Raw genomic sequence first — 57,671 nt, 5'->3', positions numbered from 1 at the left:
CACATCAGCTCACGGCGTGCAGCACACACTCGAACGGCCAAAGCTCCAGTGATCACCTTTCATGCTTGGACACCTGTATCAGGTTTGCTGACTCGAAAGGAACTGCGATATGAGCGCTCTGGGCACCCCACTCAAGAAGATCGTCGCCACCAGCGCGATCATCGGCGGAGCCGGAATGGCATACGTTGGCCAAGCGTCCGCCGCTACCGATCAGGAATGGGACAACCTCGCCGCGTGCGAGTCGGGCGGCAATTGGAATATCAACACCGGCAACGGGTTTCAGGGCGGCCTACAGTTCTCGCCGGGCACATGGGCCGCATATGGCGGTGCCGCATACGCGCCGACTGCCGACAAGGCCACCCGTGAACAGCAGATCGCCGTCGCCGAGCAGGTACTCGCCGCTCAGGGCTGGGGCCCGTGGGCAGGTTGTTCGGCAGCGCTCGGCCTGCACCGGTGAGACAGCAGAGCTGTCCAGCGGGGTCGTTCAGACGATCGCTGTAGGGACATGTTGGCCCCGCACAATGTCAGCGAGTGAACAACCACGCGATGACGATGAGAACCAGCAGAGCGACGAGGGCGAGCTGAACCCGGGAACGCGGCATCAGCGCGCCCCGCTCTGCGCGGTCTCGCGCATCGGGACGGGCGGCCCGACCAGTTCAGGGATCAGGGCGGATTCCGCGGTCACCACATCCTCAGCCGTGAGGGTCGGCACAGCGTCGCTATTGCGGCCGAGCAGCTGCAGGGAAACCCGCAGCACTCGATCCAGCACGTAGGCGATGGCGAAGCTGATCGGGACCATGCCCACCAGCACCACGACGAACTGCGGGATGAACGGCAACCCCGCCACCCACAACTCGAAGCCGTCCCACCATCCTGCGATCCTGTGCACGGCACCAGCCTAATACTGCCCGGGCGGTCGGCCGAGATCGCGCCGTCAGGGCCGGGTTCGGCGCGGCGGTGGACGAGATCGGCCGACAGACCGAAGATAAGGTATGGCGTCTACCGATGATCCGACCGTCGACGAACCTGACGACCTGCCCACGCTCAGTCACCTGAAGGTGGGTCAGCACGCCACCTATCCGCCGATCGACGATTACGCATTCCTGTCCGACTGTGAGACCAGCTGCCTGGTCGCCAGCAATGGCTCGGTCGAATGGATGTGTGTGCCCAGGCCCGATTCGCCGAGCATCTTCGGCGCGATGCTCGACCGCAGCGCCGGACACTTCCGGATCGGCCCGTACGGGGTCAATGTTCCTGCCGCGCGCCGGTACCTGCCGGGTGGCATGATCCTGGAAACCACCTGGCAGACCGAGACCGGCTGGCTGATCGTGCGCGACGCCCTGGTACTCGGCCCATGGCACAACAACGAGCAGCGCAGCAAGACCCATCGCCGCACGCCGATGGACTGGGACGCCGAGCACGTCCTGCTGCGCACGGTGAAGTGCGTGAACGGCACGGTCGAGCTGGAGATGAGCTGCGAACCCGCCTTCGACTACCACCGCGCCCCGGCCCGCTGGGAGTACACCGGCAAGGTCTACGAGGAGGCGACCGCGGTACGCACGCTCGACGCGACCGTGGGACCGACCCTGGTGCTGACCACCGACCTGCGGCTGGGTCTGGAGGGCCGGGAGGCGCGGGCCAGGACCAGGATGAAGGAGGGCGACGAGGTGTTCGTCGCCCTGACCTGGTCGGAGCTGCCCGCACCGCGCACCTTCGAGGACGCGGCCCAGAAGATGTGGCAGACCACCGAATGCTGGCGGCAGTGGATCACCCTCGGCGATTTCCCCGATCATCCGTGGCGCAACTACTTACAGCGCAGCGCACTGACGCTCAAGGGACTCACCTACGCGCCGACCGGTGCGCTGATGGCCGCCGCCACCACCTCACTGCCGGAAACCCCTGGCGGCCAACGCAACTGGGACTACCGCTATACCTGGGTGCGCGATTCCAGCTTCGCGCTGTGGGGCCTGTACACCCTCGGCCTCGACCGCGAGGCCAACGACTTCTTCGCGTTTCTGAGAGACGCCACCACCGACGATAACGGCGAATCCGTTCCGCTGCAGGTGCTCTACGGTATCGGCGGCGAACGTGAGCTCGCCGAGACCACGCTCGACAATCTGACCGGCTACGACGGCGCCAAACCGGTGCGCATCGGCAATGGCGCCTACAACCAGGACCAGCACGATATCTGGGGCACCATGCTGGACGCGGTGTACTTGCACGTGAAATCCCGCCAGCAGGTGCCGGAATCGCTGTGGCCACTGTTGGAGCGCCAGGTCGAGGCGGCCATCAAGGGCTGGCGCGAGCCCGATCGCGGTATCTGGGAAGTCCGCGGTGAACCACAGCATTTCACCTCCTCGAAGGTGATGTGCTGGGTGGCGCTGGACCGCGGCGCGAAACTGGCCGAACTGCACGGCGAATACGAACGCGCCAGCGAGTGGTACGCCATTGCCGATCAGATCAAGGCCGATATCCTCACCAATGGCGTGAACGCCAACGGTGTCTTCACCCAGACCTACGGCGGCGACACCCTGGACGCGTCACTGCTGTTGGTGGTGCTGAACCGTTTCCTGCCGCCCACCGACCACCGGGTGCGCGCCACCGTGCTCTCGATCGCCGACCGACTCACCGAAAACGGTCTGGTGCTGCGCTATCGGACCGAGACCACCGACGACGGCCTGTCCGGCGCCGAGGGCACCTTCACCATCTGCTCGTTCTGGCTGGTCTCCGCGCTGGTGGAAATCGGCGAAGTGCAGCGGGCCCGGCACCTGTGCGAGCGCCTGCTCGGCTATGCCAGCCCGCTGCGGCTGTATGCCGAGGAAATCGACTCGCGCAGTGGACGCCATCTCGGCAATTTCCCGCAAGCCTTTACCCATCTGGCACTGATCAATGCGGTGACGCATGTGATCAGGGCCGAGCAGTCACACACCAGCGGCACATTCCAACCGGCACACTTACCGGCCGTTCATCCGTCCTGACCGATATTTACGCGGCCGCGCTGATGCCATCGGCATCGGCGCGCAGTCCGCGCAGCTTGCCGAGTTGGACGTCGAGGTCGGCGATCCGCTCCTCGCGGTGGTCGCCGTACTTCCCGTAGGCCATCTCCGCCACGCGCAACCGCTCGTCGGCGGTGCGCAGCACATCGGTGGCGATATCGGTGAAGTGGTCGCGCAGGGTGCGCTGCAGTGCGCGCAACCGATTTCGCGATTCCTTGCCGACCTGGAAGACGACATCGTCCATCAGCCTGGCCACCGAAACCTTCGCCTCGGCCTGACGGCGCTGCCTGCGAGCCTTGCGATCGTCCCAGAGCGCATTCGCGCCGAGCAGCAGCGCGGCGGCGGCCGAATACCAGTTCACCAGTGGCATTTTCAGCAGACTGGTCAGCACACCCACCATCAGCAGACCACCGTAGGAGCCGCGCATAACGGTCAGGAATTGCGCCATCACACCGGCTTTCGCACTGGTCAGGGGATCCAGCGGCGCGACGGGCCCGAGAACTTCACCGGGATTGTGCAGGCGTAGGTCCGGCAGTGGCGGGGTGCGGTGATCGGCCGGGAATTTGGCCGCCACCTGTTCGGACAGTTCCACCGCCCGGTAGTGCGCCATCACGAAATTCTCTTCGACGGCCTCGCAGATGCGCGCGTCCAGATCGGCGCCGAAATCCTTCCAGCGCCGGGCCGGATCGGTCTGGGCGATCTCGGCCTCGGCGTCGCGGACCAGACTGCGCAACCGGTGCCGCAGATCGTGTTCGATATCGGCCATCAACTCGGTGCTGCCATCGCCGAGGGTGACCTGCCAGTTGGCCGAGCGCTGCCGCAGCTGATCGGCCTGGTCGCGGGCGGCCACCAATTGTTCGGTGATCTCCACCCGGCGGCGCGGATCGCGCAGCGCCTCGGCCTCAGTCCGCAGGGTTACCGCGAGATGGTCGGCGACCAGCCGGATGTCATTGGCCGCGGCCGCCAGGACCAGGGTGTCGGCCCTGCCCACCACATAATCGCGCAGATGGTCGACGAGCTGAGGTACGCCCGATTCGATATCGCGCTGATAGTTGCCCGCCTGCTGGTGCAGCAGCGCCGAAACCGGGGCCACCGCGAAGCCGAGTCCGGCCGCGTCCAGCAGCTCACGATTGCGCTGCTGGGTGTGCTGCCAGTGCGGGTGCAGGTCGATCTTGTTCAGCACGCAGATCACCGTGGGGCAGATCTGCTGGATGCGGTCGAGATGGGTGATCTGCTCCGCGGTGAACTCGGTTCCGGCGTCACCGACGTAGAGCACGGCATCGGCGGCGGCGATCATCGACCAGGTGGTGTGGTCCTCGCCATTGCTGCCCGGCGCGTCCATCAGTACCACGCCATCGGCCAGCAGCGGACTCGGCTCGGTGAATTCGGCGCGGATCACCCCGTCGGCGGCCAGCGCCGGACCCGGATCGAGCGGATCGACCGACTGACGTTCGATGCGGCCCGCGCCGAGCGATTTCACCAGCACCGCCGTCGGCTCGGGTCCGTACTCCGCGATCACCGGCACGCTCAGCGCACTCTCGGTGGCGCTGACCCTGGCCCCGACCAAACCGTTGACCAGGGTGCTCATACCGGTCTTGGACGCACCGACGACCACTAGGCGCAGCCGCGGGTCACCGACCCTGGCCCGCACCATATTCAGTCGGCCGCTCAGATCGTCCCGGCCCACGGAGCGGGTCATCTCCTGCAGTTGATCGAGAATTCCGATGACCGGCGCCATGACCTGCGGATGTTTCACCGTGGCGGCCTCCAGCCCGGCTGCGGCAGACAACCCTCCTCCTAACTGTCGTACGGATATCGCATTCGACGATGACATGCGCCAGCGCGACGGGTGCGCGCGACCCCCATCAGGTTTCCTAGATCAGGGCGATGTCCAGCCCCGATGCCAGGTGGTGGCCGTCGTCGACGGCCGCATCGGGCAGCAGCGGGGCGGACAGACCACCGGCGATCAAGGTCAGCGCCGAATGGTCGGGTTCGTATATCGGATGCGCGAAGTCGGCCGGGTCGCCGAGTTCCGCGGCGATCGGATGCGGCTTGACGTCGATCGGCGGCTGCATCGGGGTGACCGGTGCCGGCATCGTCGGGACAGGCACGTGGGTCTGCGGAGTCGGGATCGGCGCGGGGGAATTCATGGTCGGGATGTCGATATCCACGGTCGGCGCGAGGGTCGGCACGGAGTGGGTGGCCGTCGGCATCGAAACCGTCGGCTCGTTGGTCGGAATGTCCACCGTCGGTGGGGTGTGTGTGGTCGGGGCGGAGTTGCCCCCGGTTCCGCCGTTGACGGTGCTGGGGGTGGCCCCGCCGTGGCCGGTGCTCGGGGTGGTGCCGCCACCGTGGCCGGTGCCGGGGAGCGTCACATCGTCATCATCCGGCACAGTCGGGGTTGCGGGGTGGCTCGGCGCGTTGGTGCTGGGCGCGTTGGTGCTGGGCGCGTTGGTGCTGGGCGCATTTGTGCTCGGCGCGTGCGTGGTCGGCGCCTGGGTACCCGGGATCTTGGTCGTGCCGGTGATGTCGGTGCCGGGGAGGGTGGCACCAGGGGTCTTGGTGCTGGCCGGGTCGGGCACCTTGGTCGGATGCCCGGCGGTGCTGTCGCCGGGTATGACCGGAACCGGCACCGTCTTGGTGACGGTGGTCGGGATATTGGTCAGCGGCGGGTGCGGCGAATGCGAATCGTCGACCAGGACCGGCTTGGCCGGTGCGGGCTTGGGCTCGAACAGCGCGGGCGCCACCGCGGCGGGCGCGGTCAGCGGCGACGGACCCGTCGGCGCCACAAGCACATTGGCGACCGGGGTGCTCGCCGCATCCGGCTGGATCGTGGTCTGCAGCGGTGTGGCCGCAACCGGCGCGGCGACCGCAGCGGGGGCAACCACCGGTGCTGGCGGTGCGACCGGCGGTGCGATCGGGGTGACCGGTGCGACGAACGGCTGAGCGGGCTGCACCGCGACGGGCTGCGCGGCGGCCGAGTACTGGGGGACGGACCCGGCGGGCTGCGTGGTCGACGCGCTACTCGAGCTGTGCCCCGAGGCGCCGGACTGGTCCAGCCCGGAACGTCCGGTCGTGCCGGGGGTCTGGCCGAGCCAGTCGGAGAACCGGTCGATATTGTCGCCGACCCGACCGGCACCGGTCTCGACCTTCAGCGCGCCGTTGACCTCGACCTTGGAATGTGTGTTCAGGTACATCCCGTTCGAGCCGACGCCGAAGTCCACTGCGAGTTCGGTGTGCACGCTGAAGCTGGCGTCCGCATTGAGGAATACGCCGACCGCATCCGGATTTCCGACGCCATGGAACATATCCGCGCCATGGAACGCGTCGGCGCCATGGAACGCGTCGGCGCCATGGAACGCGTCGGCGCCGTGGAACAGGTCACCGCTGCCCGCGGGCGCGCCGGTGTGAAACATATTGCCGCCGAAGAACGGAGCGCCACCGCCCGCGTTCGCGGCGCTACTGCCGTCGGCGTCTTCGGCCTCGCTCACCGGGCCCGCGGCTGCGGTGTCGCTGGCCGTTCCGGCCACCGGAATGCGGGGCAGGACAAAGGGGTTGGAGCCGGGCGCGACGAAGCCGTTCGCGCCGGGCAGTCCGAAGCCGTGGCCCTCCTGCCCCAGGCCGTGTCCGGGCAGCCCGAAACCGCCCTGGCCGAAGTCGAGTCCGGGCGCGCCGCCGAAGCCGCCGCCCGCATGGCCGGTGCCCAAATCGAGGCCGGACTGCGGCGTCTCGCTGTGCAGATCGAGTCCGGACCGCTCGCTCTCGGTACTGAGGGCGAGTCCGGGCTGGTAGCCGTTGCCGTGGGCGGCGTCCTGCCATGGCTGCGGCGTGTGCTGCTGCGGCGGCGAACCGATGTGCAGACCGGGGTTCGGCGCGTTCGGGATGGTGAACGGAGCATTGACGCCGATATCGCGCGGTGCCGGCGTGTGCCCGTGAATCGGTGCGGGCGGTGCCGAATTCGGATCCGGATCCGGGAAGGTCACCACTGGACTCGGCGCGTCCGCATCGGGATCACGAGAGTAGGCCGAGGTCCAGCTGTCGAGCCGTTGCCCACCGGGATGCACTGGTGCGGTACCGCCGTTGGCGGCGATCAGGGCGCCACCGGTGACGTACGCGCCCGCCCGCGCTACCCGCGCGACGCCGGTGGCGACGCGATAGGCAGTATCTCCCCCACGGTCGTCAGCATCGGTGTCATCGCTGTCGAAGGGCAGGTCACTCGTCATGCAAGCTCCACTCTCAGGTTTCCAGCATCCTCACCACGCCGGGCAGACCGAGTGAAGATCAACTAACGATATTCCGGAAAACCCAACTGTCACATTCTGCAGGTCCGCAAAGAATACGACTGTGACAAGCAACACAACCTTGCCATTGGAAAAACCAGAACGGAAGCCCCGATTCTGCGGGCATCCCAAACCGGGTGCAGGTGTTGTCATTTGGACCTGATCGAACACTTCGAACCGAGCCGTGCGGCGGCCGAAGCCGTGCCGACGAGACTAACTCGTCGGTGGCGACCCGTACAGCCCGTAGTTCGATGGGCTGCAAGAGATCTCTAACAATTTCTCGAGAGACGGTGAAGTTCTGCTCCCTAGCGTCGATCTCGCCGGGACAACCCGGCACCGACGCGAAGGAGATCGCATCATGTCCGCACCCCTCGGACGCGGCCGAGCCCGCACTGTCGCCATCGTCACCGGGACGGCATTCGCTGCCACGGCGGCCGCGCTGGTCGCCGGCGCCGCCTCGGCCCAGCCGCCGCAGCCGGGCGGTGGTCCGACCGTGACGTGTGTGCTGATCGCTCCCGACGACCCGCACGTGGTGATCCAGGGCGGGCCGGGGCCGCAGGTCGCCGTTCCGGCCGCACCGCTGCCACCGGGCGCCGCGCTGCCCGACTGCCCGGATATCGATCCGTCCGGACCGGTCATTGTCGGCCCGGCTCAGCCCAGTGGTCCGCACGTGATCATCGAACACCGACCCGGCGCCGTGCCCGTCCACCCCGCGCAACCGGCTGCTACCGGCAGCAGCGGCAGCTGACCGCGCGACGGCTCTATCGTGGCCCCATGACGGCAGCATCCGGCAGCGATTCGATGAGGTGGTTGGCCGGATGACGGGCGGACAGCGCATCTTGGTCGTCGACGATGAGGTTCGAGTTCTCGCGTCGCTGCGGCGCGGGCTCGAACTGTCCGACTTCGAGGTGGTCACCGCGGGTGACGGCGCCCAGGCGCTGGCCATGGTCCACCGCACCGAACCGGACGCCATGGTGCTCGATGTGAATATGCCGAATCTCGATGGGGCGGGCGTGGTTACGGCATTGCGCGCGATGGGCAACGACATTCCGATCTGCGTACTCAGCGCCCGCACCGCGGTCAGCGATCGCATCGCCGCCCTGGAGCGCGGCGCCGACGACTACCTGACCAAACCCTTCGACCTCGGTGAGCTGGTCGCCCGGCTGCACGCACTGCTGCGCCGTCGGCCCGCGGCCGGGCAGCCGTCCGGCGACGGCCACCGCCAGGTCGGACAGGTCCGGATCGATCGGGCCGGACACCGGGTGTTCGCCAGCGGACAGCAAGTGGAGCTGACCAAACGGGAATTCGAGGTGCTCGCGCTGCTGGCCGACAACACCGGCATCGTGCTCAGCCGCACGCAGATCCTGTCCGCGGTCTGGGGTTATGACTTCACCACCGACACCAATGTGGTGGATGTGTTCGTCTCCTATCTGCGGCGCAAATTGGAGGCGCACGGTGCCCCGCGGGTGATCCACACGGTGCGCGGGGTGGGTTTCGTACTGCGGGAGGAAGCGTGAGTCGGCGAATGCTGAAGGTGTCGTTGTCGTTGCGCGCCCGGGTGGCGCTGGTATCGGGCGTCGTCGCCGCGCTGGTGGCGGTCGTGCTCGGTGTCGCGTACTTCGCACTGCTCGCCACCGCGAGTTCACGGCAGTTGGATCAGACGGTGCAGACGATGCACGTCCGGGTCGCGCGGCCCGCGGATATCGTGCCGTCTCCCGGTCTGCCGGTCGATGTGCTACCCCCGCTCCCCTTACCGGAAGACATTGCGCGGATACCACTTCCAACTGCGCCGCCGCACGTGGTCCAGTTCGCCGACGACGCCGTCGCCCCGGTTGCCGGAGCTCCCGGCCTTGCCGTGGTGCTGCGCCCGAACCGCGCCGCCGTCGACTCGGCAATCCAGCGCAGCCAACTGATCGGCCTGTCGGTCGCGGTCGGCGGCGTACTGCTGGCCGCCACGCTCGGCTGGTTTCTGGCCGGTTATGCCGCTCGACCGCTGCGGAAACTGGCCACCGCCACACACGGCATCGACACCCTGGAGAAACTGCCGCCATTATCCGGCCGCGGCGCGCGTGAAGCCGAGGAGCTCTCCGATGCCATCACCCGCATGCTGGCGCGGCTCGAGGCGGCACACGGCGCCACCAATCGCGCGCTGGCCAGCGCCCGGGACTTCGCCGCGGTCTGTGCCCATGAGCTGCGCACACCGCTGACCGCGATGCGCACCGACCTGGAAGTCCTTGCCACCAAGGAATTACCCGCTGAGCAGCAGCGCACGGTACTCGCCGACGTGCTGCTCGCCGAACGCCACATCGAGAACACCCTGACCGATCTGGAACGACTCGCGGTCGGCGAACTCACCGAATCCGACGCCTTCGAACCCTTCGAACTCTGCGAAACCCTCGACCGCGCGGTACAGGACGCCCGCCGCCGCCATCCCGACGCGCACATCGACCTCACCGAATGCACCCCGACAACCTTGACCGGTCTACCAGGCGGCCTCATGCTGATCGTCACCAACGCGGTCGCCAATGCCATACAGCACGGTCACGCCCGCACCATCACCATCGCCGCCCGCCACTGCGATCCGAACACCTCCGGTACGCACCCCGTCGATCCGAGCACTGCTGATCCAAGCCCCGCCGATCCGAACGCCCTCCGCCACAACGCCTCCGACGCAACGACCGGAGTCGAGATCGTCATCGACGACGACGGCACCGGCATCCCCGAACACCTCCGCCGCACCGCCTTCGACCGCTTCACCAAAGGCCCCGGCTCCCCCGGCTCCGGCCTAGGCTTGGCCCTGGTCCGCCAACAAGCCGAACTCCACTCCGGCACAGCCGAACTCGACCACGCCCCGCTCGGCGGTGTTCGTCTGCGCGTGCGGATCGCCGCACGCACTTCCTGAACTCAGCAAATCCAGTCCAGTAGCGGCGCGGTATCGAGTGTGACGGCCACCGGTTCCGGCAACGTCACCTCGACGCCGATCGCATACCGGTGCACATCGAGGTACTTGTCGCCATTCGGCTTGCTGTAAACCACTACCTCGGCGGAGTCGCGGTCGATGAGCAAGTAGATCGGAATCTCCACTTGGGCGTACGCAATAGGCTTTTCCACGCGGTCGCGCTCATTACTGTCCGAACCGCGTGAAGTGACTTCGACGGTCATCGCGACAGCCTCGGCTGGAGCCCATTCACCCGTTCCGGCAAACGCATCCAATGGCGCCAACACCCCGTCCGGGCGCGCCCGTCCCCTGTAATCGGTCCCTACGGCCAATCCTTGCCCCGCAACGTGCAGGAATAGCTGCGGGTTGAGCGGCATGAACAGCAGAAGTAGCCAGTTGAGGATCCGGCCATGGCCACCATCCGACAGGCGCTTGACCGCAAGCCGTCCGCCGATGAGTTCAAGTTGGACACCCTCGATCTCGCGCTCGACCGCACGAGCAATCGACTCGAACTCACTTGTGAGGATCGGATCCTGCGCCACCACAGCCACCCCCCTCGAACCTATCCCGCGCGCATACTGCTGCCAGCAGACATGATCTGCATCGAATCCGCACGAAATCAGTGGCACACGGTTACAACCGCGGCCACTGGTTGTTGACCAGTCCGGTTATCCGCTCGGACCGGCTTACTTCTGCCCCTTCGGCTTGTCGGAGGCGGCGTCCGACGAGAGCGCGGCGACGAAGGCTTCCTGGGGAACGTCGACGCGGCCGATCGTCTTCATGCGCTTCTTGCCTTCCTTCTGCTTCTCGAGCAGTTTGCGCTTGCGGCTGATGTCACCGCCGTAGCACTTGGCGAGGACGTCCTTGCGGATGGCGCGGATGTTTTCGCGGGCAATGATTTTCGAGCCGATGGCGGCCTGGATGGGCACCTCGAACTGCTGGCGCGGGATGAGTTCGCGCAGTTTGGTGGTCATCTTGTGGCCGTAGGCCTGGGCGGCGTCGCGGTGCACGATCGCCGAGAACGCGTCCACCGCCTCGCCCTGCAGCAGGATGTCCACCTTCACCAGCGCCGACTCCTGCACACCCGCCTCCTCGTAATCGAGGCTGGCATAGCCGCGGGTACGTGATTTCAGCGAGTCGAAGAAGTCGAAGATGATCTCGGCCATCGGCATGGTGTAGCGCAGTTCGACGCGGGTCTCCGACAGGTAGTCCATACCGCCGAGTTCACCGCGACGCGCCTGGCACAGTTCCATGATCGAGCCGATGAATTCGCTCGGCGAGATGATCGTGCACTTGACCACCGGCTCGTACACATGCCGGACCTTGCCCTCGGGCCAGTACGAGGGATTGGTGACGACGTGTTCGGCGCCGTCCTCCATCTCCACCTTGTAGACCACGTTGGGCGCGGTGGAGATCAGATCCAGATCGAATTCACGCTGCAGCCGCTCGCGGGTGATCTCCATATGCAGCAGACCGAGGAACCCGCACCGGAAGCCGAAGCCGAGGGCCACCGAGGTCTCCGGCTCGTAGGTCAGGGCGGCGTCGTTGAGCTGGAGCTTGTCCAGTGCGTCGCGCAGGTCCGGGTAGTCCGAACCGTCCACCGGGTAGAGACCGGAGTACACCATCGGGCGTGGCTCGCGGTAGCCGGTCAGCGGTTCGGTCGCACCGCCGCGGGCGGAGGTCACGGTATCGCCGACCTTCGACTGGCGCACATCCTTCACGCCGGTGATCAGATAGCCGACCTCGCCGACGCCGAGCCCCTGGGTGGGCTTGGGCTCCGGGGAGACGATGCCGACCTCGAGCAGTTCGTGCGTCGCGCCGGTGGACATCATCTTGATCTTCTCGCGCGGAATGATCTTGCCGTCCACCACCCGGACATAGGTGACCACGCCGCGGTAGGTGTCGTAGACCGAGTCGAAGATCATGGCCCGGGCCGGTGCATCCGGATCGCCGACCGGCGCTGGCACCGCCTCGATGACCTTGTTCAGCAGTTCCGGCACACCGACGCCGGTCTTACCGGAGACCCGCAGCACGTCCTCGGGTTCGCAACCGATGATGTGCGCGATCTCGCCCGCGTAACGATCGGGATCCGCGGCCGGGAGATCGATCTTGTTGAGCACCGGGATGATCGTCAGATCCTTGTCCAGCGCCAGGTACAGATTCGCCAGCGTCTGCGCTTCGATGCCCTGCGCCGCGTCGACCAGCAGCACCGCGCCCTCACACGCCTCCAGCGCGCGCGACACCTCATAGGTGAAGTCGACGTGGCCGGGGGTATCGATGAGGTGCAGTACGTAGTCGGTGCCGTCGACCTGCCAGGGCAGTCGGACGTTCTGGGCCTTGATGGTGATGCCGCGCTCGCGCTCGATATCCATTCGGTCCAGGTACTGGGCGCGCATCGCCCGCTCCTCGACCACTCCGGTCAGTTGCAGCATGCGGTCGGCCAGCGTCGACTTGCCGTGGTCGATGTGCGCGATGATGCAGAAGTTCCGGATCCGGGCGGGATCGGTGAACGTCGTGTCGGCGAAGCTGGCGGGCACTCCACTCCTCATGGGTATCGGCAAACTGCCGTCCATCGTCCCATGCGCGCGGTAAAGACCCTGTCAGCGGTGCACCGTTCTGCGTTCCGAACCACTTTTCAGCCCCGATAGCCGGTGCCTGGAATGCGGCGCTCATAGTCGGCGCACAGATAGGTCTCGGGTACCTGCTCGGTGACCGGCACCTCGAAATAGTCGTCCTTGGAGCGGACCGCAAGGTACTTGTCCCTGGCCTCGCGATGGCACCACATGCCCGTGAGGCCGTGCCCGTATGGCGAGTAGTCGGAAAACAGGCACGTCATACAGGAGATCAGGCGGACGTCGTCGGGAAACTGCTGTCCCAGTCGGAACAGCGCGTCCTCGAAGTACCGGTCGGTGGCCTGGTAGGTCTGCCCATCGATCTCGACAGCGAGTTGCAGTGACTCACCGGTCCCACCGGGCGGCAGTGTCAGCAGGAAATGGATCGGACCGGGTCGCTGCTCGCCGCCCACCTGCACCATGCCGGGCAACTCGCCGGAGAAGGTGCAGCCGGAAATGGCATCCCACTCGTCGATGGGCAGTCCCACCCGAAGTGCGGCGCCCTGGTCAAAGGGACCGAGCGCGTCGAAATCCGGACCCGCCACGGGGACACCACGGATCACGGTTCGGATATCGAAGCGGTTCGGACCCCAGTGCCGCGATGGCCCGATCCGCCACACGATGTGCTCGATACCGTGTCCGTCCTCGTAGGTTCCCGGAAAAACCTGCGGCTGCACAGCTGGATACCTTCCGCACGACGAATTCCGCAGACTCTAGCGGAGAATGCGCACGCGGCGAACCGGGATGCTCGACATCGCCGAATCCGTCCCGGCAATCGGACAAATCCCGCACAACGCAGGGTCTGCGGCCGTACCTTCGGCGGGTGGAGAAATTGGTCTTCGTTCTGCGCCGGTCCGATTCCGACGCGACCGACTCGTGGTGTGAATCGCTGCGCACCACCGTGGCCGCGCGCCTGGTCGACCTCGGGGTGGCGGGTGTCACCGTCTATGTCCGCGATGCGGCGGTCCGGGCCGCACTGATGCGGATGGTCACGCTGGATCCGCCGATCGCCGCGGTCGTCACCCTCTGGGTCGAGCAGAGCTACGGCCCAGCGGCCACGGCCGCGGCCGAGATCCTCGGTGCATACGCCACGGCGGCACACGGCTACCTGGTGACCGAGTCCGTGCCGCTGCGGCTCGACGATGCGGTCCCCACACGCACCGAGGGCTTCGGCAATCTGGCCTTTCTGCGCCGACCCGCCGAACTCACCCGCGAGGAATGGCTGCGACGCTGGCAGCACGAGCACACCGAAGTGGCCATCGAGACGCAGTCGACGTTCGGCTACACCCAGAACGTGGTGGTCCGGGCGATCACACCGGACGCGCCCACCATCGATGCCATTGTCGAGGAACAGTTTCCGGGCGCGGCGCTCACCGATCCGATGGTCTGGTACGACACGCGCGACGCGGCCGAGTTCCAGGATCGGGTGCGCCGCATGCTGGACTCGGTCGCGCGGATCGGCGCCGATCGCGACCTCGATACGGTTTCCGTCAGCAGATATCCGGTGCTGCAACCGTTTTCGCTACGGACACACCAGCACAGCGGAGCATGATGCGCGAATCGTCTGCGCACCGCACACGACCGCGACCGCGAACCGCAAGTCGTTAGCGCTACCGACCGGTAGGCGGTGCAGATGAGAAGACGAGACCGCGCCGTTACCATCCAAGGATGGCCCGAAGTTGGAACTCGATCGGCAAGCAGCTAGGCCTCATTGCGAAGGCGCAGAGTCCCAAGATCGTCAAGGAGCAGGGACCGAAGCTGGTCGACAAGCTGCAGCGTTCGTCATTGCTCGAACGTGCGGTCGGCTCGCTGGCGACCCGCAAGGCCCCTGCGGTGACGATTCGCCCGGCCGCCTCCACCCCGGTGCCGACGGGCGAGCGGGCCAGGCAGATCGTCTACTGCCCGCAATTGGACGGCCGCGCCGATCCCGGCGAGATCGTGTGGACCTGGGTGCCCTACGAGGAGGATCCGAACAACGGCAAGGATCGCCCGGTGCTCGTCGTCGGGCGCGACCGCAGAACCCTGCTCGGCCTGATGCTGTCGTCGAATCCGGAGCGCGCGTACGACCGGAACTGGGTCGGAATCGGCAGCGGCAGTTGGGATCACGAGGGCAGGCCGAGCTGGGTCCGCCTCGACCGGGTCCTCGACGTACCGGAGGACGGTATCCGCCGCGAGGGTGCGATCCTGGCGCGCAAGACCTTCGACCTGGTCGCACATCGTCTGTGCGCCGAATATGACTGGTACTGATCGAGAATCGGGTGCCATCATGCACGTCGTGCTCGCATCGACCTGGGCTGGCACGAGAATGTCCACGCAACAACTGATCTCGCAATTACATGGGTAACTCGCCGGGGACGAGCTAGCTCAACCAGCATCGACCAGCCGGTCCGCAACGCAGCTCTCGCGGCACTCACCGGTCGGCCTGAGGCGCGGGGAGGCGGTCAAGACACCATCTCGCGGGAGCGGCCGAACAGCACGCCGTAGACCAGTGCGCCGAGTACGCCACCGATCAGCGGGAATACGATGAACGCCCAGACCTGGGGACCGGCGCCGTTCTGGTAGAAGGCGACGGCGAGGCTGCGGGCCGGGTTCACCGAGGTGTTGTCCACCGGGATCGAGATCAGGTGGATGACCGTGAGCGTGAGACCGATCGACAGTCCGGCCTGTGGGATATCGGAGATCTGGTCGGTCGAGGCCAGCACCACGAAGACCAGCAGCGCGGTCAGCATGACCTCGACAATGATCGTGGCCGACAGGCCGTACCCGTTCTGGATCACCACCTGTCCCAGCGGACCGCGCATCGCGGACGGGCTGTGCTTACCCCAGCCGTTCGCGCCGAGCCCATTGACCGCGCGGTCGTAGGACGGCAGGTTCTTGGCGATCGCGAACAGCACCAGCCCGGCCAGGAAGGCGCCGATCAACTGTGCGATCACATAGCCGACCGCGGAGATCACCGAGAGCCTGCCCATCAGCAGCTGTCCGACGGTCACGGCCGGATTCACGTGGCAGCCGGAGATCGGCCCGATCGCATAGACCAGGAACAGCAGGGACAGTCCGAACGCGAATGCCACGCCGAGCGCGCCGACCCGCTCACCGGCCAGCACGGCGGTGCCGACACCGCCGATAACCAGGACGAAGGTGCCCAACGCCTCGGCCGCCCACTTCTTGGGCTCCGGCGTCGGCTCCAGTTCGGTGACTTCCTCGACGACTTCCTGAGCAGTGGGAGACATGCGCGCCACCTTCCGAAAGGGTCATCCCCGCTGGCACGGGGATCTGCCTGGGACCTGCTACGAAAACACGGCTGATGTGAAAGGGACGTTACGCGAGACCGGTGAGCACTACAACGACCACGAGATATCCGCGACGGCTGTCGCACCACCCACGACCGGCACAAAGGTCCGGGGACACGCGGGAGCCTAGGCGAGACGGGTGATCTCCACGACGACCTCCAGATCGGTCGAGCCACCGCCGGAGAAAATGCCCTTCAGCGGCGGCACATCCGCGTAGTCGCGGCCGACGCCGACGGATATGTGCTGTTCATTGATGGCGATATTGTTGGTCGGGTCGTAGCCCCACCACGCGCCGGTCCACGCCTCGATCCAGGCGTGTGACTGCCCGGCAACCGTTGTATTGATCTCGGCGGCCGGATTGGGGTGCAGATACCCGGACACGTAACGACTCGGAATCCCCATGCTGCGCAACAACACCAGCGTCAAATGCGCGTAATCCTGACATACGCCTTGGCGATCGGCGAAGGCCTGCACGGCCGAGGTGTGCACCGAGGTGGTCCCCGCGATGTAGTTCATTTCGGCGTGCACCCATTCGGCCGCGCGCACAACGGCCTTCGCGGGCGGCACACCACGGGCGAGTTGCCTCGCGACCGCGGCCAGCTTCTTGTCCTGCGGCACATAGTCGGTGGGCGAGAGCATTTCGTCGAAGCGGTCACGGATGTGTTCGGAACGCAACTCCTCCCACGACAGCTCCTCGGCCGGACCCGCGAACGGTTCGGTTTCCACCACCGATGATCCGGTGACCTCCAATTCGGTGTGCGGCGCATGCAGATCGAAGGAGGTGACCGCGGTGCCCCAGTAGTCGGTGTAGCGGTAGGACCGGGTGGATGGCACCGTCTCGACCCGGTTCAGGATGACGTTCTGCCTGCTGTCCGCACGCGGGGTGAGCCGAGCCTCGTTGAACGACCGGGTAACCGGAGCGTCGTATACATATCCGGTGGTGTGCACCACCCTGATCCGCCAGCTCACAGCTCTCCCTCCACCTGCGCATGGTTGTCGTGACTACTGCGCAGATCGGTCCAGGCCACCCACGGTGCGGCGTGGAAGTACTGCAATGCGATCGCCTCGCTGACCTCGCGGCAGGTCTTCTGCAGCGAAAGCAGGCGGTTCTGCAGATCCTCCAAAAGCGCACCGGGCGGCAGGAATTCGAGTTCGCTGCGGGCCCGACCGAGCAGCCGCTGCGCCTCGTGTCGGGCGCCGACCCGGCTGCTCGGGCGCTGATCGAGTTCGGCCAGGCAGGCCTCGGCCACCCGCACCGAATGGAAGACCGAACGTGGGAAGAGCCGGTCGAGCAGGATGAACTCGGCGACCAGATTGGCGTCGAGTGCGCCGCGGTGGGTACGCAGGTAGGTGTCGTGTGCGCCCGCCGAGCGCAGTACGGTCACCCAGGCCGGTGACGAGGTGCGGTCGCCCGCGCGTGAAAGCAGCAGGCGCACGGTCATATCCACGCGTTCGATGGATCGGCCGAGCAGTAGGAAGCGGTAGCCGTCGTCGCGACTGAGGGTGGAATCGGAGAGTCCGGCGAACATTGCCGCCCGGTCCTTGATGTAGTGGAAGAATTCGTGCGGGCCGAGGCTGCGGGCGGCCTTCTCGGCCGCGGCGAGCCCGATAAAGGTGGCGTTGAGGCACTCCCACATTTCGCTGGAAGTGACTTCGCGTGCGCCCCTGGCATTTTCGCGGGCATTGGCGATCGAATCGACGATGGAATTGCCGTGGTCGTGGCTGAACGCCACGAGGTCGGTCACCGACCAGACATCGAGTTCGACGTCGGGCGGTTCGATCCCCAATACCCGCAACAGGACTCGCGAGGTGCGGTCCGGGTCCACCGTGGCGTCCTCGAGCAGCTGATGCACCGCGACATCCAGGATGCGGGCGGTATCGTCGGCGCGCTCGACGTATCTTCCGATCCAGTACAGGGATTCGGCATTGCGGGCCAGCATCAGCGCCTCACCGCGCCCTGTTGCTGCTGCCCGGTCGATCGGCTTTGTCGCTGGCGCATCGATCCCAGCCGCTGTTCCTGTTGTTGCTGCTGCTGTTGCTGATTCGCCTGCGTCGCGGTCAATTCCCGGCCCAGCTCGCGCTGGTCGGACTGTGGCGGATCGCTGACCAGTTCCTCGCCAGCGAGCTCACGGTCATCGGGTGAGGTCCGCCCGGCCAGCACCCAGGTGTCCTTACTGCCGCCGCCCTGACTGGAATTGACCACCAGCGAGCCCTCCGGCAATGCCACCCGGGTCAGACCGCCCGGCAGCACCCAGATGTCATCACCGTCGTTCACCGCGAACGGCCGCAGGTCGACATGGCGTGGAACCAGTGCACTTCCGATCTTGGTCGGCACCGTGGACAGCTGCACCACCGGCTGCGCGATCCAGCCCCGCGGATCCGACTTGATCTTGCGCCGGGTTGCCTCCAACTCCCGTGGCGAAGCCACCGGTCCGATGACGATGCCGTAGCCGCCGGAGCCCTCGACGGGTTTGACCACCAGTTCATCGAGGCGATCGAGCACCTCTTCGCGCTCCTCGTCGAGCCAGCACCGATAGGTGTCGACATTGGGCAGCACCGGCTTCTCGCCGAGGTAGTACTCGATGATCGTCGGCACATACGCGTAGGTCAGCTTGTCATCGCCGACGCCATTGCCGATCGCGCTGGAGATGACCACATTGCCCGCGCGCGCGGCATTCACCAGCCCGGCGACGCCGAGCACCGAATCGGGCCGGAAGTGCATCGGGTCCAGGAAGGTGTCGTCGATGCGCCGGTAGATCACGTCGACCTGGCGCTCCCCCGCCGTGGTCCGCATATAGACGACATTGTCGCGGCAGAACAGGTCGCGTCCCTCGACCAATTCCACCCCCATCTGCCTGGCCAGCAGCGAATGTTCGAAGTAGGCCGAGTTGTAGACGCCCGGGGTCAGCACCACGACCGTCGGATCGGCCTCGTTCGGCGCGGCCGAGGCGCGCAGCGCGGCCAGCAGATGGGTCGGATAGTCCCCGACCGCGCGGACCCGGTGCGAGGAGAACAGATCGGGGAAGACCCGGGCCATGGTGCGCCGGTTCTCCATGACATAGGAGACCCCGGACGGCGAGCGCAGATTGTCCTCCAGCACCCGGAAATCGCCGCGTTCGTCGCGGATCAGGTCGATGCCCGCCACATGGATGCGCACCCCGTTGGGCGGCACCAGTCCGGCGGCCTCGCGATGGAAGTGCTGGCACGAGGTCACCAGCCGCTTCGGGATGACCTCGTCGCGCAGGATGTTCTGCTCGCCGTAGACATCGGCGAGGAACAGTTCCAGCGCGGTCACCCGCTGCTTGATCCCGCGCTCCAGCTTGGCCCATTCGGCGGCCGCGATCACCCGGGGCACCAGATCGAGCGGGAAGGGCCGCTCCTGTCCGGACAGCGAGAAGGTAATGCCCTGATCGATGAAGGCGCGGTCGAGCGCATCGGAGCGAGCCGCGAGATCGGCCACATCGATGGGCGCCAGCGCCGAGAAGATGCCCCGGTACGGCTGGCGCACCCGGCCCTGACCGTCGAACATCTCGTCGAAGGCATCGGCATACCGACCGGGGCCGTAGCCCTCGAACAGTCCCGAAGTGGTTGCTCGACCGTTGCCGTTCGCATGCCCGTTCGACCGGGCACGCGGTGGCGCCAGAGATCGAGCCGAACGTGGCGACGACACGGGAGTCATGCAAAAATCGTGCTACACGCAGCATCAATGCAGTGTGAGACGCAGGTAAATTTCTTGCATCACTCCTGGTTTCCGCCCAATTACTACGGTCGGTAACGTTGCCGATCGAACCGTTCGCGCGGTGGGGATTTCGCATGTCGGGTGGTGGTGATTTCGTGTGCGACGCGACGGCTGGTAACCTCGACCTTCGGCGTCGCGTTACCTGATCAGTCCGGTTACCAACGCGCGCTCGCGAACTTTTCAGCACAGTCCACTCAGCGACAGGAACACGAGGAAACAGGCGTGGCCAACATCAAGTCCCAGATGAAGCGGATCCGCACCAACGAGGCGGCGCGCAAGCGCAACCAGTCGGTCAAGTCCGGGCTGCGCACCGCGATCCGCAGCTTCCGGGAGGCCGCTGCCGCCGGCGATAAGGAAAAGGCCGCCGAGCAGCTGGTCTTCGCCAGCCGCAAGCTGGACAAGGCCGCCTCGAAGGGCGTCATCCACGCCAACCAGGCCGCCAACAAGAAGTCGGCCCTCGCGCTGGCGCTGAACAAGCTCTGATCACATCGGTACCACAGCGGTACCACCTCATACGCTGACGCAGCCGCCGTGGCCTCGATGACCACGGCGGCTTTTGTCGTCCCCGATCGACTATTGCGAAGATCACTTTCTCGAGCTGCCGGTGCGGTGAGCCAGGCGCGAACCATACCGATTAGCACGTTTATCGCAACTATTCAGCGAACTTCAGCTTCGGCGGCAAGGCCGCTCTCTGGGCGTTGAGCGGAACGGCCCCGATAGGTGCCATGTCATCGAGACTGCCCTGGCAAATCGGTAGAGAAACGCTGGGCGGCGACCGCACCGAGTCATTGCCGCATCCCACTCCTCGAGCCGGATTCCGATCGGGCAGCCACATGTCGGAGGTTCCCGCTACGATTCGGCGCATGGTTACCGTGTACGCCAATCAGACGCCGGTTCGCTCCGAAGACCTCCCGGATGTCATTCGTGCCGCCGAGGTCCTAGGCATCGGACTGAAGATCGAGAACGTCATGGTCCCCGATGAGGAAGGCGGCTACTCGCTGGAGTGGATCGTCACCCGGGACGAGGAGATTCCGGTCTACGAGGAGTGGGAGGGCCGCTATGAGGAGCCGGAAGAGGATATCGAGCTAGTTCTCAGCTCGGTGGAATAATCCCCCGCGCGTCCGCACCCGCACAAGCGGGTGCGGATCTTCTGACCGGGGTGCGTGCTCACTCCAGGTCGGCGCATAAGCGATCCAGCGCGTCCTGGGAGTCTGCATCGGCCGCGCGGTAGATGATGATGCGCTGGTCCGGGTCCTGCAGCGGCATGAGCACTTCATAATTGACGACCAGCGGACCGACCCGAGGGTGCCGCAGCGGCTTGTGCCCGCGGCCATGGACCTTGACGTCGTGCCTGGCCCAGGCCTGCGCGAACTCCTCGCTGCGGGCGGTGAACTCGGCGACCAGATCGGCCAGTTCCTGATCGTCGGGGTGGGCCGCCCACGCGGCACGCAAGTCGGCGATGCCCTCGCGAATGACGCGATCGCGCTCACCATAGAAATCGCGCAGCGCGGGATCCATCAGGCATAGCCACATGGTGTTGCGCTGCCGGGGCGGCAGGGCGCCGAAGTCGACGATCAGGCTGGCCATCTCCGGATTCCACGCCAGGATGTCGTAGCGGTGATTGACCAGCATCGCGGGCAGCGGCGACAGATCGCGCACCAGCATCGCCAGTGCGGGCGCGGGTACCGTGCTCGGTTTCCCAGCATTCGGCTGCCGCTGCTGGGCCAGATCGAACAGATAGGCGCGCTCGTCGGTGTCCAGGCGCAGGGCCCGGGTGAGCGCCTCCAGGACATCCGCGGACGGGCGCAGGCCGCGCCCCTGTTCCAACCGGACTATGTAGTCGGTGCTCACCCCCGCCAGTTCGGCGACCTCCTCGCGGCGCAAACCCGGCGTGCGCCGCGCGTGTTTGCGTGCGGGCAGACCGAGATCGCCCGGATTCAGTCGCTCGCGCCGGGCGCGCAGAAAGTCCGCGAGCGCCTGTGCCCAGTTCTCGGCGCTCCCCGACCCGGCATGGTCACGCGAGCCATCGCCGTCAGGCCTATGCTCGCCCCGCTGTGTCGCCTTCACGATGCTGGTCATCGCCCTCGATCTTACGGCTGGGTGGGACTGGCTTTCCCAGGATGAACCTTCCCTTACCCATGGTGTTGTACCGCTCCAGACTTGATCGCATCGGAAAAGAAGTACGAATGACAGGAGCACGACATGTCCGGAGCACGCACCCTCGATACCTACCGGCTGCTCGGCCGTTCGGGTCTTCGGGTGTCTCCGCTTTCCTTGGGGACCATGACATTCGGCGCCGATTGGGGTTGGGGCGCCGATCGGGACGAGGCCCGCAAGATCTTCGACACCTACGTCGAGCGCGGCGGCAATTTCATCGACACCGCGAGCCAGTACACCAACGGCACCTCCGAGCAACTGCTCGGTGAATTCAGCGCCGACAATCGCGAAAGTCTGGTGCTGGCAACGAAATACACGATGCTGCGGCGGCCGGGCGATCCCAACTCTGGCGGTAACCACCGCAAGAGCATGGTCGGCTCGGTGGAGGCCAGCCTGCGCAGGCTGAACACCGACTACATCGATCTGCTGTATCTGCACGCTTGGGACTTCCTGACCCCGGTCGAGGAGATCCTGCGCGCCATGGACGATCTGGTCCGCGCGGGCAAGGTGCTCTACGTCGGCATCTCCGACGCACCGGCCTGGCAGATCGCGCGCATGCAGACCATCGCCGATCTGCGCGGCTGGTCGCCGCTGATCGCGCTGCAGATCGAATACAGCCTGATCGAGCGGACCGTTGAACGCGAACTCATTCCGATGGCGCGCGAACTCGGACTCGGCGTGGTGCCGTGGTCGCCGCTGGCCAGCGGCGTGCTCACCGGCAAGTACAGCCGTGCCGATCTTGATCACGACGCAGCGGGCTCGCCCGAGGGTACCCGCAAGAATGTGGCCGCCGCCAATGGCTCGCTCACCGAACGCGGGCTCGCCATTGCCGATGTGGTGAAAGATGTTGCGGCACAACTGGGTAAGACGCCGTCGCAGGTGGCACTCGCCTGGACCCTGCAGAACCCGGGCGTCACGGCGCCGATCATCGGCGCGCGCACCGCGGCACAGTTGGAGGACAACCTCGGTGCGCTCGAGGTCGAATTCGATGCGGCGCAGTTGGATCAACTGCAAGCGGCCAGCGCGATCGAGCTGGGCTTCCCGCACGATATGCTGGCCCGTCCGATGACCCGCGGAGTGACCTTCGGCGACCTGAAAGTCGAAGGCCGCGACTGAGTTTCACATCATGCGGTGGGTGCGAGCCCGACTCACACCCACCGCATCAGCGTATCCGCCACCGATAAGTTCCCGAACCACTGGCGGATCGGAAGTTCAGCGGGCACTTCGCGCTGCGGATGTCTCCGGCGCTGCATCGACGACTGGCTATGGAGGCGGCCGAGCACGGGGTGAGCATCAATAAGTGGGTCAACGAGAAGTTGGCGTCGACTGAGCGGTAGTCCCGGACTCCGGCTACCCGGGCGCGTGTCGCTGTCAGCCTGGTCTTGGTGGCAATCCGCTGGGCAATTGTTGTCGGGGAATCACATCAGCTTGCGGAGTGCAGGTCCAGGATCTGGGTGAGTGCGTGTTCCAAGGCGTAATTGGCGTCGGCGGCACCGCCTTTGACATCGGCATTCAGCGTGGCGACGACCTGTAGGGCCGTGCCGATGCTGGCCTGGTTCCAACCCCGCGCTTGGGCCTGCGCCTTCTTCACCTTCCAGGGCGGCATACCCAATTGCTGGGCCAGTTTGAACGGGTCGCCACGGCCCGCGGAACCGACACGGGCGATGGTGTGGACCGAGTCGGCGAGTGCGTCGGCGAGGAGCACATGTGGCACGCCGCGGTCGTTGGCCCAGCGCAATGCCTCCATGGCACCGGGCCGATCGCCTGCCACCGCGAGTTCGGCGACATCGAAACCGGAGATCTCGGCCTTGCCGGAGTAGTAGCGGCGCACCGCGGCGATATCGACCTTGCCACCGGTATCGGAGGCCAATTGCGAACAGGCCGCGGACAACTCCCGCAGATCCGAGCCGACCGCCTCCAACATCACCTGCACGACCTCACCCGAGACCCGCACCCCGGCATTCCGGAATTCGCCGCGCACGAACTCCACCCGTTCGGACGCCTTGGTCAACTTGGCGCAATCGTGCACCTGCGCACCCAACTTCTGCAGCGCTGGCGCCAATGCCTTGGCTCGGCCGCCCCCGGAGTGCAGCACCACCAGCACCACGCCCTCGGGCGGATCCCCGGCGGCATCGGTGATCACCGCGACCGCATCCTTGCCCGCATCCGCCGCCGACTCGAGCACGATCACCCGGTCCTCGGCGAACAGCGAAGGACTCAATAGCTCCGCCAGTTCCGCGGTACTGGCGTCACCCGCCCGCAGCCGATCGACGGGCACCGCATCGGGATCCGGCGCACCCTCCCGCACCTGTGCGGTGATTCCCGCGATGGCCCGCTCGACCAGCAACTCTTCATCACCGAGCACCAGGTGCACCGCCGCAGTCCGTTCGCTCACGGGAGCATCCTACGTACTCGCACCGACACAACCGCCGCGCCGCACAGCGGGGCGCCCTGTACCAGCCAGCTCGTGCCTGCACTCCGGACATTGGCGGTGCCCCGGTAGTCGACGGCATGGTGCACGGCAGTCGTGTCGCGGCGCGTTGACCACCCTCATCCAGCGGTACGTTTCAACCTTTCGAGCAGCCCCGTCAAACCGCTCTGCCGAACGGCAGGGTCGCCGATATCCAAGCCGTGCGTCACTTCATGCCACGGTCCGAGTTGATGCCATACAAGTGCACGCCGACGGAGGTCGTCGGTGACGCCATATGCGGCGGCGACCGCGTCTGCAAAGTCTGTCGGTGCACCATGCAGTGGCCAGGCCAGGTCGTTCGCGGCATCGCCGAGATGGACGTCGCCGAAGTCGATCACGCCGGAAACACGACCTCCGTCTACCAACACATGCTCAGGTCCGAGATCGCCATGTACGACCGCATCTGCTGGGAATTCCCGCACGGCATCGAGGATCGCCAGCGCCGAACCCCGTTGCGGGACTGGAATCAACGGCACCACATCGGCCCGGAAACGGCTGATCGTCGCGACCCGGCTGCGCCTGGTTTCCGCCGACGGCGGCAACCCATGTCGGGCTGCTACGGTCGCGGGACTGTCGTGAAGTGCACGGAGAAAATTTCCGATCGCGAGACCGTGTTCGACATCCGGCGACACGATCGCCTGACCAGGCACGAGCGCATGACGCACGACCAGCGGCGTTTCCCGCACCACCCAGGGGATCGGCACCTGAAGCGGCAGCAGCGGTGCCAGCCAAGGCATCAGCCGAGTTTCGCGCCGCAGTTGATCCGCAACCTCTGGTCGGCGCGGTCTGCGCTCGACCCAGCAACCATCGACCAAAGCAGCGAAGCTATCCCACCCTTCACAGAACTCCACGATCCAACGTTAAACGTCGCAGCTCAGGCCGCGCGCACATCGAACACCTAGCGTCCATATAGCTCCCGCCGTACCGCCCCTAGGTCCAGGGTGCGGTCGAAGGTAGTCGAACGGTGGTCGCCCAGGCGAATTCGACCGCCGTGTGACTACGCTCGGCGAGCAGTCGGAGCGGGTAGGGCAGCAATCTGTCTGGACGGGGTAGTAGGTAGTTGGGAGATGTTTGCATTCGGTGCACGATGCTCGACATCAACCCGAAAGTGCTGTCTGGGGTGACCTCCTGTTGCTTTGGCTCGATCGTCACGGCTCGGTGCAGATCCAAGCGGCGAGTCCGATTGCGTGGTGCAGGGAATGTCGGGTCCAACTGCTCTGACTGATACGCGATGGCGCACTCCAGTCCGTCAGGATATCCGGCCGTGACTGTGGGCCGCGCGGATCGGTGAGCGCCTTCTATCAAGATTTGGTCGATCGTGAGGTCAAGGTGCGAAGGTTCGGACCGGAGGCGACGATCACCGTGTCGCCGCTTTGGTCGGTGCGGATCACGCGGGTGCCCATGTCGGCGAGTTCGGCCAGTACGCCGGGATTCGGGTGGCCGAAGGTGTTGTGGGCGCCGACGCTCACCAGTGCGAGACGAGGCCGCACAGCAGCGAGGAATTCCCTTGTGGTGGTTCGGGATCCGTGGTGCGGGACCTTCAGGATATCGGCCTGGACGGCGGCACCGGAGCGCAGCAGCCGCTGTTGTGCCGGGGCCTCGATATCGCCGGTGAGCAGGATCCGGCCCGCGGGTGTGACGGCGGCGATGACGATCGAGCGGTCGTTGGCATCGTCGGTGCTGGGAGCGCCGGTCGGGTGGCGCTCGAGTGGGGCAGGTGCGAGTACTTCCAATTCGACAGTGCCGAAACGTAATACGTGTCCGGAGGTGAGCTCGAGCACTGGAATGTGTGCCTGCGCCACGATGCTGGCGACTTGATCCGGCCCGCTGATCTCCGTGTGCCGATGTGCGGCACGTGGTTCGCGGGTCGCCTTGCTCGAATCCAGCTCGGATCCGGGCACATTCGATATCGGAAGGCTTCCGGCGTCGGTAGGTTTGGATGCAGTGCGTCCGGAAATCGTCGCTTCCGGGAGTTCGCCGGGGCCGACCGCCAGAGCATCGACCGTGCGCCCCTGTACGGCACCGGCGAGACCGTCGATATGGTCGGCGTGCGGATGGGTCAGGACGAGCAGCGCTATCCGGTTGACGCGCAAGCGATCCAGACAACGGCGGATGGTGCGCGGATCAGGGCCGACATCGATGACCACCGCGGTGTGCTCACCGACGGACAATGCGAGTCCGTCGCCCTGCCCGACATCACAGACCGCCAGCACCCAGCCCCCAGGTGGCCAGCCCGGATGCCAGAACTGGAACGGAATCAGGACCGCGGCGACACCGAGCAGTACGGTGGCGGCCAAGCGCCGAAGCAGCGCGGATCGCATTGCCAGCAGCACGAGAACGACCGCCGCGCAGGCCATCAGCCCGCCGGTCGAGCCATCGGGTACCGAAATCTCCGCACCTGGCACATTCGCCGCATGTTCGGCGACGAACAGCAACCACCACAGCGGCGGTTCGGCGCAGCGCAGCACCAGTTCGGCCAGCGGTAGCCAGATTGCGGCGAGCGCGGTGCCGATCGCGCCGAGCACCGTGACGGGCGCGATCACCGGTTCGACAAGGATATTGGCGAGAATCGCGACCAGGCTGAGCCGTCCCGTGAGCGCGATCACGAGCGGTGTTGTCACCACGAAGGCGGCGGCCGATACCGCGACGATTTCGGCCGGGACCCGCCACCAGCCGCGAGCGCGCAACCAGTCCGCCCAACTCGGCGCCAACAGGATCAATCCGGCGGTCGCGAGTACCGACAGTCCGAATCCGGCTCGCACCGCCAATTCCGGCCACATTGCGAGCAGGCCGATGACGGCCGCACAGAGTGCGGGCAATGCTTGCTTGCGGCGTCCGGTTAGCAGCGCGAGCAAGGTGATCGCACCCATCGCGCCCGCCCGCAGCACGCTGGGATCCGGGCGCGCGATGACAATGAACATCACTAGTGCCGCCGCCGCGACTACGGCCGCAATGCGCGGGCCGAAGGTGAGCAGCCGCATCGCACCGAGCACCGCCGCGAGCAGAATTGTGAAATTCGCACCGCTGACCACGCAAAGGTGTTCCAGGCCAGCGATTTCGAAGTTCTCGCGGACCTCGTCGGACAGCGCGGAGGTATCCCCGACGACCAGCGCGGGCAGCAATCCGGACTGACGTTCGGGCAATACCCGCGCCGCCGACGCGAGGTCGGCGCGTACGGCTGCGGCCACCCGCTGCCACCACGGCAGCGCGCCGACCGCGACCGGCGGTCCCTGGGCTCGCAGGGTGGCGACGGTGAGATCGCGGTGCCACGGCGGTTCCGGTCCGGCGCGGAACTCCACCGCCCGACCGGGCAGCAGCTCGCCCCACCCCGCGCCGGAGGCGAGGATCACCACTGCACCACCGGCCCGTACCGTCGACTCGCCTTGCCGGTACTCCCGCAGTCGAGCCCGGACCGTCCACTGCCGCTCACCACCGAATGCACCGGACCGCACCGGTTTCGGATCATCGGTCGGTACGGCGACAACCCGCACCGAGGCCACGGTGTGCCGCAATGGATGCGTCGCCACCCGATGCACACGCCATGCCCCCGCCGCCGCGAACCCGGCACCGAGCAGCATCGCGGCAAGTGCAGCAATGGCGACGACCCGCCACCGCTCACTGGGATGCGCCAGGGCGCGCAAGAGCACCACCCAGAGCCCGATCGCCAGCAACACCAGTGCCGACGCCAGTACCAGACCTGCCATCCACCCTGCTGTCAGCGCGACAACCGTTGCTCCCCAACAACACAACGCCGCGGGCAGCAACCGCGCATCGAGCGCCGGTACCGCCTCCTCCGTCGGGGAATCGACCTCCGCACCCGAGCGCCGATCATCCTGCGCCATCGCCCGCCGACCGGCATCCCGCCCAGCTGGTCGGTCGCTGCGACTGCGTTGATTCGATGTGCCTCTGGGCGCGGTCATATCGTCACCAGATCGCGGAGGCGGGCGAGCCGGGCCGGGCCGATGCCATCGACATCACCGAGCTGAGCGATATCGGTGAATCGCCCATTTGCGTTGCGCCAGGCAATGATTGCGTGGGCGGTGACGGGACCGATGCCGGGCAGGGCATCGAGTTCGGCTTCGGTCGCGGTATTGAGATCGACTTTGGTCGATACGCGTGGTGCGGCGGAATTCGATGCCGAACCGCTCGGTGCTCGTCCACCTGCGCCGATCGTCGCGCTGCCGGGCTGCGGCGGGGCCGCATTCGGTCCCCCCGGACCGATGAGGACCTGGTCACCGTCCTGGAGGCGCTGGGCCAGGTTGAGGCCGTTCAGGTCGGCGCCGTCCTTCGCACCGCCCGCGGCGGTGAGTGCATCGGCGACTCGCGAACCCGCGGGTAAGCGCACCAGACCGCCCCGGTGCACGAGGCCGACCACACTGACGACCAATTCCGCTGCGGGAGTGGTGGTTACCGATGCAGCGGGTGATATGGAGCCAGGCGCGGCTGCCATACTGGGGCCCGACAGTCCTGCGGATGCCGTGGCGGTGCTGGTTCGCGCCGGGGACAGTGGTGGCACTGCCTGCGCCACCGGACGCTCGCGCAGCACGACAACCGACGCGATCACCACCGCCGCCAGCCCGACCATGGCCAGTGTCACCAGTCCCCGCCAACCTGGGTCCACTCGCGTTCCTCGAAATCGTTCCGGCACAAGGCGATCGCGCCACGCGGAGCGACCCTTCGGTTCATCCAGCCAGCCGGGGGTACGCACCTCGTCGACCCCGTCTACCCAGTCGTCCTCATCAACCACATCCCCGTCGTCCCCGGTCCGGGCATCTTCAGGGTCATACGAGGGCAACTTTTCGTCATCCCACCGCCCAGCCTTCGCCGAGCGCCGCGAACCCCACGTCGGTTTCGCACAACGATCTTCGGCTCCCAACCGCCGTCCGGATCCGGGCGGCTTCGCACGCTCGGCGCCCCTGGAATCGAGCGCACCCCCGGCCCCGATCGTTCGGCTGGCGCCGACTCGCTCGGTCAACCCGCTCAGTCGCCGCCGAATCCGCTCGCGCTCATGTTGTCGTGACATGGCGGCGACGCTAGTCCCGGATCAGCACCGGGAATCAGCGCTGAACAGGCGAAATAAAAAGTCTGTTGATAACTCCCGACCTGTGGACAACTCGGCTGCCGAGACACGGATTTCCGATCGGCAACAGGCGAGGCGTCATCACTTCCGCATCGGCCGGATCGAGCAGCAGTTCGCGGCGCTACGCACATCGGCCGGTACCGGCGCGCAACATCATTCCTCAGACGAGATGGCGGACGTCCCCCAGGCTGACGACCTGACGGTTGCGAAAGTAGTCATCCTCCCGAAGTTCCGTGATACTCCCGGCGGCGGCATGAAACCGGGCGTAGCCGAGTGATTCGATCGGCAGCCCGGTCCACGACGCGACGGCGAATGTTATTGCGCCGCCGTGCGTCACGATGACCTGGTGTCGGCAGTCGCGGCGCATGATCACGTCCATTGCCGCATAAACACGCCGTGCGAATGCCGCAATTGTCTCCGATCCACGCACACCTTCGTCGTGTCGCATCCGCTCGCCGACCGCAGGTGGAGGCACGAACCGCTGGTTCAGCCATTCCTGCGGCTTGCCTTCGGCCTCGCCGTAGGACTTCTCACGCAGTCTCGGATCGTGGACCGGCCGCACACACAACCGCTCGCCGATGGCGGTCGCGGCCTGCGCGGCCCGCCGCAGATCCGAGGAGAACAACTCCACGTCGGCCTGCTCGGGAATCCTTGCCCGCAGTACCTCGGCGACGGCCGCCGCAGCACGCAAACCTGCAGGGGTGAGCGGAGAGTCGTACCACCCGCCCACCAGTCCGTCGACGTGATGTGTCGACTCCGGATGGACGATCACGTAGAGAGTTCGCACGACTCGGATTCTCCTCGACGTGGCCCCCTTCCAGCGGACCGTTCCGGTCGCGCCGTGGGAGCCGGGCGCGGATTGTGACATTTCAGGAGGATGTGTGAGGCCGCGGAGCTTCGCGCGAGATGGACGCTGTCAGCTGGGCGCCCTGCACAGCCGGGATCGATGCGGCTCGGCACTGTCGGCAAGAACTGATGACGTCGCGGTCGCGTCCCTCTAATCGAATGGCGCCTTGACTTCGTTCGGCGATTTGTCGGGTCGCAGCCCGCGCCAGGAGGGGTGGCGGAGGCGGCCGTCGCCGGTCCATTCGGTGAAAGTCACTTCGCCGACGAGTTCGGGGGTGACCCAGATCGCGTCCTTGATGTCGGTTGTGACTGTGGGGGTATTGCGTTGTAGCAGTTGGAGTTTCGACTGTAGGTCGGTAAGGGTTGTTTGAGTGAAGCCGGTGCCGACATTGCCGATGTAGACGAGATTTCCGGTATTGTCGTTGACCGCCATCAGGAGTGAGCCGATGCTGCCTGCGCGCCTGCCGGTTCCGGGGCGCCACCCGACGATGACGACCTCCTGGTCGCGGACGTTCTTGACCTTGGTCCACAGCGGGCTGCGCCGACCGGGGAGGTAGGGGCTGTCTCGGCGCTTGCACAGAATGCCTTCGAGTCCGAGGCGTTTCGATTCGGCGAGGATGTCGGCGCCGATGCCGTCCAAGCGCGGCGGCACCTGCCAGTGTGGGCCGCGCAGGCCGAGTTGTTCGAGTAGCTGGCGGCGCTGCTGGTAGGGCAGATCGATCAGCGACCGGTCGCCGATGTGGAGCAGGTCGAAGATCAGATAGGTCGCGGGGATCGTGCGCCGCAATGCGCTGATGGTGGCCGGATTGCGCTGATGCATCCGTGGCTGCAGCGCCTCGAAGGAGGTCCGGCCGTCGGCGGTGAAGGTGACGATCTCGCCGTCGACGACGAATCTCGGACTTCCCGGTGCGAGGTCCACGAGTTCGGGCCAGGCTGCGGTGACGTCCTTATCGTTGCGCGAGACCAACCGCAGGTTGTCGTCGATGTAGCCGATGGCGCGGATGCCGTCGAACTTGACCTCATAGGCCCATCGGTCATCGTCGCCGGGGAGGGCGCCTGCCATTGCCAGCATCGCCGCGTAATGCGGCAGCCGGGTCACACCTGCCTCGTCGCCATCGCCGGTCCCCTCGCGAACTGAAACGCTGCTGACAGTTAGCCAGATAATACCGACTGGTCTGGCTGGATCGGCGTCGCGGGGATCGGCTCACCCTGGACGACCGCACCATCGCCGGACTGGCCTCGGTAAGCGACCACAGCGTGGCCATCGGACATGCGCACAGCCAGGCCAGTGAGGTGCTGCTGGGCTTCGCGTACCGCCGGCGCCCCGAGGTGGCCGTCACGGCCGGGGCCGGCCTATGGAGCGGGGATTCCGCTCCGGATGAGGTGGTCCGGCCGATATCCGGGCCGTCTCAACCGGAGCGGAATGCTGGGCACCCCGAGTTCTGGTGCGGTGTCGCGGAACTCGGGGTGCGACGGTGCCCGGGTTGTTGAGTGTCGGCGCATGGCATCTACCTCCGTTTCGTTGCTGCAGCCGGATGCGGCGGACTAGCTGAAGAGCCTGGTGACGAAGGCGGTCATATTGTCGCGGACCCGCTCGATCTTCGTCTCCTCGGTGATGAGATCCTCCCGGTACCGGTTGCCGAGCGCGGGCGTTCGCTTACCGCGCGCGTAGAGCGAGCAGGCAAGATCGGTGCACATATAGGTACCGATCGAATTGCCTCGACGCCCGGATTCGCCCGCCTTGTGCGCGGTCATCAGCGAGACGCCCTGGCCGGTGTGCGTGGTCAGGCAGATCGCGCACATCTGGGTCCGGCCGGATCCGCCCGTCTCGTAACGCAGCGCGACCCCGATGAGGCGATCGTCGCGCGGCACAACGAGATAGCCGCGGCCGGGCAGCGACGGATCGCTCCAGCCGAGGAAGTCCAGGTCATCCCATGGCTGCGTGTCCAGTTCCCTGGGCATGGGCAACTTCTTGGCGGTCGTCTTGGAACAGTTGATGAACGACGACCTGATGTCGCGTTCGGTGACGGCTTTCATATGGCATCGACTCCTTCGGTTGATCGGTGGACAAACCGAAGCGACGCTACAGCCGGTCGTTGGCTCGAACAACGGATTTTCCGGCAACCGCCACCGCGTCGCCGAGCTCACACCCGGCGCATCACCGAGACCACCTTCCCCAGCACTACGGCCTCATCACCGTCGATGACGTCATAGGCCGGATTGCGCGGCTCCAGATAGACGTGCCCGTTGCGCCGGCGGTACACCTTGACCGTCGCCTCACCATCGATCATCGCGGCGACGATGTCACCCGAATGTGCCTCGTGCTGTTTGCGGATCACCACCAGATCGCCGTCACAGATCGCCGCCTCGATCATCGAATCGCCGCGCACACGCAGGCCGAAAACCGTTCCGCGCCCGACGAGTTCGCGCGGCAAAGTCATCGAATCGTCGGTGTGCTCCTCGGCGAGGATGGGCGTGCCCGCCGCGATATCGCCGACGACCGGCACCGTCACCGAATCCTCGCGCTGCTCCCGCGGCGCCGACGCCTGCAGGAACATGCGCACGTCGATCGGCCGCGACATGGTCTCGCTGCGTCGCAGGAATCCCCTGTCCTCCAAGGACTTCAGATGTTTGGAGACCGACGACGAGGAGCGCAGCCCGACGGCGTCGCCGATTTCCCGGGTGTTCGGCGCGTACCCATAGCGCAGCACCCAGTCCCGAATCGTGGCGAGAATCCGCTGCTGGCGCGGCGGCAGCGTCGAGGTGTCGAGGTGCTCGAAGGCATCGAGGTCGTCGTATCCGGTCACCCGGGGAATCGTAGAGGTAGGCACGGACACTTCGTTCACGCACACCGTCCGGTACCTGCGTGTTCTCCGGTCTTGTCACACCATGCCCTTGGGCGCCGTCATACCTACGAAGACCTATCGACGGGGCCGCGCACATCGGCCCACCGAGCTTGGAGGAACCATGACGACCATCCTGTTGACCGGCGGCACCGGCACACTGGGCCGCCATGTCACCCCGCTGCTGGTCGATGCCGGTTTCAAGATTCGGATGCTCAGCCGCAATGCCCACGAATCGACCGACGGCATCGAATACGTGACCGGTGACCTGGTGCAGGGCACGGGCATAGAGGCGGCGGTCGACGGTGCGGAGGTCATCCTGCACCTGGCGGGCGGCCCCAAGGACGATGACGTGGCGACCCAGCACCTGGTCGACGCCGCGGCAAAGGCCGGGGTGCGACACCTTGTCTACATCGGCGTGATCGGTGCCGATAAGCTGCCGATCGGCTACTTCAAGGCTAAATTCGCCGCCGAACAGGCCATTGTCGAATCGGGTGTGCCGTTCACCATTCTGCGTGCGGCCCAGTTCCACGACCTCGCGCTGAAGACCGCGCGGGCCATGGCAAAGAGCCCGATCGTCCCGGCTCCCGGCGGTATCGATTGGCAGCCGGTCGACTCGCGGGAGGTCGCGGCCCGGCTCGTGGAGCTGACGCGCGGCGCACCGGCGGGGCGGGTGCCCGATCTGGTCGGGCCGACGGTGTACTCGATGGCCGAGCTGATCCGGGGCTATCTGCAGGCCGAGGGCAAGCGCCGGATATTCCTGCCGGTTCGAGTACCCGGCAAGGTCGGACGCGCATACCGCGCCAAGGCGAATCTGACCATCGACGGTGCGACGGTCGGCAAGCTCACCTGGGAGAACTTCCTTGCGGAGCAGGTCGGCTAGCCGATCTCGGTCACGCCGACACCATTGCGCACAGGAGAATCCGCGAGCACGCCACCACGGATCTGCTACGGTGGCGATCATGAAGCGCGCTGCTGTGACGACGACGCCGGAGACTGTCCCGGCGCGCTGATTGCTGTCTTGATCGAAGCCCCGGGGCGAGTGCCCCGGGGCTTCGTCTTGTGGTCACTCGCCCGCTGTCCGCGAGGAGACCCCATGTACGACCATCGCAAACTCGGCCGCGAACTCGGCCTGTTCGATACCGACCCACTGATCGGGTCCGGGCTGCCGTATTGGCTGCCCGACGGCGCAACCGTGCGCCACACCCTGGAGGAGTACATCCGCGGCGCGGAACGTCGGGCCGGATACCGGCACGTGTACTCACCGCTGCTCGGCAAGCGGGAGCTCTACGAAATATCCGGGCACTGGTCGCATTACCGCGATGACATGTTCCCACCCATGGAGCTGGGCGGCGAGCAGGTGGTGCTGCGGCCGAGCCTGTGCCCGCACCACGCGGTGATGTTCCGTGCCCGCTCGCACAGCTACCGCGAATTGCCTTTGCGCATGGCCGAATTGGGTGGCATGTATCGCTCCGAGCTCTCCGGTGTACTCGGCGGACTCACCAGGGTTCGCGCAATCCAACTCAATGACGCGCACATTTTCTGTACCGTGGACCAGGTCGCCGACGAGGTCGCGGGCGCACTGGAGCTGATCCGGCGGGCCCATGCGGCGCTGGGCATCATCCCCACCCGCTACCGGCTCTCATTGCCCGGTTCTGGCGGGAAATACGTTGCGGCTCCCGAACTTTGGCAGCGTTCCTGCGCCATGCTCACCGATGTCCTCGAGCGCTCCGGTCTGCCCTACGAACCGGCCGAGGATGAGGCCGCGTTCTACGGTCCCAAGATCGATATCCAGTTCACCGACAGTGCCGGTCGCGAATTCACCCTGTCCACCGTGCAGGTCGACTTCCACCAACCGGAGCAGTTCGACCTGCACTACATCGGTGCCGACGGTGCCAAACATCGCCCGGTCATGGTGCACCGCAGCATTATCGGCAGCGTCGAGCGGGCCGTCGCGCACCTGATCGAGGAGCACGGCGGTGCGTTCCCGGCCTGGCTGGCCCCGACCCAACTGGTGCTGCTGCCGGTCTCGGCGGCCGAGGTTCCGCACGCCGAGGCGCTGGCCCGACGCTGTCTCGAGCTGGGGCTGCGCGCCGAGATCGCCGATCACGAACTCGGCAGTCTCGGCGCGCGCATCCGCCAGGCCCGTTTGGTCCCGTATCAGGTTGTCATCGGTCCGAAGGAGGTCGCCAATGACCGTATCGCGGTGCGGCTTCGGGACGGACGTCGCCTCGAACCGCTGCCGATCGACGAATTCCTCTCCTCCGTAGCCGAACTCGTCGCCGGACACAGCACCATCCTGTGGCCGAGTCCGGAGAGAGGCCAGCCGGATCGCGTCCACCTGGCCGAGTTCCGGACCGCGCCTGGCCGATCCGCGTCGTCAGTGCTCGATGACGAAGTGGATCGCTAGGCGATCACAGAGTTCGCCGAGCGCGCTCGCATCGATGTGTGGTGCGTCCCGCCACGTATCGGCATTGGTCCACGGCACCGACTCCGGGGTGCCGTGCGGGCGGGCGAAGACGTGCTGATGGAAGTGCGCGACGCTGCGACCGGTAATCGCGGAGAATACGAATTCCGGTGCCAGCTCGACATTCAACGCGTGCGCGGCGCGGCGGGCGGCCCAGCCCACCGCCCGTGCCTCGGCATCGGTCAGGGTCGATAATGTCGGCGCGTGTCGCCGCGTCTCCACGAAGAGATAGCCGGGTACCGGCGTACCTTCGGTGAGCGGTCGGTGTGTCACCAGTACCAGGTCATCCGCGTAGATCACCGGGCCGACCAGCGCACCGATGCCCCTGTGCTTATCGCAGATCGGGCATCCGCTCCCCACCGCATCAGCACCGTCGCGCACCGCCTCGATATCGAAGGTCGACCACCCGCCTCGACATCGCCGAGAGCCCTTGCGGCACTTCGTGATACCCCGCTGAAGCGGTCGGGTCGGGCGCGGCCGCCGCGCGGCCCCGCCGCACATCGTGGTTCGCGGCATGGCGATCGGTTCAGCGCCGGACCACCGCGTCCAGATGCTCCCATTCGAGCGATTCGACGGTCAGCGGCGGATTGATCGGAGTTGCGGAACGGGTCATGCCGCGACGGTAGTCACCTCCGCTGCCGACCAAAGGGGTTGCGATCAGCCAGAAATTAATACGCCTACCAGGCCACTCGACCGGAAGATGCGGCACACCCACGCATGCTGGACCGTCGCCACATCTTCTCGGAAGGCGAATCAGGCAAAGCCGCCGGGAACGACCACCACGCCGACGGCACCAACACCCAAGTGCACGCCGAGCGCGGGGCCGAATTCGGCGACGATCATTTCATGGATGCCGGGAACCAGCTCGCGCAGCTGAGCGGCGACCGTATTCGCGGCGTCCTCGGCACCGAGGTGCTGGACGGCGACGGCCGCACCGCCTTTACCCGCCGCATCCACCACCGCCGCGACGAGTTTGGCGTAGGCCTTGGACCGGGTGCGGACCTTCTCGCGCAGTTCCAGTCGGCCCTCGACGATCTGCAGCAGCGGTTTGCTCACCAGTTCGCTGCCGAAAAAGGCTGCGGCGCTGCTCAATCGGCCGCCGCGGCGCAATTGTTCGGTGCGGTTCACCAGAACGAACGTGCGTGATCGGCTCGACGCGCCGACGGCGGTCTCGTAGACGTCGGCCAATGCCGCGCCGCTATGTGCGCGGCGGGCGGCTGCCAGCACCGGCAACCCGGTGGCCAGGCCCGCGCCGAGCGAATCGACCAGCCGGACCCGGTCGGCGGCATCCATATCCCGCACCGCCTGGTGACCGGCCTCCCAGGTGCCGGATAGCTGGCGCGAAAGATGTACCGCGACAACACCGTCCCCGTTGCTGCGGGCGAGTGCCTGCTCGTAGACCGCACGCAGCTCACCGGGTGAGGCCGCCGACGTCGTCACGGTATCGGAGCCGTAGTCGATATCAATGGCGTCGACGCCTTCGCGAATGGCGCGGTCGCCGACCAGAACATGCAGCGGTACTACGGCGATGTCCAACTCATCGACGAGTTCGACGGGCAGGCTGGCGGATGAATCGGTGACGACCACTACGGCCAACTACCGAACCTCCTGCAGGGTCTTCACCATCGAGTTTGCGACGGCCGTATGCCCATCCCAGCCCCAGTGGATGCCATCCGGATTCGCCTCGCCGGAGAAGATATTGTCGCGCACCGCTTCCGCGAGATCGACCAGCGGCACCGAGGTCCGCGCCGACCAGGCGCGCAGTGCCTGCACCGCAGGCTCGCGGCCGCTGTGCACGCGTCCGTAGGCGGCGCAGTCGTGCACCGACGGCAGCACCGCGACCACGGGCAGATCGGGACGCAGCTGTGCCAGCGCCTCCCGCGACTGCTCCAGGTAATCCACGCTGACCTTCGGCGGCAAGGCCACCGGGCGACCGAGTTTCGACAGCTTCGGCTGCAGCCAGTTGTAGGTGGCGCGGACGCCGCGGCGCAGCGCGGGCGGTCGCACATACCGGATCAACTCGCGCAGCGCGGTCGGCAGCGGCGAGGGCAACGTATCCATCCCGCCGACCGCGAAAACCACCGCACCCGCGCGCGGCACCGCGGCCCACACCCGGGGATCGCCGATCAGCGCCCAGTACGCGTCGCGGCAGGTCCAGCCGATCCGGCCGATCAGCTCGACATCCCAATCGAGTTCGGCGCCAACCAGATTGGGCCAGATCCTCGGATGGTCCGCGGGTAGGCCGCCCTTCGGACCGAAGTAGGACAGTGAATCCGCGATCACCAGCAGCACCGGCCGATCCGTCGGCTGCGGCTCATCGGTCGAGGCCACCGCGGCGGCCGAAACCTCGTCATCGACAGCTGATCCATCGGAATCGGCCGGAGCCAGCACGGATCCGACGCCAACAACTTCGGGAGCCGTGGCATCCGCTGCGGCGGAAACAGACTCGTCCGCCGGGGTTGTCATCGCGGCATCGGTCACGGACTCGGCGGTCGGTGCGGCTGCACCGACAGTCGGAGTCGCGGACTCGGTTGCATTGGATACTGCCGCAACACCTTCTGGCGGTTCGCTCGCTGGTTCGGCTGGCTCGGCTCCGTTACCGGACTCGGCCGCAGGCGCGGCCGGCTCGTCGCTGTCTTCACCGGACTCGGCGGCAACCGGTTCATCATCTTCGGACTCCGACGTCGCCGACTCGGCCGATACCTCCGGCTCGACCTGCTTCACCGGGGGAGGTCCGAATAGCGCATCCGGGATCGCCCGCTCGGGCTTCGCCGAAACCCGACGGAACAGTTCGTCCGGTACCTGCCGGATCGGTTCTTCAGAGGACATCCGGGGCCACCTTCGCCGCTGCGTTCCACACATCCAGGCGCCAACCGGGCTGATCAATGCTCGGACCGTGACTGCTCAGCTGCACCCAACTGGTGTTGGCCAGCCCCCCAAGGGCAGGCCAGTTCCGCGGCGGCAGGTCGAGCAGCGCGGCCGTGAGGGCGGCGATCAGCCCGCCGTGCGCCACCAGGATGATAGTCCGGCCCGGCCAATCCTGCCGATCGGCGAATAATTCCCGAACGACGGGCAGCGAACGCGCGCCGACCTCGAGCTTGCTCTCGCCGTTCGGCGGGGTGTAGGCCGCGTCCAACCGCCAGGCCACCCGCGCACCCGGATAGTCGGCATCGACCTCCAGGTGGGTCAGCCCCTCCCAGTCGCCGAGATCGGTTTCGCGCAGCCGCGCATCCGGGACCACGGGCAGATCGGTGTGATCGGCCAGCGCCGATGCGGTATCGAAGGCGCGCCGCAGATCGGAGGACACGATGGCGATCGCATTGCGCGAAACCAGTTCGCGCGCGGCCTCTTTCGCCTGGCGGCGGCCGAGTTCGGTGAGATCGGTGTCGATCTGACCCTGCATTCGATCGGCGGCATTCCATTCGGTCTGCCCGTGCCGCAACAGGATCAGCGTGCGGACCCCGGCATACTTACTCACTCGCGGACGTCCCCGTTTCGCTGTTCACCGCCGCGGCGTCTTCCGCGTGCCCGAATACCTCGCTTCCGGCCGTGATCCCCGCCACCGGCACCACCGGGCAGTCCTTCCAGAGCCGTTCCAGCGCATAGAAATTGCGCTCGTCATTGTGCTGGATGTGCACCACGACGTCGACGTAGTCCAGCAGCGCCCAGCGGCCCTCGCGAGTGCCCTCGCGCCGGACCGGCTTATGCCCCGCCTCGCGCAATTTCTCCTCGACGTTGTCGACGATGGCATTGACCTGACGCTCATTCGGCGCGGAGGCGATCACGAAGCAGTCGGTGATCACCAACTGCTCGGACACGTCGAGCACCACGACGTCGGAGGCCAGCTTCTCGTCCGCCGCGCGCGCGGCGACCTGCGCCATCTCCACCGACTCGACCGATGCGCTCAATTAATTACCTTCCACTACTACCGGCACATATAGATGCCGCTTCGATATGTACTGCACGACGCCGTCGGGCACGAGGTACCACACCGGCCGGTTCTCGGCGGCGCGGCGACGGCATTCACTCGATGAGATCGCCAACGCCGGGATCTCGATCATGGTCACCGCGTCGACTGGCAGATCACGCAGATGCGCCTCGAGATGATCGGTGTTCAGCTCATACCCCGGTCGGCTCACTCCGACGAATTTCGCCAGTTCGAACAACTCCGCCCAATCCTGCCACGTCAGGATGTTGGCGAGTGCGTCAGCTCCGGTGATGAAGTACAGCTCGGCGTCGGGATGCTTGGCACGCATCTCGCGCAGGGTATCGACGGTGTAGGTGACCTTGCCCCGGTCGATATCGGCCCGGCTGACCGTGAATCGGGGGTTCGACGCGGTCGCGATGACGGTCATCAGGTAGCGATCCTCGGCCGGGCTGACCTGTTTATCGGCCTTCTGCCACGGCTGTCCGGTTGGGACGAAGATCACTTCGTCGAGGTCGAACCGGTTCGCGACCTCACTGGCGGCGACGAGGTGGCCGTGGTGGATGGGGTCGAAAGTGCCACCCATCACGCCCAGCTTGCGTCGGCGCCGACCGTTCTCCTGCATGAGTGCCGAGCTTAACCGGTCGGTTCGGTCCGCCCCGGGGTTGGACCGTCAACTGCTGACAACTGCCCGCAGACCCGGCTTCAGCGTCGCGTCGAGTTCGGACCATGGAATCGTGATGTCGATATAGCCGAGCGCATGCGATGCGATCTCCCCGAGGTAGACGCGCAGACCGTCGGGCATGGCCAGCCAGTCCTTGAAGTTCTCCACCGTCGGCTCGATGCGCTCCTTGTCGTAGGAGTTCGGGCCGACCCGCGTCTTCGGAATCTGCACCGCCGCCTGCGCCGACAGCACATCGAGGCCCTTTTGCACATCGGTGAACAGATCGGGCAGGGTCAGCGCCTTACCGGTGTCGATATTCGTCACATGGGTGCGCTTGAAGGTGGTCGGATGCAGATGGCCGTCGCTGACCTCGATGCCGAGCACGCCGCTGAGCACATGGCCGCCGATATGGGCGACCTCGCTGTTGAACCCCTTCACCTGCTGCTTCTCCGCCGCGGCCCGCAGGAACGGATCGACCTCGGCGCGCATGCCCTCATTGAAATCGGTTCGCGCATCGTCGGTGCCACCCGCCACCTGCGGCAGGTCGACGGAGTACCAGGGGCCCGCGAGCCGAACCGAGGTCGCGGTGAACGCCGGCGCCGCCGACGAGTCGGCCCGATCGCTGGCCCCACAGGCCGTGAGCACGGCGAACAGGACGCTGATCAAGACAGCGGCAGCGGTCTTCTTCATTTCGCCTCCCCGTATGGCTCGCATGCGTGCCCGAGAAGCTACCACCGCGAGCCGTGCCGAGGGCGTCAGCTGCCGACCACCGCGCGCAGCCCCGGCTTCAGCACGCCGTCCAGCGCGGTCCACGGCACGGTGACATCGATATTGCCCGCGGCGTGCGAGGCGATTTGACCGAGATAGATCTTCATGCCCTCGGGCGTGGCGATCCAGGTCTGGAAGTGCTCGGCCACGGGGGTGAGTTCGCTCTTGCTGTAGCCGGTCGCTCTCGGGTTCTGCTCGACCAGGGTTTGCGCCTGCGTCGAGAGCACATTCAGGCCCTGCTGGATCGGTGAACAGATCGGACAGGGTGATCGCCCTGCCGGTGTCGACATTGGTGACGTGCGCGGAGTCGAAGCTGTTCGGAATCCACATCGCTGTTCGAACAGCCGTTCCTGTCGCCGGGCGCTCGGCATCCCGAGCGCAGAGATGGGCGCCGCGGAGGAAGGCGACGACGGCAGGATCGTCGCCGGAGTGGTCCAGCACCGAGGTCGCCGACCAGGCCAGCTCGGCTTCGAGTTCGACGCGGTCGGGATCGTTGTGGACCAGCCGGGCACCCTCGACGAATTGCTTTGCGGCAGCACGGAATCGGTTGAGCTTGCGCAGTGATTCGCCGTATTGGCGGCGCACGAGCGCCATTTCGGCGAGCGGATACGGATGGGACTCGGCCCACCTCGTCGCGCCGCAGTTGTCCGGCCGATTCGATGGCCGGCACGCTGCTCCCGTGTCGCGGCTTATGATCGACCTGTCGGGACCAGCTGGTTTTCGCCTCGAGAGGTAAGTACATGAGACGGTCGGGGTGGCAGGCCGCCGCGAACGCGCGAATTTCGGGGAAGTCTGCGCTGATGATCGGTTGAGCGGTCGGTGTCCGAAGGCAATGCTGAGGGGACGCAACGCGACCTGACTTTCGGCATCGCAGCGGATCTGGCTGCGGCCGGGTTGGCTGATGCTCGAGAAATCGGCCGCGGCGCATTCGGCGTCGTGTACCGATGCACCGACTCCGCGCTCGATCGGGACGTGGCGGTCAAGGTTCTCGGCTCCACGGTCGACGATGAGGACCGGACCCGCTTCCGGCGCGAACAACGTGCGCTGGGGAAATTCTCGACCCACCCGAACATCGTCCAGGTGCTGACGACCGACGTCACCCCGACCGGACGGCCGTTCATCGTGATGCCGTTCCACCCCAGGGGTTCACTCGACGCCCGGATTCGCGCGGACGGACCGTTGTCGTGGCAGGAGGTACTTGCCGTTGGTGTGAAGCTGGCGGGCGCGCTGGCGACCGCGCACGCCTGCGGCGTCGTCCATCGCGACGTCAATCCCGCGAACGTGTTGATCAGCGACTACGGTGAACCGCAGCTGGCGGACTTCGGTATCGCACGCGTCGGCGGTGCGTTCGAGACAGCGGCCGGCGTCGTCGCGGGGACCCCGGCCTACATGGCTCCGGAGGTAATACGTGGCGAACCTCCGACGGTTCGCTCCGATATCTACGGGCTCGGCGCGACGCTGTTCGCGGCGCTCACCGGCCACGCCGCGTTCGAGCGCCAGGCGGGCGAGTCGATGATGGCGCAGTTCGTGCGCATCACCTCCGAACCCGTCCCCGATCTGCGATCCGCCGGTGTACCGGCAATGGTGTGCGCCGTCCTGGAGGCCGCCATGGCCATCGAACCCGCCGACCGGCCGGCCACCGCCCGGGAATTCGGCGAGCGGTTCCGCACCGTGCAGTTCTCCTGCGGGCTGCCGGTGGACACGATGCCTGCCCCGGAGCACGACGAACCCGTCGAAACCGTCTCCGTCGCGGGCAGGCAGCCGATCTCGCGGACGATGTCGACCGCCGCAACCGCGTTGCGGCCGCAATCGGCCCCGACGACCCGGTTCCGTCCACCGACGACACTGCGCCGGCTGGTCGATCGCCCGCGGTTGCTGGAGATCTTGCGGGAGGGACAATCCAGACGGCTGGTCCTCATTCATGGCCCGGCCGGTTTCGGCAAGAGCAGCCTGGCCGCACAGTGGGCGCACGCCCTTGAAGCGGACGGCGTCCGGGCCGCCTGGTTGGTGATCGCGGAGGACGACAACAATGTCGTGTGGTTCCTGAGCCACTTGGTCGAGGCGATTCGGCAGGTTCGCCCGACACTGGCGATCGAACTGACGCAGATTCTCGAGGAGCATTCTGCCAGCGCGGCGCAGCAGGTGATGACGGCCCTGATCAACGAGATCCACGACAGTGCGGAGCCCATTGCCGTCGTGATCGACGATTGGCACCAGGTGGACAGTCCGGCGACCCTCGCCGCGATGGAGTTCCTGCTCGACAACGGGTCCCACCACCTGCGATGGATTGTCACCAGCCGCACTCGCACCGGTCTTCCGTTGGGGCGCATGAGCGTTCAGGACGAACTGGTGGAAATCGACGAGACCGCACTGCGCTTCGATTCCGGGGAGACGACAGATTTCCTGGTCGGTGCGAAGAAATTGCACCTTTCCGACGCCGACGTCGACCGGCTGCGCGAGTCGACGGAGGGTTGGGTGGCGGCGCTGCAGCTCGCCTCACTGTCACTGCGCGGCAAGAAGGATCCCGGGGACTACCTGGACCAGATCACGGGGCAGCACTACGCCATCGGCGAATACTTGATGGAAAACGTCGTCGGCGAACTCGAACCGACGATGCTCGACTTCGTCATGCGGACCGCGGTCACCGACACCATCTGTGGAGATCTCGCGGAGGCGCTGACCGGAGTGCGGTCCGGGCAGGAACAGCTCGAGGAGGTGCGGCGCCGAGACCTGTTCCTGCGCGGCGTGGATGACGAGCTGCGGTGGTTCCGCTATCACGCGCTCTTCGCGGACTTCTTGCGCCGCAGAATGGTCCGCCAGCATCCCGGATTGCTCGAACAGCTCCATCTGACCGCGTCGACCTGGTTCGCCGAGCACGAAAGGCTCACCGAAGCCGTCGATCACGCACTCGCGGCCGGCGCTGCCGAGCAGGCGAAACAGCTGGTACAAGAACACGCCGACACGCTGATCGAAGATTCCCGCATGGCCACTTTCCTAGGGCTGGTGAAGAAGCTGCCCGGCGAGATCACCGTTGCCGATCCACGGCTGCAACTGTCGGTGGCCTGGGCCAATATCTCCCTCCAACGCCCTGCCGCCTCCCGAACCGCGCTGGATCGGGTGGACGCGGCACTGGCAACCGCCGCACCGGACGATACCGGAACCGCGGAGCTGCGCATCCAGGCTGATGTGACGCGAACCGCGGAATACCTTGTGACAGACCGGTTCAAGGATTTCCCGGATGCCGCCGTGGCATGGCTGCAGCAGCCGGTAAACCCGTTCCTCGCCAGCGTCGCGGCTACCACCGCGGAAGCGGCCGCCTACTATCGTTTCGACTTCGCGGGCGCCCGCCGCTGGCACGCATGGGCCGAGCCCTACCGGACCCGCATCAAAGGCCTGGCCGGCGTGGTGTACGGCGCGTGCATCGCCGGCCAAGCCGCTGCCGAACAACTCGACATCGCCGGAGCCGAGGAGCTGTTCTGCTCCGCGTTTGCCCTCGCGCGGAATTCCGGCAGCCATTCCCACGCGACCCGGCTTGCCAGCGGCCTGCTCGGCGAATTGCTTTATCAGAAAGGGAAATACGCCGAAGCCGCCCAGCTGCTGGCATCCAGTCACGGAATCGAGACCGGCGCCGTGGAATTCCTGGTCGCCACCTACGGGACCGATGCCAGGCTGGCGGCAGTGCGCGGCGACGTCGAGGCCGCACGACGACGGTTGGACGAGGGGCAAACGGTCGCGGAGCGCATCGCCCTGCCACGGCTGACCGCCCGCGTTTTGAACGAGCGGGTACGACTCGGTCTGCCGATCACCGACGAAGACCGGCACATGCTCGAGCACCTGCCCACGTACCAGCGGCAACCGAACCACCCACTCGCGGTCACCGCCGAACTCACCCACGAGTCGGCCATTCGTCTCCTACTCGCCCAACAGTCACCGGCCGCCGCCGAGCGCGCCGCTGCCGCCGCCGAACAGATCGTCGCCGAAATCCGCACCCAACCTCGCCCCCGCGCTCTTCTGCAGACTCAGTTGCTCTATGGCGGTTGCCTTTCCGTCGCCGGACGCACCGACCAGGCGATCGCCTGGTTGACTCCGGCCCTTTCTCGGTGCGCCGAACTCGGTCTCGTCCGGATGGCCGTGGACAGCGCTCCCGCGATCGGGCCGGTCGTGGAAACCCTGCTAGCTGGCCCCGAGGCACCTGGCCTGCCACCCCGGCTCTTCCTGCGACAGATCCTGAACGAGATCGATGGCATCAGTGAGCGGACACACCACGAATGAGGAAACTTCCGCGATCGTCGAACGCTGTTGCGGTGTCGGCTTTGTCATCATCTTCCGATGAAGCCGGTTCGCCCGGGTTCGATGTGGTTCGCTTACGTAGCGCGAGCTGATGGGGCGGGCTGCGGGGGATCGTTCGCTACGGTGATTCGGTATCTGCAGGTGTGGTCTGTGTCGAGGTGATCAGTCGGAGCAGCGTGTTCAGGTCGTGACGCTGGCGTGGGCTGAGTACATCGAGTGGGGGCACGTTGCTGAAGGCGAGGTCTTCCAGGGTTTGCCGTATGCGCTTGCCAGTGGCGGTCAAGGTGAGCAGACGTGCTCGCCGATCGGTTTGGTGCGGCTGCTTGCGAAGTAGGCCCTGAGACTCCAGACGGTCGACGGTTCCCGAGGTGTTGGACAGGTCGGCGCCCAATCGTGCCGACAGATCCTTGAGGGTGCGGGGGTCGGAGAGTTCACGCAGCACCTTCGCTTGCACCGGCGTCACGCCCGCCTGGGCTGTGGCTGCGGCGAAGTGGGCACGCACAAGCCCCACCGCCTGCTGAAGGGCTTGGACCAGTTCGGCGTTGCTGGGGTTCTCGGCGCCGGTTGGCTGCTGACTCATGTTTCTCACCGTAGCGGTCTCCGATAATTGGTGGTGGTTGACCACCATATTTCACTGTGATAGACATAGGGTCATTAAAATGGTGGTAAACCACCACTATTGGGTCTGTCGGCCCGGAACGCATCTGACTCGAGAGGAGCGCGCATGGACAAGCATTGCGTCGTTGTCACCGGAAGTACCCGCGGTCTTGGATTCGCTTTGGCTGATGCGTTTCTCGAGGCGGGCTGCGCGGTTGTGGTGTCGGGGCGAACCGAGAGTTCGGTCGGCGAATGCATCGAGAAGCTGCGCTCGACACACCCGAACGCAAGGGTCATGGGGGTCGCGGCCGACGTCGGCTGCCTCGCGGACGTCGAGGGCTTGTTCGAGGCCGCCACAGCCGCGTTCGGCCGCGTCGACCTGTGGATCAACAATGCCGGAATCGGCGGACACCCCGTGCCTCTGGTCGAACTGACGGCGACGGAGATAGCCGACGTCGTGGCGGCGAATCTCACCGGCACCATGAATGGCTGCATCGTCGCGCTTGCCGGAATGCAGAAGCAGCAGACAGCCGGTCAGATCTTCAACACCGAGGGTTTCGGAAGTAACGGCATGAAGCGCAACGGCATGGCGATCTACGGTGCCACCAAGCAGGCGATTCGCTATTTCACCCGGTCCGTCGTCAAAGAGGTCGCGGGCGGCCCGGTCCGCGTCGGCACCATCATCCCCGGGATCGTGGTCAGCGACATGCTGGCCGAGCAGTACCGGAGGGTCTCGCCCCGCAGACGCGGTCTCTACTCGGCTTTTGCTGATCTACCCGAGACCATCGCGGCAGACCTCGTTCCGCGGCTGCTCACGAACCAGGAACACGGCGCTGTCATTTCCTGGTTGTCACCGGCCGACATGGCCGGACGGGTGCTTCGACCCAAGTACAAGAAGCGCGGGCTGTTGGCGGCACTTGACGCTCCATCGGAAGACAGCGAGCGCGTCGGCAGCGGGGCCCCGGGCTGAAATGGTAACGACCTCAGTCCATTACGTGTCGGAATGAGGTCGTTGACTGCGATCGGCCCACCTGGTCGTACGGGCACGGTCACTCAGCGCCCATTGTTCTCTCGATTCTGCGGGTTCCCCCCGGATGCCGTGCGGGAATGGGTGCTGAGGCCACTTCAGCCGGTCAGTAGGCTGTCACCTATGACGGCAGGAACGACCACCGGGCAGGATATCCGCGAGACGGTGCACGACGCCGCACGCAAGGCTCGGGTCGCCGCACGTGCGCTCGCACAGCTGACCACGGCGCAGAAGAACGAGGCGCTGCACGCGGCCGCCGATGCGTTGCTCGCGGCGGCCGATACCGTGCTCGCGGCCAATGCCGAGGACATCGCGACGGCACAGGCGGCGGGCACCGAGGAGTCGCTGCTGGATCGGCTGCGGCTGACCAAGGCCCGCATCGACGGCATCGCCTCGGGATTGCGCCAGGTCGCCGGGCTGCCCGATCCGATCGGCGTGGTCGTGCGCGGGTCGACCCTGCCCAACGGGCTGGAGATCCGTCAGGTCCGGGTGCCGCTCGGTGTGGTCGGCATGGTCTACGAGGCCCGGCCGAATGTCACCGTCGATGCGTTCGGGCTGGCGCTCAAATCCGGGAATGCCGCACTGCTGCGCGGTTCCTCCTCGGCCGCGCAGTCCAATGCCGCGCTGGTCGAGGTGCTGCGGGAAGCGCTTGTCGCACAGGGCATCCCGGCCGATGCGGTGCAGCTGCTGCCCAGCCACGACCGGTCCAGCGTGACCCACCTGATCCAGGCCCGCGGCCTGGTCGATGTGGTGATTCCGCGCGGCGGCGCCGGGCTGATCAACGCCGTTGTCCGCGACGCGCAGGTGCCGACCATCGAGACCGGTACCGGCAACTGCCACGTCTACGTGCATGCGGCCGCCGATCTGGAGATGGCCGAGCAGATCCTCATCAATGCCAAGACCCGCCGTCCCAGCGTGTGCAACGCGGCCGAGACGGTGCTCATCGACGATGCGATCGCCACCACGGCCGTGCCCCGGCTGCTCGAGGCCCTCGAACGGCACGGCGTCACCGTGCACGGCGACCTGCCCGGCCTGGTGCCCGCCAACGATCAGGACTGGGGCGAGGAATACCTCACCCTCGACATTGCGCTCAAGGTGGTCGAGAACCTGGACGCGGCCGTTGAGCACATCAATACCTGGGGCACCGGCCACACCGAGGCCATCGTCACCGGCGACCTGGCCGCGGCCCGGGAATTCACCAGCCGCGTGGACGCCGCCGCCGTCATGGTCAACGCCTCCACCGCCTTCACCGACGGTGAGCAGTTCGGCTTCGGCGCCGAGATCGGCATTTCCACCCAGAAGCTGCACGCCCGCGGTCCGATGGCGCTGCCGGAACTGACCTCGACCAAGTGGATCGTCTGGGGTGACGGCCAGATCCGTCCGGTCTAGATTTCGTGCAGTGTAAGAACCGCTGAGCGCCTGCTTCGGACCCTCCCGTAGCGTGAAGGGTGGGTTTTCGAGGGAAGGACGCAAGGTGGCTACCGAAAGCGCAGTGCAGGAGCCGATCTTCACATCGGTCGACGATGTGATCGAACGGCTGGCCACGACCGGATACCTGGCCGATAAGGCGACCGCGACGTCGGTATTCCTTGCCGACCGGCTCGGCAAGCCGCTGCTCATCGAGGGTCCGGCCGGTGTCGGCAAGACCGAACTGGCCAGGGCGGTGGCGCAGACCGCCGGCGCGGAACTGGTGCGCCTGCAGTGCTACGAGGGCGTCGACGAGGCCCGCGCGCTCTACGAGTGGAACCACGCCAAGCAGATTCTGCGCATCCAGGCGTCCAGCGAAAACGACTGGGAAGAGACCAAGGCCGATGTCTTCACCGAGGAATTCCTGCTCTCCCGGCCGCTGCTGACCGCCATCCGGCGCGCCGATCCGACCGTGCTGCTCATCGACGAAACCGATAAGGCCGATGTCGAGATCGAGGGTCTGCTGCTCGAGGTGCTCAGCGATTTCGCGGTCACCGTGCCCGAGCTCGGCACGATAACCGCCAGCCGCAAGCCGTTCGTGGTGCTGACCTCCAATGCCACCCGCGAACTGTCCGAGGCGCTCAAGCGCCGCTGCCTCTACCTGCACCTGGACTTCCCGGACGAGGAACTCGAGCGCCGCATCCTGGCCAGTCGGGTGCCGGAACTGTCCGCCGCGGTCGCCGCCCAGCTGGTGCGGATCGTGCACGTGCTGCGCGGTATGCAGCTCAAGAAGCTGCCGAGTGTCGCCGAGTCGATCGACTGGGGACGCACCCTGCTCGCGCTCGGCATGCAGGATCTCGATGACACCACCGTGCGCGCCACCCTGGGTGTCGTGCTCAAACATCAGGCCGACCACCAGCGCGCGCTGGCCGAGCTGAAGCTGGCCTGACCATGGCGGCCGGATCGGTGCCCGCGACACCAACACTCAATGCGCCGCACGGGCTTTCGGGGCATCTCGTCGGTTTCGTCGAGGCGTTGCGGGCGCGCGGCATCGCGGTGGGTCCCTCCGAGACCGTGGACGCGGGCCGGGTGGTGTCGGTGCTGGATCTGATGGACCGCGAGGTGTTGCGCGAGGGTCTGGCCTGCGCACTGCTGCGCCGTACCACCCACCGCAGCACCTTCGACGGCCTGTTCGACCTGTGGTTCCCGGCCGCGCTCGGCGCGCGCAGCGGCACACCGGATGACATCGAGCTGCCACGCACGCCCAACGGTGAGATCGACATGCCCGCGCTGCGCGGATTGCTCGCAACGCTGCTGAGCCGCGAAGATTCGGCACAGCAGCTGGAAATGATCGCCGCGCAGTTGGTCGAACAGCTCGGTCAGTACGAGTCCTCGCGCGGTCCCTCCTTCTCGGCGTACCGCACCCTGCGGGAGGTGCAGCCGGAAATCCTGCTGGCCAGGATTCTGCAGGGCCTGGGCGCCGGACCGGACACCAGCGAATTCGACGCCGAGGTCGCCCGCCGGACCGGCCGGGCGCGCATTGCCGGATTCCGCGCCATCGTGGAGGCGGAAACCCACCGGCGGGTGGCCGAGAATATCGGCCGCGAACGCGTCGCCGGCTATGCCGTCGCGCGGCAGGCAGAGGATGTCGATTTCCTGCGTGCCTCGGAAACCGAGCTCGCGGAGATGCGGCGCAGCACCCAGCGCCTGGCCCGGATACTGGCGTCCCGACTGGCCGTGCGGCGCAGGCATGCGCGCCGTGGCGAGATCGATCTGCGCAAAACGCTGCGCAAATCCATGTCCACCGGCGGTGTGCCCATCGACCTGGTGAATCGCAAACCACGCCCGGGTCGTCCCGAGTTGGTCCTGCTCTGCGATGTGTCCGGTTCGGTGGCCGGATTCAGCAACTTCACGCTGTTGCTCGTCAACGCACTGCGCGAACAGTTTTCCCGGGTGCGCATTTTCGCGTTCGTGGACCGCACCGATGAGGTGACCCGGTTCTTCGATCCGAACACCCAGCTGGACAAGGCCATGGCACGCATCTTCACCGAGGGCAAAGTGGTCGGCCTGGACGGACACTCCGACTACGGCCATGCGCTCACCGGCTTCGCCACGAACTGGCCCGATGCCGTCACCGCCCGCAGTTCACTGCTGATCCTCGGCGATGCCCGCACCAACTACCGCGACCCGCAACTGGATACGCTGCGCCAACTGGTGCAGACCGCCAAACATGCGCATTGGCTCAATCCGGAGAAGGAAAGCAATTGGGGCTCAGGCGATTCCGCCGCCGATAGGTACCGCGACGTGATCGAGATGCACGAATGCCGCTCGGCCAAGCAGCTGACCGCGGTAGTGTCCCGGCTGCTGCCGGTGTAGGCGCGACAGTGCATGACGCGCGGCTGCTGAAGTACTGCTTGGCGAAACCCGGTGCCTGGCAAGACGAGCCGTGGGAGGGCGATATCGTCGCCAAGGTCGGCGACAAGATATTTGCCTTCCTTGGATCGACTTCGGTCGGGCTCAAGTGCGGGGGCAATCGGGAGGAGGCCGACGAGCTGGTGCGGATCTACCCGGACGACGTCTCGCCATCGGCCTACATCGGCCGCTACGGCTGGAATGTCATACAGCTCGGCGGTGCGGTGTCCGATGGCGAACTGCGTGAACTCGTCGATCAGTCCTACGACGCGATTGTCAGCAAACTCCCAAAGTCGAAGCGTCCGGGCTGTTAACACCATCAGCGTTCGTTAAGAGAACTGTTGGCGGCGCACACCAGGATTCGGTCCATGGTGAACAGCGCACCCGGTGGTGCACGGTCGGGGTCGGACCGCATTGGTGATGGGAATTATTCGTTTCAGGTCGATCTGCGTGGCATCGTCGATCTCCTATCGCATCACTTGTATTCCAGTCCTCGGGTGTACATCCGGGAGCTGTTGCAGAACGCGGTCGATGCCGTCACTGCGCGTGCCCAGCTCGATGCCTTGGCGCCCACCGCGATTCGCCTGGTCATCGACGAATCCGGATTGCGGATAACTGATCCGGGCATCGGTCTGACCGAGGCGGATGTGCATCGGTTCCTCGCCACCATCGGGCATTCGTCCAAGCGCGACGATATCGAGGGCGCGCGCCGAGAGTTCCTCGGGCAGTTCGGCATCGGGCTGCTGGCCTGCTTCACTGTCGCCGAAACCATCCGAGTGGTCACCCGTTCGGCCGTCGATCCGACCGCCGCGCCCGTCGAATGGCTGGCCGCCGCCGACGGCACCTATGCACTGCGTCGACTCGATCCCGGGGACCGTCGAGAACCCGGCACCACAGTGCATCTCACGCCACGAGCCGGTGCGCAGGCATGGTTCACCCCCGGACGGGTGCTCGACCTGGTCCGTGAATACGGTTCGCTGCTGCCCTACGAGGTGACGGTCGAGGCGAACGGCGTCGGACTGCGCGCGACGGATGGACCGCCGGTGTGGCGGCGCAGCTATGCGTCCCCGGCGCAGCGACGGGCGGCACTGTTCGAATACGGCGAGCGCACACTCGGATTCACCCCGCTGGATGTGATCGACCTCGATGCCGAACCGGCCGGAGTCAGCGGCGTCGCCTTTGTACTGTCGCAGCCGGGCAATCCGGCCGATCCCAGCGCACACCGGGTCTATCTCAAGGGCATGCTGCTCGGTGATGCGGTGCGCGGACTGCTGCCGGACTGGGCCTTCTTCGTGCGCTGTGTGATCGATACCGACAGCTTGCGCCCGACCGCCTCGCGCGAGGGACTCTACGAAGACGAACGCCTCGCCATCATCCGCGACACCCTCGGGGATCGAATTCGCGACTGGCTCACCGAAATCGCCGCCGAACAGCCCGAGCGGCTGGCCGCGTTTCTGTCCGTGCACGCGCTCGGCGTCAAGGCAATGGCCAGGCACTCCCCGGACATGCTGCGGATCATGGTGCCGCACTTGCTGTTCGAGACGACCGATGGCCGGGTCCCGCTGACCGAATTCGCCCGCAACCATCCCGCGGTGCGGGTGACGGCAACGGTGGAGGAGTTCCGTCAGGTGGCCGCCATCGCGGCCGCACAGGGCATCGGGGTAGTCAACGGCGGCTACACCTACGATGCCGAACTCGTCGCCCTGCTGCCCGCGATACTGCCCGATGTCACGGTCACCGAACTGGACGCGGCCGCCGTCACCAACGCCCTCGACCTGGTGGATCCGCAAGACGAACTGGCGCTGGCCCCGGTGCTCGCCGCCGCCCGCACGGCCCTGGATCCGCTGTCCTGCGATGTGATTCTGCGTGCGTTCCACCCGGTTTCGGTGCCCGCCCTGCATCTGGACAGTCGCGGCGCGCGCAATGAACGAACCCGGGTCGAGACCACTGTCGGCGCCGACGAACTCTGGACCGAAATCCTCGGCGCACTGGAAGCGAGCGCACCCCGCGCGCAGCTGGTGTTGAACCACCACAGTCCGGTGGTGCGCAGGCTGAGCCACATCGGTGATCCCGCCTTCCTGAAGACGGCCATCGAATCCCTCTATGGCCAGGCGTTACTGATGACACACCGGCCGCTGCGACCGGCCGATACCGCGCTGCTCAATCGCGCGTTCGGCGAATTCCTCACCTGGGCGACCGGGCACGCGGCGGGCGAGACCGCGGAGGAGGCCTGAGATGGAGACCTCCGAGATCCAGGCGGCGCTGGCGCAGAGCCGTTCGCTGCCGCACGGGCGCGCCCGCACCGAGCGCCTGGAAACCCTTGCCGCCGCGGCGAAGTCGGGTCCGGACCGGGCACTGGAGGGCAGTGTCCTTTTGGAGCTGGCCAAGGCGTATGCGTATGCGGGCGAACGAGATCTGGCTCCGGTCGCCTATGGCCGGCTGCTGCGGATCTACGACGACTTCCCCGCCGAACTCGGCGGGATGACGCATTCGGTGCACTGGTATCTGAAATGGCTGACCTGGGGCCTGATCGACAATCCCGCCGTACCGCTGCGCACCACCTACCGCTGGCTCGACGAACTCGAAAGTCGCTATCGGCAGCGGGGATACAGTGCTCGTCCGGTGCTCGCGCTGCGCTCGGACCTGGCCCGCGAACTCGGTGACCACGACGCGGCCGCGGATCTGCTCGACGCGGCCCGCGCGGCAGCGCGCGACAGCATGTCCGACTGCGATGCCTGTGAACGCAACCAGTGGGGCACCAACTATGCGCAGGCCGGTGACTTCGCGGCCGCACTCGAGTGCTGGTACCCGGTCATCGATGGAACGCGCAGCTGCGCCGAGGAACCGCACCGGGTGCTCGGGCACGCCTTGCTGCCGATGATGCGCACCGGTCGCATCGCCGAAGCGCGCAGTGCGCATTTGACGGGTTATCCCCTGGTACGCCATATTCCGGATCTGCGTCGCTCGGTGGGTGAGCACATCGAATTCTGCGCATTGACCGGGAACGAAGCGCGCGGTCTGGAGATCCTGTCCGAACATACGGCGTGGCTGACCGATGCGGGAGCGGACGCCGCGATTCGGCTCGCCTTCATATCGGGTGTCGGTGTGCTGTTGCGGCGGCTGACGGAGCTGGATCTCGGCGCGCTCGAAATCGGCGCGGGCACAGTCGATTCGGTGCACGCCGACCTCAGCGTCGAAATCGGCGAGCTCGCCGCACGTTACGACGCCCGCAATGGCAATTCCGTAGTCAGCGATCGGATCGCGGCCCGCCTCGCGCAGCGGCAGTTGGTCGAGCACCTTCCGCTCGGTGTGCGCAACACCTTGCCGCGCCAGGTCGCCGCCGTGGCACCGGCTGTCACCGCGAGTTCCGAGGAGCAAGCCGAGGACGCACGACAGCTGGCCGAACTGGCCGCGGTACGACTGGTGGACTATCCACAGGACGCCGAACAGTATCTGCGCCGAGCACTCTCGATCGGCGCGACCGCACTACCCGCCGAACACCTCGCGCGACTGAGCTCCCAACTGGTCATGGCGCTGTCCGGGCAGCGGGGCCGCGAATACGAACTCGCCGACGCGGCACTCACTGCCGCGGCCCGCTGGGAACCGATCTCGCCCGCGGACGCGATACACCTCACCTTCGTCGCCGCGCGTGCGCTGCACCGGGCCGGACGGCACGGTGAGGCGGCCGCACTGTTCGAACAGCCACTCGCGGCCGGCGAGATGCCCTATCCCCCAGCCGAAATGGCGCTCGTGCGCCGCCAATACGGCGAATCACTGCGCAAGCTCAACCGATTCCGTGATGCCGCACAGCAATTCGTCGAGGGCGCCCGGCTGGTCCACAATGATCCCGACCGCGTCGAACTCGAAGCCGAGCTGGCCTGGTCGGCAGCCTCGGTGCTGGACTACTGCGGCGAGGACGAACAGGCGGTCGCCGCCTTCCTGCGCGCCGCGCACCTGTGGGGCAGCCTCGGTCGCATCGCCCCCCGAGCCAAATGCCTGCGCTCGGCGGCCTGGCTACAGCTCTACGGCAGCGGTTCGGAACCCGACCGGCCATGGCTGGCGACGATGCGCGAACTACTCACGGAGCTGGAAGAACTGGCCGAAAAGGACCCGTCGAGCGAGGTAGCCACCGAACTCCTCAACACCCGCAGCCAGCTGGCCGATATGGAGCACGACGAAGTCGAGGTACCGGACGAGTGACCATCAACGACTTCCGGGGTCATTGATCGAGATCCCTGACGACCTCGAGGGTGCGGGTACTCCTCGCCCCAGTCCTGATCGTTGGTGGGTAGCAGGCCGTAGTGTGTCGGTCCCGAAATTTGGGCCCGACACACTATTTGGGACCGACACACTAGCTAGTAGGACTCTGTTCGGGTCGGCGTGTCGGGCTCGAGTTCCGGTGCCGATCTCAAAACCAGGCCGCGGTGGATAGTGAGCTGGCGCATGCGGATGAGTTGCTGGATTCGCTTGCAGGGTAACGGGGTTATCCGTGTGCGGCTGCCGTGTCCGTGCCATCAGGTACTGCATCGCATCCGGCGTCGTATCGCAGGTCCGTTCCGACAACGGCCAGCAGTTCTTGTCCAGCGGCTCCGGCCCCAATCTCCGCCTGCCGCAGGGGAGATGCATTTTTTAGTACGATTTTCCGGTTTTTTCTGTACACCGGTAGGCACGGTGTGTAGCGTCTGGTTTGCTGAAATCATCCCACGACAGGCAGGCAGGCCAGAGCACGGTGACCGATATCGACGGCTGTCTGCAACGTGTCATGGAGATTCCCGGTGCGCGCAGCGTGACGTTGGTGGACGGAGCGAGTGGTCTGGCGATCGCCGCGGCAGGTCGGCACGATCTGGTGGACCAGCATGAGGCCGCCGCCACCACCACCGATGTGGTCCGCGAGGTGCTCGGCTGCACAGCGTTGGCGACCGGCCGCGACGGTGACGACGTCACCGAGATCATCGTCTGCGGAACCCGCGCATATCACCTGTTGAATCTGGTGAACGGCGACTTCGACGGTCGGCTTTTCATGCACGTTGTGCTCGACGACGACACCGGGAATCTTGCGATGGCGCGGTTCCAACTCCGGGGAATTCTGCGCGAATTGACTGAGGACGGTCATGAGCGTTGAGCTCGCGATCGAACTGCAACGGCTCGAAAAGGAAAGGCGTACCGGCATGTTGCGCGCGGGCGACGGCGCGTTTCATCTGACCGAGGGCACGATCGCATCCGTCGACTGCGGCCGTACGACTGGGCTGGACCGGCTTGTCGTGGAGGCGGGTGTGGCAACCACGGAGGACTGGCGGCGGGCCGCAGACGGAAATCCCGGCGATGTGCTGGGACGGCCAGGGCTGGAAACTCTGGTTTTGCTGTCGGTGTTCGATGCCGCCTACTTTCTGCTGGCCTCGCCCGCCGTCCCCGAATTCCAGCCCGCGCCGCCGCACTGGCTCGCCCCGGTCTGCCAGATCACGCCGCGCGCGCTCGTTCACGAGTGCGCGCGGCGCGGCGATCCGGAGTCTGGGCCGTGGCCTGCGACGTTGGTCGACCGTGCCCCCGTCGTGCCGGTCCGCCGCGTGCGGCGACGGCGCGTAGTGCTCACCGGCGGCCAGGCCGAGGTGCTGGCCGCCGCTGACACCCGGCGCAGCATCACCGGGATCGCACGCGAGCTCGGCCGCACCACTTATGGCTGTCTGAAGGCAGTGCGGGACCTGACCGTGGCAGGGCTGATCGAGCCGGCCGTCGCGGCACCCACTCCGGCCGAGACAGCCGAGCCGGTGGCGGCCGCTCGCGAAGTCGCCGAGTCCGAGCCGCTACCTCGACGCCGGACGCGGCGGGCCGAGCCGGCTTCCGAACCGAAATGGGAGCCAGTTGATGAGGCCCTGCTCCTCCGTCTGCGGGCAGCTTTGGCGGAGCTCGAGTGACCGCGCGGAGGAAACTGCTCGGTCACGCACTGATGGGAAGGTTGACCAAGGTGGCGGTGTCCGGACCCGAACCGAACGCGGTGGTGCTGGCAGAGCTGAAGGCAATGCACGATCGCATCCCGCACCTGACCGGCACGCTGGTGGCATCCATCGACGGGCTGCTCATCGCCCACGATCTGCCCGCGCACATCGAGCCCTCCGGCATGGCCGCGCTGGCCGCTTCGCAGCTGGCGCTGTCGCACCGGATGGCCACCACCGCGCACGATGGCGGGTTCCATGACGTCGTGGTGCGCGGCACCGGCGGGTACGTGGTGGTCTACGCGGCGAGCTGGGCCTCGCTGACCGTGCTGGCGGGCCCTGAGGTGAACGTCGGCCGGCTCCATCTGGAGTCGCGCCCGGTGGCGCGCCGGATCGCCGACCAGCTGACGGCCCCTGGAAAAGACTAGGCAACCAACATCGATCGAAAGGAACAGATATGTCCAACATGGATCTGGCGCTGAAAGAGATGATGACGATCGACGGCGCGATCGGAGCCGCCGTCGTCGACTACGACAGCGGCATGGCGCTCGGGATGCTCGGCAGCTCCAAGGCCCTGGACCTCCAGGTCGCCGCCGCGGGCAACACCGAGGTGGTGCGCGCCAAGCTGCGCACCATGGAGCAGTTGGGGCTCAACGAGGCCATCGAGGACATCCTCATCACGTTGTCGGGCCAATACCACATCATCCGACCGATGACCGGCCGTAAGTCCCAAGGCCTGTTCCTCTACCTCGCCCTGGACCGGGGCCGGGCGAACCTCGCGCTAGCCCGGCACCGCCTCAAGGGCATCGAGGGGGACCTGGAGGTGTGATCCGCTCGCTAGCGGAGCGCTGACCGTCGGGGGGGGGGGGGGCGCGGGCGGGGCGGCGCGCCCCCGGCGGTCGACCGGCCCCGGCGGGGGCACAGACAGCACCG

Annotated in this window: 53 protein-coding genes and 1 pseudogene; 26 read left to right on the top strand and 28 right to left on the bottom strand. The window is 66.4% G+C overall.

Features of this window, described 5'->3' with window-relative positions; all coding sequences use genetic code 11:
- Positions 1 to 109 precede the first annotated feature (109 nt).
- Positions 110 to 448 (top strand): annotated as a pseudogene (locus ACWEO2_RS29690) (transglycosylase family protein); the annotation flags it as partial.
- Positions 449 to 601: 153 nt separating this feature from the next.
- Here ACWEO2_RS29690 and ACWEO2_RS29685 read toward each other — a convergent pair.
- Entirely contained in the window at positions 602 to 889 is a 288-nt protein-coding gene (locus ACWEO2_RS29685; protein ID WP_452408340.1) for a hypothetical protein, read from the bottom strand.
- A 103-nt stretch (positions 890 to 992) separates the two neighbouring features.
- Here ACWEO2_RS29685 and ACWEO2_RS29680 point away from each other — a divergent pair, with 103 nt between their 5' ends.
- A complete protein-coding gene (locus ACWEO2_RS29680; RefSeq protein WP_452408339.1) occupies positions 993 to 2,978 on the top strand; it encodes a glycoside hydrolase family 15 protein in 1,986 nt (661 codons plus the stop codon).
- 7 nt (positions 2,979 to 2,985) lie between these two features.
- Here the strand turns inward: ACWEO2_RS29680 and ACWEO2_RS29675 are convergent, their stop codons facing one another.
- Positions 2,986 to 4,785: a hypothetical protein gene (locus ACWEO2_RS29675; RefSeq protein WP_452408338.1), complete on the bottom strand. Its 1,800-nt coding sequence runs from the start codon at positions 4,783 to 4,785 to the stop codon at positions 2,986 to 2,988.
- Between the two features lie 85 nt (positions 4,786 to 4,870).
- The gene (locus ACWEO2_RS29670) at positions 4,871 to 7,219 is read right to left on the bottom strand and encodes a hypothetical protein (RefSeq protein ID WP_452408337.1); all 2,349 of its coding nucleotides are present in this window, start codon (positions 7,217 to 7,219) and stop codon (positions 4,871 to 4,873) included.
- Positions 7,220 to 7,634: 415 nt separating this feature from the next.
- Between ACWEO2_RS29670 and ACWEO2_RS29665 the strand changes: the two genes are divergently transcribed.
- The 3 genes from ACWEO2_RS29665 to ACWEO2_RS29655 all read left to right on the top strand — a co-directional run bounded on the left by ACWEO2_RS29665 (position 7,635) and on the right by ACWEO2_RS29655 (position 10,178).
- Positions 7,635 to 8,024: a hypothetical protein gene (locus ACWEO2_RS29665; RefSeq protein ID WP_452408336.1), complete on the top strand. Its 390-nt coding sequence runs from the start codon at positions 7,635 to 7,637 to the stop codon at positions 8,022 to 8,024.
- A gap of 70 nt (positions 8,025 to 8,094) precedes the next feature.
- Positions 8,095 to 8,793, top strand: a complete 699-nt coding sequence (locus tag ACWEO2_RS29660; RefSeq protein ID WP_452408335.1) for a response regulator transcription factor — start codon at positions 8,095 to 8,097, stop codon at positions 8,791 to 8,793.
- A complete protein-coding gene (locus ACWEO2_RS29655; protein WP_452408334.1) occupies positions 8,790 to 10,178 on the top strand; it encodes a sensor histidine kinase in 1,389 nt (462 codons plus the stop codon). The genes ACWEO2_RS29660 and ACWEO2_RS29655 overlap by 4 nt, the downstream gene beginning before the upstream one ends.
- Positions 10,179 to 10,180: 2 nt before the next feature.
- Here the strand turns inward: ACWEO2_RS29655 and ACWEO2_RS29650 are convergent, their stop codons facing one another.
- From ACWEO2_RS29650 to ACWEO2_RS29640, 3 genes are all read right to left on the bottom strand, one after another.
- Positions 10,181 to 10,759 carry a Uma2 family endonuclease gene (locus ACWEO2_RS29650; RefSeq protein WP_452408333.1) on the bottom strand — a complete coding sequence of 193 codons (579 nt, stop codon included), beginning with the start codon at positions 10,757 to 10,759 and terminating at the stop codon, positions 10,181 to 10,183.
- A 141-nt stretch (positions 10,760 to 10,900) separates the two neighbouring features.
- Positions 10,901 to 12,787, bottom strand: coding sequence for a translation elongation factor 4 (gene lepA, locus ACWEO2_RS29645; RefSeq protein WP_452408332.1), 1,887 nt, complete (start codon positions 12,785 to 12,787; stop codon positions 10,901 to 10,903).
- Positions 12,788 to 12,849: 62 nt separating this feature from the next.
- A complete protein-coding gene (locus ACWEO2_RS29640; RefSeq protein ID WP_355184080.1) occupies positions 12,850 to 13,503 on the bottom strand; it encodes a DUF6304 family protein in 654 nt (217 codons plus the stop codon).
- 146 nt (positions 13,504 to 13,649) lie between these two features.
- Here ACWEO2_RS29640 and ACWEO2_RS29635 point away from each other — a divergent pair, with 146 nt between their 5' ends.
- Positions 13,650 to 14,378 carry a hypothetical protein gene (locus ACWEO2_RS29635; RefSeq protein ID WP_452408331.1) on the top strand — a complete coding sequence of 243 codons (729 nt, stop codon included), beginning with the start codon at positions 13,650 to 13,652 and terminating at the stop codon, positions 14,376 to 14,378.
- Between the two features lie 116 nt (positions 14,379 to 14,494).
- The gene (locus tag ACWEO2_RS29630) at positions 14,495 to 15,073 is read left to right on the top strand and encodes a type II toxin-antitoxin system PemK/MazF family toxin (protein ID WP_452408330.1); all 579 of its coding nucleotides are present in this window, start codon (positions 14,495 to 14,497) and stop codon (positions 15,071 to 15,073) included.
- A 194-nt stretch (positions 15,074 to 15,267) separates the two neighbouring features.
- Here ACWEO2_RS29630 and ACWEO2_RS29625 read toward each other — a convergent pair whose 3' ends face one another.
- The 4 genes from ACWEO2_RS29625 to ACWEO2_RS29610 all read right to left on the bottom strand — a co-directional run bounded on the left by ACWEO2_RS29625 (position 15,268) and on the right by ACWEO2_RS29610 (position 19,645).
- Positions 15,268 to 16,056 carry an aquaporin gene (locus tag ACWEO2_RS29625; protein WP_452408329.1) on the bottom strand — a complete coding sequence of 263 codons (789 nt, stop codon included), beginning with the start codon at positions 16,054 to 16,056 and terminating at the stop codon, positions 15,268 to 15,270.
- A gap of 186 nt (positions 16,057 to 16,242) precedes the next feature.
- The gene (locus tag ACWEO2_RS29620) at positions 16,243 to 17,085 is read right to left on the bottom strand and encodes a transglutaminase family protein (RefSeq protein ID WP_452408328.1); all 843 of its coding nucleotides are present in this window, start codon (positions 17,083 to 17,085) and stop codon (positions 16,243 to 16,245) included.
- Positions 17,082 to 18,056: an alpha-E domain-containing protein gene (locus ACWEO2_RS29615; RefSeq protein WP_354952932.1), complete on the bottom strand. Its 975-nt coding sequence runs from the start codon at positions 18,054 to 18,056 to the stop codon at positions 17,082 to 17,084. Before ACWEO2_RS29615 ends, ACWEO2_RS29620 begins: the two co-directional genes overlap by 4 nt.
- Positions 18,056 to 19,645 (bottom strand): circularly permuted type 2 ATP-grasp protein, encoded by a 1,590-nt coding sequence (locus ACWEO2_RS29610; protein ID WP_452408418.1) that lies wholly within the window; start codon positions 19,643 to 19,645, stop codon positions 18,056 to 18,058. The genes ACWEO2_RS29615 and ACWEO2_RS29610 overlap by 1 nt, the downstream gene beginning before the upstream one ends.
- A 432-nt stretch (positions 19,646 to 20,077) precedes the next feature.
- On the opposite strand from ACWEO2_RS29610, the gene rpsT reads away from it, so the two are divergent.
- Both rpsT and ACWEO2_RS29600 read left to right on the top strand, forming a co-directional pair.
- Positions 20,078 to 20,338 carry a 30S ribosomal protein S20 gene (gene rpsT, locus ACWEO2_RS29605; protein ID WP_433726187.1) on the top strand — a complete coding sequence of 87 codons (261 nt, stop codon included), beginning with the start codon at positions 20,078 to 20,080 and terminating at the stop codon, positions 20,336 to 20,338.
- A gap of 380 nt (positions 20,339 to 20,718) precedes the next feature.
- Positions 20,719 to 20,964: a hypothetical protein gene (locus ACWEO2_RS29600; protein WP_355184066.1), complete on the top strand. Its 246-nt coding sequence runs from the start codon at positions 20,719 to 20,721 to the stop codon at positions 20,962 to 20,964.
- Positions 20,965 to 21,022: 58 nt separating this feature from the next.
- Here the strand turns inward: ACWEO2_RS29600 and ACWEO2_RS29595 are convergent, their stop codons facing one another.
- Positions 21,023 to 21,934 carry a helix-turn-helix domain-containing protein gene (locus tag ACWEO2_RS29595; RefSeq protein ID WP_452408327.1) on the bottom strand — a complete coding sequence of 304 codons (912 nt, stop codon included), beginning with the start codon at positions 21,932 to 21,934 and terminating at the stop codon, positions 21,023 to 21,025.
- 123 nt (positions 21,935 to 22,057) lie between these two features.
- On the opposite strand from ACWEO2_RS29595, the gene ACWEO2_RS29590 reads away from it, so the two are divergent.
- Positions 22,058 to 23,128 carry an aldo/keto reductase gene (locus tag ACWEO2_RS29590; RefSeq protein WP_452408326.1) on the top strand — a complete coding sequence of 357 codons (1,071 nt, stop codon included), beginning with the start codon at positions 22,058 to 22,060 and terminating at the stop codon, positions 23,126 to 23,128.
- An 80-nt stretch (positions 23,129 to 23,208) separates the two neighbouring features.
- The gene (locus tag ACWEO2_RS29585) at positions 23,209 to 23,349 is read left to right on the top strand and encodes a toxin-antitoxin system HicB family antitoxin (RefSeq protein WP_452408417.1); all 141 of its coding nucleotides are present in this window, start codon (positions 23,209 to 23,211) and stop codon (positions 23,347 to 23,349) included.
- Positions 23,350 to 23,435: 86 nt separating this feature from the next.
- Here ACWEO2_RS29585 and holA read toward each other — a convergent pair whose 3' ends face one another.
- The 8 genes from holA to lexA all read right to left on the bottom strand — a co-directional run bounded on the left by holA (position 23,436) and on the right by lexA (position 33,215).
- Complete coding sequence (gene holA, locus ACWEO2_RS29580; RefSeq protein ID WP_452408325.1) at positions 23,436 to 24,407, bottom strand: DNA polymerase III subunit delta; 972 nt, start codon at positions 24,405 to 24,407, stop codon at positions 23,436 to 23,438.
- A 155-nt stretch (positions 24,408 to 24,562) separates the two neighbouring features.
- Complete coding sequence (locus tag ACWEO2_RS29575; protein ID WP_452408324.1) at positions 24,563 to 25,333, bottom strand: phosphotransferase; 771 nt, start codon at positions 25,331 to 25,333, stop codon at positions 24,563 to 24,565.
- Positions 25,334 to 25,783: 450 nt separating this feature from the next.
- A complete protein-coding gene (locus ACWEO2_RS29570; RefSeq protein WP_452408323.1) occupies positions 25,784 to 28,324 on the bottom strand; it encodes a ComEC/Rec2 family competence protein in 2,541 nt (846 codons plus the stop codon).
- A gap of 74 nt (positions 28,325 to 28,398) precedes the next feature.
- A complete protein-coding gene (locus ACWEO2_RS29565; RefSeq protein ID WP_452408322.1) occupies positions 28,399 to 29,103 on the bottom strand; it encodes a helix-hairpin-helix domain-containing protein in 705 nt (234 codons plus the stop codon).
- A gap of 619 nt (positions 29,104 to 29,722) precedes the next feature.
- A complete protein-coding gene (locus ACWEO2_RS29560) occupies positions 29,723 to 30,349 on the bottom strand; it encodes a histidine phosphatase family protein (RefSeq protein ID WP_452408321.1) in 627 nt (208 codons plus the stop codon).
- Positions 30,350 to 30,559: 210 nt separating this feature from the next.
- Positions 30,560 to 31,507, bottom strand: a complete 948-nt coding sequence (gene ligD / locus ACWEO2_RS29555) for a non-homologous end-joining DNA ligase (protein ID WP_452408320.1) — start codon at positions 31,505 to 31,507, stop codon at positions 30,560 to 30,562.
- Between the two features lie 446 nt (positions 31,508 to 31,953).
- A complete protein-coding gene (locus tag ACWEO2_RS29550; RefSeq protein ID WP_452408319.1) occupies positions 31,954 to 32,445 on the bottom strand; it encodes an FBP domain-containing protein in 492 nt (163 codons plus the stop codon).
- A 107-nt stretch (positions 32,446 to 32,552) separates the two neighbouring features.
- On the bottom strand, positions 32,553 to 33,215 hold the full coding sequence (lexA, locus tag ACWEO2_RS29545) for a transcriptional repressor LexA (protein WP_452408318.1): 663 nt from the start codon (positions 33,213 to 33,215) through the stop codon (positions 32,553 to 32,555).
- A 160-nt stretch (positions 33,216 to 33,375) separates the two neighbouring features.
- Between lexA and ACWEO2_RS29540 the strand changes: the two genes are divergently transcribed.
- Together ACWEO2_RS29540 and thrS are read left to right on the top strand one after the other, a co-directional pair.
- Positions 33,376 to 34,134 (top strand): SDR family oxidoreductase, encoded by a 759-nt coding sequence (locus ACWEO2_RS29540; protein WP_452408317.1) that lies wholly within the window; start codon positions 33,376 to 33,378, stop codon positions 34,132 to 34,134.
- A 213-nt stretch (positions 34,135 to 34,347) separates the two neighbouring features.
- Positions 34,348 to 35,661, top strand: a complete 1,314-nt coding sequence (gene thrS, locus ACWEO2_RS29535) for a threonine--tRNA ligase (protein ID WP_452408316.1) — start codon at positions 34,348 to 34,350, stop codon at positions 35,659 to 35,661.
- Here thrS and ACWEO2_RS29530 read toward each other — a convergent pair.
- From ACWEO2_RS29530 to ACWEO2_RS29495, 8 genes are all read right to left on the bottom strand, one after another.
- Positions 35,632 to 36,078: an HIT family protein gene (locus tag ACWEO2_RS29530; protein ID WP_452408315.1), complete on the bottom strand. Its 447-nt coding sequence runs from the start codon at positions 36,076 to 36,078 to the stop codon at positions 35,632 to 35,634. The two genes, thrS and ACWEO2_RS29530, sit on opposite strands and share 30 nt — an antisense overlap.
- Before the next feature lie 393 nt (positions 36,079 to 36,471).
- Positions 36,472 to 37,314: a DegV family protein gene (locus ACWEO2_RS29525; protein ID WP_452408314.1), complete on the bottom strand. Its 843-nt coding sequence runs from the start codon at positions 37,312 to 37,314 to the stop codon at positions 36,472 to 36,474.
- Entirely contained in the window at positions 37,315 to 38,049 is a 735-nt protein-coding gene (gene octT, locus ACWEO2_RS29520; RefSeq protein ID WP_452408416.1) for a diglucosylglycerate octanoyltransferase, read from the bottom strand. It abuts the gene before it with no gap.
- Positions 38,050 to 38,536: 487 nt separating this feature from the next.
- Complete coding sequence (locus ACWEO2_RS29515; RefSeq protein WP_452408313.1) at positions 38,537 to 39,196, bottom strand: histidine phosphatase family protein; 660 nt, start codon at positions 39,194 to 39,196, stop codon at positions 38,537 to 38,539.
- Positions 39,189 to 39,626, bottom strand: a complete 438-nt coding sequence (gene rsfS, locus ACWEO2_RS29510; protein WP_354960328.1) for a ribosome silencing factor — start codon at positions 39,624 to 39,626, stop codon at positions 39,189 to 39,191. The genes ACWEO2_RS29515 and rsfS overlap by 8 nt, the downstream gene beginning before the upstream one ends.
- A complete protein-coding gene (gene nadD, locus ACWEO2_RS29505) occupies positions 39,627 to 40,268 on the bottom strand; it encodes a nicotinate-nucleotide adenylyltransferase (RefSeq protein WP_452408312.1) in 642 nt (213 codons plus the stop codon).
- Between the two features lie 48 nt (positions 40,269 to 40,316).
- On the bottom strand, positions 40,317 to 40,997 hold the full coding sequence (locus tag ACWEO2_RS29500; protein WP_452408311.1) for an RsiV family protein: 681 nt from the start codon (positions 40,995 to 40,997) through the stop codon (positions 40,317 to 40,319).
- A gap of 65 nt (positions 40,998 to 41,062) precedes the next feature.
- Positions 41,063 to 41,302 (bottom strand): RsiV family protein, encoded by a 240-nt coding sequence (locus ACWEO2_RS29495; RefSeq protein ID WP_452408310.1) that lies wholly within the window; start codon positions 41,300 to 41,302, stop codon positions 41,063 to 41,065.
- 157 nt (positions 41,303 to 41,459) lie between these two features.
- Here ACWEO2_RS29495 and ACWEO2_RS29490 point away from each other — a divergent pair, with 157 nt between their 5' ends.
- Both ACWEO2_RS29490 and ACWEO2_RS29485 read left to right on the top strand, forming a co-directional pair.
- Positions 41,460 to 41,639 carry a hypothetical protein gene (locus ACWEO2_RS29490; RefSeq protein ID WP_452408309.1) on the top strand — a complete coding sequence of 60 codons (180 nt, stop codon included), beginning with the start codon at positions 41,460 to 41,462 and terminating at the stop codon, positions 41,637 to 41,639.
- Positions 41,640 to 41,894: 255 nt separating this feature from the next.
- A complete protein-coding gene (locus ACWEO2_RS29485) occupies positions 41,895 to 45,347 on the top strand; it encodes a protein kinase domain-containing protein (RefSeq protein ID WP_452408308.1) in 3,453 nt (1,150 codons plus the stop codon).
- A 136-nt stretch (positions 45,348 to 45,483) separates the two neighbouring features.
- Here the strand turns inward: ACWEO2_RS29485 and ACWEO2_RS29480 are convergent, their stop codons facing one another.
- On the bottom strand, positions 45,484 to 45,945 hold the full coding sequence (locus ACWEO2_RS29480; RefSeq protein ID WP_354960333.1) for a MarR family winged helix-turn-helix transcriptional regulator: 462 nt from the start codon (positions 45,943 to 45,945) through the stop codon (positions 45,484 to 45,486).
- 99 nt (positions 45,946 to 46,044) lie between these two features.
- Between ACWEO2_RS29480 and ACWEO2_RS29475 the strand changes: the two genes are divergently transcribed.
- The 11 genes from ACWEO2_RS29475 to ACWEO2_RS29425 all read left to right on the top strand — a co-directional run bounded on the left by ACWEO2_RS29475 (position 46,045) and on the right by ACWEO2_RS29425 (position 57,567).
- Positions 46,045 to 46,932, top strand: coding sequence for an SDR family oxidoreductase (locus ACWEO2_RS29475; RefSeq protein ID WP_452408307.1), 888 nt, complete (start codon positions 46,045 to 46,047; stop codon positions 46,930 to 46,932).
- A 180-nt stretch (positions 46,933 to 47,112) separates the two neighbouring features.
- The gene (locus ACWEO2_RS29470; RefSeq protein ID WP_452408306.1) at positions 47,113 to 48,378 is read left to right on the top strand and encodes a glutamate-5-semialdehyde dehydrogenase; all 1,266 of its coding nucleotides are present in this window, start codon (positions 47,113 to 47,115) and stop codon (positions 48,376 to 48,378) included.
- A gap of 85 nt (positions 48,379 to 48,463) precedes the next feature.
- The gene (locus ACWEO2_RS29465) at positions 48,464 to 49,345 is read left to right on the top strand and encodes an AAA family ATPase (RefSeq protein ID WP_354960336.1); all 882 of its coding nucleotides are present in this window, start codon (positions 48,464 to 48,466) and stop codon (positions 49,343 to 49,345) included.
- 2 nt (positions 49,346 to 49,347) lie between these two features.
- Positions 49,348 to 50,772, top strand: coding sequence for a vWA domain-containing protein (locus ACWEO2_RS29460; RefSeq protein WP_452408305.1), 1,425 nt, complete (start codon positions 49,348 to 49,350; stop codon positions 50,770 to 50,772).
- Between the two features lie 8 nt (positions 50,773 to 50,780).
- On the top strand, positions 50,781 to 51,122 hold the full coding sequence (locus ACWEO2_RS29455; RefSeq protein ID WP_452408304.1) for an MmcQ/YjbR family DNA-binding protein: 342 nt from the start codon (positions 50,781 to 50,783) through the stop codon (positions 51,120 to 51,122).
- Positions 51,123 to 51,176: 54 nt separating this feature from the next.
- Positions 51,177 to 53,042 (top strand): HSP90 family protein, encoded by a 1,866-nt coding sequence (locus ACWEO2_RS29450; RefSeq protein WP_452408303.1) that lies wholly within the window; start codon positions 51,177 to 51,179, stop codon positions 53,040 to 53,042.
- 1 nt (position 53,043) lies between these two features.
- Complete coding sequence (locus tag ACWEO2_RS29445) at positions 53,044 to 55,008, top strand: hypothetical protein (protein WP_452408302.1); 1,965 nt, start codon at positions 53,044 to 53,046, stop codon at positions 55,006 to 55,008.
- 487 nt (positions 55,009 to 55,495) lie between these two features.
- The gene (locus ACWEO2_RS29440) at positions 55,496 to 55,930 is read left to right on the top strand and encodes a roadblock/LC7 domain-containing protein (RefSeq protein ID WP_354960341.1); all 435 of its coding nucleotides are present in this window, start codon (positions 55,496 to 55,498) and stop codon (positions 55,928 to 55,930) included.
- Positions 55,920 to 56,720 (top strand): hypothetical protein, encoded by an 801-nt coding sequence (locus ACWEO2_RS29435; RefSeq protein ID WP_452408301.1) that lies wholly within the window; start codon positions 55,920 to 55,922, stop codon positions 56,718 to 56,720. Before ACWEO2_RS29440 ends, ACWEO2_RS29435 begins: the two co-directional genes overlap by 11 nt.
- Positions 56,717 to 57,166 carry a roadblock/LC7 domain-containing protein gene (locus ACWEO2_RS29430; RefSeq protein ID WP_355184011.1) on the top strand — a complete coding sequence of 150 codons (450 nt, stop codon included), beginning with the start codon at positions 56,717 to 56,719 and terminating at the stop codon, positions 57,164 to 57,166. Before ACWEO2_RS29435 ends, ACWEO2_RS29430 begins: the two co-directional genes overlap by 4 nt.
- A gap of 29 nt (positions 57,167 to 57,195) precedes the next feature.
- On the top strand, positions 57,196 to 57,567 hold the full coding sequence (locus ACWEO2_RS29425; RefSeq protein WP_452408300.1) for a hypothetical protein: 372 nt from the start codon (positions 57,196 to 57,198) through the stop codon (positions 57,565 to 57,567).
- The last annotated feature ends 104 nt before the right edge of the window (positions 57,568 to 57,671 follow it).

The organism is Nocardia sp. NPDC004278 (genome assembly GCF_053602975.1).
The sequence above is the reverse complement of the archived record's forward strand: the minus strand, read 5'-3'. Positions and strand labels throughout refer to the sequence as shown.

Coding starts and splice junctions, on each gene's coding strand:
- ACWEO2_RS29680 (WP_452408339.1), top strand. CDS start 993: ATGGCGTCTACCGATGATCCGACCGTCGACGAACCTGACGACCTGCCC.
- ACWEO2_RS29670 (WP_452408337.1), bottom strand. CDS start 7,219: ATGACGAGTGACCTGCCCTTCGACAGCGATGACACCGATGCTGACGAC.
- ACWEO2_RS29665 (WP_452408336.1), top strand. CDS start 7,635: ATGTCCGCACCCCTCGGACGCGGCCGAGCCCGCACTGTCGCCATCGTC.
- ACWEO2_RS29660 (WP_452408335.1), top strand. CDS start 8,095: ATGACGGGCGGACAGCGCATCTTGGTCGTCGACGATGAGGTTCGAGTT.
- lepA (WP_452408332.1), bottom strand. CDS start 12,787: ATGGACGGCAGTTTGCCGATACCCATGAGGAGTGGAGTGCCCGCCAGC.
- ACWEO2_RS29630 (WP_452408330.1), top strand. CDS start 14,495: ATGGCCCGAAGTTGGAACTCGATCGGCAAGCAGCTAGGCCTCATTGCG.
- ACWEO2_RS29625 (WP_452408329.1), bottom strand. CDS start 16,056: ATGTCTCCCACTGCTCAGGAAGTCGTCGAGGAAGTCACCGAACTGGAG.
- ACWEO2_RS29615 (WP_354952932.1), bottom strand. CDS start 18,056: ATGCTGGCCCGCAATGCCGAATCCCTGTACTGGATCGGAAGATACGTC.
- ACWEO2_RS29610 (WP_452408418.1), bottom strand. CDS start 19,645: ATGTTCGACGGTCAGGGCCGGGTGCGCCAGCCGTACCGGGGCATCTTC.
- ACWEO2_RS29600 (WP_355184066.1), top strand. CDS start 20,719: ATGGTTACCGTGTACGCCAATCAGACGCCGGTTCGCTCCGAAGACCTC.
- ACWEO2_RS29595 (WP_452408327.1), bottom strand. CDS start 21,934: ATGACCAGCATCGTGAAGGCGACACAGCGGGGCGAGCATAGGCCTGAC.
- ACWEO2_RS29590 (WP_452408326.1), top strand. CDS start 22,058: ATGTCCGGAGCACGCACCCTCGATACCTACCGGCTGCTCGGCCGTTCG.
- ACWEO2_RS29570 (WP_452408323.1), bottom strand. CDS start 28,324: ATGGCGCAGGATGATCGGCGCTCGGGTGCGGAGGTCGATTCCCCGACG.
- ACWEO2_RS29550 (WP_452408319.1), bottom strand. CDS start 32,445: ATGAAAGCCGTCACCGAACGCGACATCAGGTCGTCGTTCATCAACTGT.
- ACWEO2_RS29540 (WP_452408317.1), top strand. CDS start 33,376: ATGACGACCATCCTGTTGACCGGCGGCACCGGCACACTGGGCCGCCAT.
- thrS (WP_452408316.1), top strand. CDS start 34,348: ATGTACGACCATCGCAAACTCGGCCGCGAACTCGGCCTGTTCGATACC.
- nadD (WP_452408312.1), bottom strand. CDS start 40,268: ATGCAGGAGAACGGTCGGCGCCGACGCAAGCTGGGCGTGATGGGTGGC.
- ACWEO2_RS29500 (WP_452408311.1), bottom strand. CDS start 40,997: ATGAAGAAGACCGCTGCCGCTGTCTTGATCAGCGTCCTGTTCGCCGTG.
- ACWEO2_RS29490 (WP_452408309.1), top strand. CDS start 41,460: ATGGGCGCCGCGGAGGAAGGCGACGACGGCAGGATCGTCGCCGGAGTG.
- ACWEO2_RS29480 (WP_354960333.1), bottom strand. CDS start 45,945: ATGAGTCAGCAGCCAACCGGCGCCGAGAACCCCAGCAACGCCGAACTG.
- ACWEO2_RS29470 (WP_452408306.1), top strand. CDS start 47,113: ATGACGGCAGGAACGACCACCGGGCAGGATATCCGCGAGACGGTGCAC.
- ACWEO2_RS29460 (WP_452408305.1), top strand. CDS start 49,348: ATGGCGGCCGGATCGGTGCCCGCGACACCAACACTCAATGCGCCGCAC.
- ACWEO2_RS29450 (WP_452408303.1), top strand. CDS start 51,177: ATGGTGAACAGCGCACCCGGTGGTGCACGGTCGGGGTCGGACCGCATT.
- ACWEO2_RS29445 (WP_452408302.1), top strand. CDS start 53,044: ATGGAGACCTCCGAGATCCAGGCGGCGCTGGCGCAGAGCCGTTCGCTG.
- ACWEO2_RS29435 (WP_452408301.1), top strand. CDS start 55,920: ATGAGCGTTGAGCTCGCGATCGAACTGCAACGGCTCGAAAAGGAAAGG.
- ACWEO2_RS29425 (WP_452408300.1), top strand. CDS start 57,196: ATGTCCAACATGGATCTGGCGCTGAAAGAGATGATGACGATCGACGGC.